Source organism: Bdellovibrio bacteriovorus HD100 (assembly GCF_000196175.1).
Classification (GTDB): Bacteria; Bdellovibrionota; Bdellovibrionia; order Bdellovibrionales; family Bdellovibrionaceae; genus Bdellovibrio; species Bdellovibrio bacteriovorus.
The window spans coordinates 1-57,125 of the sequence record NC_005363.1; the positions used below are offsets into that span (position 1 = coordinate 1).

Annotated in this window: 58 protein-coding genes (1 of these 58 running past the window's edge); 40 read left to right on the plus strand and 18 right to left on the minus strand. The window is 49.5% G+C overall.

Going from position 1 to position 57,125, the window contains the following annotated elements; genetic code table 11:
- The first annotated feature begins 42 nt into the window (after nt 1–42).
- The 10 genes from dnaA (at nt 43) to BD_RS00050 (ending at nt 11,310) form a co-directional block, all read left to right on the plus strand.
- A complete protein-coding gene (dnaA, locus tag BD_RS00005; RefSeq protein ID WP_231839228.1) occupies nt 43–1,416 on the plus strand; it encodes a chromosomal replication initiator protein DnaA in 1,374 nt (457 codons plus the stop codon).
- Nucleotides 1,417–1,648: 232 nt separating this feature from the next.
- Nucleotides 1,649–2,755, plus strand: coding sequence for a DNA polymerase III subunit beta (dnaN, locus tag BD_RS00010; RefSeq protein ID WP_011162627.1), 1,107 nt, complete (start codon nt 1,649–1,651; stop codon nt 2,753–2,755).
- Nucleotides 2,755–3,879: a DNA replication/repair protein RecF gene (gene recF, locus BD_RS00015; protein ID WP_011162628.1), complete on the plus strand. Its 1,125-nt coding sequence runs from the start codon at nt 2,755–2,757 to the stop codon at nt 3,877–3,879. Before dnaN ends, recF begins: the two co-directional genes overlap by 1 nt.
- Before the next feature lie 86 nt (nt 3,880–3,965).
- Complete coding sequence (gene gyrB, locus BD_RS00020) at nt 3,966–6,386, plus strand: DNA topoisomerase (ATP-hydrolyzing) subunit B (RefSeq protein ID WP_011162629.1); 2,421 nt, start codon at nt 3,966–3,968, stop codon at nt 6,384–6,386.
- A 23-nt stretch (nt 6,387–6,409) separates the two neighbouring features.
- Nucleotides 6,410–8,893 carry a DNA gyrase subunit A gene (gyrA, locus tag BD_RS00025; RefSeq protein ID WP_011162630.1) on the plus strand — a complete coding sequence of 828 codons (2,484 nt, stop codon included), beginning with the start codon at nt 6,410–6,412 and terminating at the stop codon, nt 8,891–8,893.
- Between the two features lies 1 nt (nt 8,894).
- Nucleotides 8,895–9,692, plus strand: coding sequence for a tetratricopeptide repeat protein (locus BD_RS00030; RefSeq protein ID WP_011162631.1), 798 nt, complete (start codon nt 8,895–8,897; stop codon nt 9,690–9,692).
- Nucleotides 9,692–9,928, plus strand: coding sequence for an AtpZ/AtpI family protein (locus BD_RS00035; protein ID WP_011162632.1), 237 nt, complete (start codon nt 9,692–9,694; stop codon nt 9,926–9,928). Before BD_RS00030 ends, BD_RS00035 begins: the two co-directional genes overlap by 1 nt.
- The gene (locus tag BD_RS00040) at nt 9,925–10,281 is read left to right on the plus strand and encodes a hypothetical protein (RefSeq protein WP_011162633.1); all 357 of its coding nucleotides are present in this window, start codon (nt 9,925–9,927) and stop codon (nt 10,279–10,281) included. Before BD_RS00035 ends, BD_RS00040 begins: the two co-directional genes overlap by 4 nt.
- Nucleotides 10,271–10,960 (plus strand): F0F1 ATP synthase subunit A, encoded by a 690-nt coding sequence (gene atpB / locus BD_RS00045; RefSeq protein WP_011162634.1) that lies wholly within the window; start codon nt 10,271–10,273, stop codon nt 10,958–10,960. The genes BD_RS00040 and atpB overlap by 11 nt, the downstream gene beginning before the upstream one ends.
- Nucleotides 10,961–10,992: 32 nt before the next feature.
- A complete protein-coding gene (locus tag BD_RS00050) occupies nt 10,993–11,310 on the plus strand; it encodes an ATP synthase F0 subunit C (protein WP_011162635.1) in 318 nt (105 codons plus the stop codon).
- Between the two features lie 98 nt (nt 11,311–11,408).
- Here the strand turns inward: BD_RS00050 and BD_RS00055 are convergent, their stop codons facing one another.
- The gene (locus BD_RS00055) at nt 11,409–12,329 is read right to left on the minus strand and encodes a hypothetical protein (protein ID WP_041583427.1); all 921 of its coding nucleotides are present in this window, start codon (nt 12,327–12,329) and stop codon (nt 11,409–11,411) included.
- A 144-nt stretch (nt 12,330–12,473) separates the two neighbouring features.
- Between BD_RS00055 and BD_RS00060 the strand changes: the two genes are divergently transcribed.
- Nucleotides 12,474–12,962: a hypothetical protein gene (locus tag BD_RS00060; RefSeq protein ID WP_011162637.1), complete on the plus strand. Its 489-nt coding sequence runs from the start codon at nt 12,474–12,476 to the stop codon at nt 12,960–12,962.
- Nucleotides 12,963–13,005: 43 nt separating this feature from the next.
- Complete coding sequence (locus BD_RS00065) at nt 13,006–13,983, plus strand: MerR family transcriptional regulator (RefSeq protein ID WP_011162638.1); 978 nt, start codon at nt 13,006–13,008, stop codon at nt 13,981–13,983.
- A 33-nt stretch (nt 13,984–14,016) separates the two neighbouring features.
- Here the strand turns inward: BD_RS00065 and BD_RS00070 are convergent, their stop codons facing one another.
- The 8 genes from BD_RS00070 to BD_RS00105 form a co-directional block, all read right to left on the minus strand.
- Nucleotides 14,017–15,384: a phosphomannomutase/phosphoglucomutase gene (locus BD_RS00070; protein WP_011162639.1), complete on the minus strand. Its 1,368-nt coding sequence runs from the start codon at nt 15,382–15,384 to the stop codon at nt 14,017–14,019.
- A 47-nt stretch (nt 15,385–15,431) separates the two neighbouring features.
- Complete coding sequence (locus BD_RS00075; RefSeq protein ID WP_011162640.1) at nt 15,432–16,382, minus strand: 4-hydroxythreonine-4-phosphate dehydrogenase PdxA; 951 nt, start codon at nt 16,380–16,382, stop codon at nt 15,432–15,434.
- Nucleotides 16,375–17,319, minus strand: coding sequence for a peptidylprolyl isomerase (locus BD_RS00080; protein ID WP_226987866.1), 945 nt, complete (start codon nt 17,317–17,319; stop codon nt 16,375–16,377). Before BD_RS00080 ends, BD_RS00075 begins: the two co-directional genes overlap by 8 nt.
- Nucleotides 17,312–18,280 (minus strand): peptidylprolyl isomerase, encoded by a 969-nt coding sequence (locus tag BD_RS00085; protein WP_011162642.1) that lies wholly within the window; start codon nt 18,278–18,280, stop codon nt 17,312–17,314. Before BD_RS00085 ends, BD_RS00080 begins: the two co-directional genes overlap by 8 nt.
- A 12-nt stretch (nt 18,281–18,292) precedes the next feature.
- Nucleotides 18,293–19,102, minus strand: coding sequence for a peptidylprolyl isomerase (locus BD_RS00090; RefSeq protein WP_011162643.1), 810 nt, complete (start codon nt 19,100–19,102; stop codon nt 18,293–18,295).
- 47 nt (nt 19,103–19,149) lie between these two features.
- Nucleotides 19,150–19,683: a lysophospholipid acyltransferase family protein gene (locus tag BD_RS00095; RefSeq protein WP_226987867.1), complete on the minus strand. Its 534-nt coding sequence runs from the start codon at nt 19,681–19,683 to the stop codon at nt 19,150–19,152.
- 134 nt (nt 19,684–19,817) lie between these two features.
- Complete coding sequence (locus BD_RS00100; protein ID WP_011162645.1) at nt 19,818–20,786, minus strand: electron transfer flavoprotein subunit alpha/FixB family protein; 969 nt, start codon at nt 20,784–20,786, stop codon at nt 19,818–19,820.
- A 10-nt stretch (nt 20,787–20,796) separates the two neighbouring features.
- Nucleotides 20,797–21,570, minus strand: coding sequence for an electron transfer flavoprotein subunit beta/FixA family protein (locus BD_RS00105; RefSeq protein ID WP_011162646.1), 774 nt, complete (start codon nt 21,568–21,570; stop codon nt 20,797–20,799).
- Between the two features lie 180 nt (nt 21,571–21,750).
- Between BD_RS00105 and BD_RS00110 the strand changes: the two genes are divergently transcribed.
- The 5 genes from BD_RS00110 (at nt 21,751) to BD_RS00130 (ending at nt 27,543) form a co-directional block, all read left to right on the plus strand.
- The gene (locus BD_RS00110; RefSeq protein ID WP_011162647.1) at nt 21,751–22,410 is read left to right on the plus strand and encodes a succinate dehydrogenase cytochrome b subunit; all 660 of its coding nucleotides are present in this window, start codon (nt 21,751–21,753) and stop codon (nt 22,408–22,410) included.
- Between the two features lie 11 nt (nt 22,411–22,421).
- Entirely contained in the window at nt 22,422–24,338 is a 1,917-nt protein-coding gene (locus tag BD_RS00115; RefSeq protein ID WP_011162648.1) for a fumarate reductase/succinate dehydrogenase flavoprotein subunit, read from the plus strand.
- A gap of 10 nt (nt 24,339–24,348) precedes the next feature.
- Nucleotides 24,349–25,137 carry a succinate dehydrogenase/fumarate reductase iron-sulfur subunit gene (locus BD_RS00120; protein WP_011162649.1) on the plus strand — a complete coding sequence of 263 codons (789 nt, stop codon included), beginning with the start codon at nt 24,349–24,351 and terminating at the stop codon, nt 25,135–25,137.
- Nucleotides 25,138–25,437: 300 nt separating this feature from the next.
- Nucleotides 25,438–25,689 carry a hypothetical protein gene (locus tag BD_RS00125; protein WP_011162650.1) on the plus strand — a complete coding sequence of 84 codons (252 nt, stop codon included), beginning with the start codon at nt 25,438–25,440 and terminating at the stop codon, nt 25,687–25,689.
- A 210-nt stretch (nt 25,690–25,899) separates the two neighbouring features.
- Nucleotides 25,900–27,543 (plus strand): S8 family serine peptidase, encoded by a 1,644-nt coding sequence (locus BD_RS00130; protein WP_011162652.1) that lies wholly within the window; start codon nt 25,900–25,902, stop codon nt 27,541–27,543.
- 69 nt (nt 27,544–27,612) lie between these two features.
- On the opposite strand, the gene BD_RS00135 is transcribed toward BD_RS00130, so the two are convergent.
- Entirely contained in the window at nt 27,613–28,497 is an 885-nt protein-coding gene (locus BD_RS00135; protein ID WP_011162653.1) for an alpha/beta fold hydrolase, read from the minus strand.
- Between the two features lie 11 nt (nt 28,498–28,508).
- Nucleotides 28,509–29,198 (minus strand): FHA domain-containing protein, encoded by a 690-nt coding sequence (locus tag BD_RS00140; protein ID WP_011162654.1) that lies wholly within the window; start codon nt 29,196–29,198, stop codon nt 28,509–28,511.
- A gap of 148 nt (nt 29,199–29,346) precedes the next feature.
- On the opposite strand from BD_RS00140, the gene rpsF reads away from it, so the two are divergent.
- The 4 genes from rpsF (at nt 29,347) to BD_RS00160 (ending at nt 32,222) form a co-directional block, all read left to right on the plus strand.
- On the plus strand, nt 29,347–29,805 hold the full coding sequence (rpsF, locus tag BD_RS00145; protein ID WP_011162655.1) for a 30S ribosomal protein S6: 459 nt from the start codon (nt 29,347–29,349) through the stop codon (nt 29,803–29,805).
- Between the two features lie 19 nt (nt 29,806–29,824).
- Nucleotides 29,825–30,715 (plus strand): DUF2232 domain-containing protein, encoded by an 891-nt coding sequence (locus BD_RS00150; RefSeq protein ID WP_011162656.1) that lies wholly within the window; start codon nt 29,825–29,827, stop codon nt 30,713–30,715.
- A gap of 16 nt (nt 30,716–30,731) precedes the next feature.
- Nucleotides 30,732–31,175: a 50S ribosomal protein L9 gene (gene rplI, locus BD_RS00155; RefSeq protein WP_011162657.1), complete on the plus strand. Its 444-nt coding sequence runs from the start codon at nt 30,732–30,734 to the stop codon at nt 31,173–31,175.
- Between the two features lie 171 nt (nt 31,176–31,346).
- A complete protein-coding gene (locus BD_RS00160; RefSeq protein WP_011162658.1) occupies nt 31,347–32,222 on the plus strand; it encodes a S1 family peptidase in 876 nt (291 codons plus the stop codon).
- A 76-nt stretch (nt 32,223–32,298) separates the two neighbouring features.
- Here BD_RS00160 and BD_RS00165 read toward each other — a convergent pair whose 3' ends face one another.
- From BD_RS00165 to BD_RS00185, 5 genes are all read right to left on the minus strand, one after another.
- On the minus strand, nt 32,299–32,502 hold the full coding sequence (locus tag BD_RS00165) for a hypothetical protein (protein ID WP_011162659.1): 204 nt from the start codon (nt 32,500–32,502) through the stop codon (nt 32,299–32,301).
- A gap of 114 nt (nt 32,503–32,616) precedes the next feature.
- Nucleotides 32,617–33,543 (minus strand): SDR family oxidoreductase, encoded by a 927-nt coding sequence (locus BD_RS00170; protein ID WP_011162660.1) that lies wholly within the window; start codon nt 33,541–33,543, stop codon nt 32,617–32,619.
- A 14-nt stretch (nt 33,544–33,557) separates the two neighbouring features.
- The gene (dnaB, locus tag BD_RS00175) at nt 33,558–34,973 is read right to left on the minus strand and encodes a replicative DNA helicase (protein WP_011162661.1); all 1,416 of its coding nucleotides are present in this window, start codon (nt 34,971–34,973) and stop codon (nt 33,558–33,560) included.
- Nucleotides 34,974–35,075: 102 nt separating this feature from the next.
- Nucleotides 35,076–35,315 carry a helix-turn-helix domain-containing protein gene (locus BD_RS00180; protein WP_015089245.1) on the minus strand — a complete coding sequence of 80 codons (240 nt, stop codon included), beginning with the start codon at nt 35,313–35,315 and terminating at the stop codon, nt 35,076–35,078.
- A gap of 95 nt (nt 35,316–35,410) precedes the next feature.
- Complete coding sequence (locus tag BD_RS00185; RefSeq protein ID WP_011162663.1) at nt 35,411–36,049, minus strand: radical SAM protein; 639 nt, start codon at nt 36,047–36,049, stop codon at nt 35,411–35,413.
- A 92-nt stretch (nt 36,050–36,141) separates the two neighbouring features.
- On the opposite strand from BD_RS00185, the gene BD_RS00190 reads away from it, so the two are divergent.
- The 11 genes from BD_RS00190 to BD_RS00240 all read left to right on the plus strand — a co-directional run bounded on the left by BD_RS00190 (nt 36,142) and on the right by BD_RS00240 (nt 46,489).
- Complete coding sequence (locus BD_RS00190) at nt 36,142–38,535, plus strand: DNA translocase FtsK (RefSeq protein WP_011162664.1); 2,394 nt, start codon at nt 36,142–36,144, stop codon at nt 38,533–38,535.
- Between the two features lie 72 nt (nt 38,536–38,607).
- Complete coding sequence (locus tag BD_RS00195) at nt 38,608–39,180, plus strand: hypothetical protein (RefSeq protein WP_011162665.1); 573 nt, start codon at nt 38,608–38,610, stop codon at nt 39,178–39,180.
- 3 nt (nt 39,181–39,183) lie between these two features.
- Nucleotides 39,184–40,050, plus strand: a complete 867-nt coding sequence (locus tag BD_RS00200; RefSeq protein ID WP_011162666.1) for a tetratricopeptide repeat protein — start codon at nt 39,184–39,186, stop codon at nt 40,048–40,050.
- On the plus strand, nt 40,034–40,249 hold the full coding sequence (locus BD_RS00205) for a hypothetical protein (RefSeq protein ID WP_011162667.1): 216 nt from the start codon (nt 40,034–40,036) through the stop codon (nt 40,247–40,249). The genes BD_RS00200 and BD_RS00205 overlap by 17 nt, the downstream gene beginning before the upstream one ends.
- Nucleotides 40,246–41,103, plus strand: a complete 858-nt coding sequence (gene dapF / locus BD_RS00210) for a diaminopimelate epimerase (RefSeq protein ID WP_011162668.1) — start codon at nt 40,246–40,248, stop codon at nt 41,101–41,103. The genes BD_RS00205 and dapF overlap by 4 nt, the downstream gene beginning before the upstream one ends.
- The gene (dapA, locus tag BD_RS00215) at nt 41,100–41,981 is read left to right on the plus strand and encodes a 4-hydroxy-tetrahydrodipicolinate synthase (protein WP_011162669.1); all 882 of its coding nucleotides are present in this window, start codon (nt 41,100–41,102) and stop codon (nt 41,979–41,981) included. The genes dapF and dapA overlap by 4 nt, the downstream gene beginning before the upstream one ends.
- Nucleotides 41,978–42,667 (plus strand): 4-hydroxy-tetrahydrodipicolinate reductase, encoded by a 690-nt coding sequence (locus BD_RS00220; protein WP_011162670.1) that lies wholly within the window; start codon nt 41,978–41,980, stop codon nt 42,665–42,667. Before dapA ends, BD_RS00220 begins: the two co-directional genes overlap by 4 nt.
- Nucleotides 42,664–43,173, plus strand: coding sequence for a hypothetical protein (locus BD_RS00225; RefSeq protein ID WP_011162671.1), 510 nt, complete (start codon nt 42,664–42,666; stop codon nt 43,171–43,173). Before BD_RS00220 ends, BD_RS00225 begins: the two co-directional genes overlap by 4 nt.
- A 61-nt stretch (nt 43,174–43,234) precedes the next feature.
- A complete protein-coding gene (gene fsa, locus BD_RS00230) occupies nt 43,235–43,882 on the plus strand; it encodes a fructose-6-phosphate aldolase (RefSeq protein ID WP_011162672.1) in 648 nt (215 codons plus the stop codon).
- A complete protein-coding gene (locus tag BD_RS00235) occupies nt 43,882–44,325 on the plus strand; it encodes a hypothetical protein (protein WP_011162673.1) in 444 nt (147 codons plus the stop codon). The genes fsa and BD_RS00235 overlap by 1 nt, the downstream gene beginning before the upstream one ends.
- 133 nt (nt 44,326–44,458) lie before the next feature.
- Entirely contained in the window at nt 44,459–46,489 is a 2,031-nt protein-coding gene (locus BD_RS00240; protein WP_157865620.1) for a hypothetical protein, read from the plus strand.
- Here BD_RS00240 and murD read toward each other — a convergent pair.
- Nucleotides 46,473–47,825: a UDP-N-acetylmuramoyl-L-alanine--D-glutamate ligase gene (gene murD, locus BD_RS00245; RefSeq protein WP_231839230.1), complete on the minus strand. Its 1,353-nt coding sequence runs from the start codon at nt 47,823–47,825 to the stop codon at nt 46,473–46,475. The genes BD_RS00240 and murD overlap by 17 nt on opposite strands.
- A gap of 20 nt (nt 47,826–47,845) precedes the next feature.
- Between murD and BD_RS00250 the strand changes: the two genes are divergently transcribed.
- The 3 genes from BD_RS00250 (at nt 47,846) to BD_RS00260 (ending at nt 50,582) form a co-directional block, all read left to right on the plus strand.
- On the plus strand, nt 47,846–49,267 hold the full coding sequence (locus tag BD_RS00250; protein ID WP_011162676.1) for a metallophosphoesterase: 1,422 nt from the start codon (nt 47,846–47,848) through the stop codon (nt 49,265–49,267).
- Nucleotides 49,268–49,360: 93 nt separating this feature from the next.
- Nucleotides 49,361–49,555 carry a histone-like protein gene (locus tag BD_RS00255; RefSeq protein ID WP_011162677.1) on the plus strand — a complete coding sequence of 65 codons (195 nt, stop codon included), beginning with the start codon at nt 49,361–49,363 and terminating at the stop codon, nt 49,553–49,555.
- Nucleotides 49,556–49,661: 106 nt separating this feature from the next.
- Nucleotides 49,662–50,582: a M12 family metallopeptidase gene (locus BD_RS00260; protein WP_011162678.1), complete on the plus strand. Its 921-nt coding sequence runs from the start codon at nt 49,662–49,664 to the stop codon at nt 50,580–50,582.
- Here the strand turns inward: BD_RS00260 and ligA are convergent.
- Nucleotides 50,579–52,579: an NAD-dependent DNA ligase LigA gene (gene ligA / locus BD_RS00265; protein WP_050792938.1), complete on the minus strand. Its 2,001-nt coding sequence runs from the start codon at nt 52,577–52,579 to the stop codon at nt 50,579–50,581. The two genes, BD_RS00260 and ligA, sit on opposite strands and share 4 nt — an antisense overlap.
- 107 nt (nt 52,580–52,686) lie before the next feature.
- On the opposite strand from ligA, the gene gatC reads away from it, so the two are divergent.
- The 5 genes in view from gatC to BD_RS00290 are tightly spaced (at most 15 nt apart) and all read left to right on the plus strand, a layout consistent with a single transcriptional unit that may run on beyond the window.
- Nucleotides 52,687–52,968, plus strand: a complete 282-nt coding sequence (gene gatC, locus BD_RS00270; protein ID WP_011162680.1) for an Asp-tRNA(Asn)/Glu-tRNA(Gln) amidotransferase subunit GatC — start codon at nt 52,687–52,689, stop codon at nt 52,966–52,968.
- 9 nt (nt 52,969–52,977) lie between these two features.
- Nucleotides 52,978–54,450 carry an Asp-tRNA(Asn)/Glu-tRNA(Gln) amidotransferase subunit GatA gene (gene gatA / locus BD_RS00275; protein ID WP_011162681.1) on the plus strand — a complete coding sequence of 491 codons (1,473 nt, stop codon included), beginning with the start codon at nt 52,978–52,980 and terminating at the stop codon, nt 54,448–54,450.
- A complete protein-coding gene (gatB, locus tag BD_RS00280) occupies nt 54,440–55,873 on the plus strand; it encodes an Asp-tRNA(Asn)/Glu-tRNA(Gln) amidotransferase subunit GatB (RefSeq protein ID WP_011162682.1) in 1,434 nt (477 codons plus the stop codon). The genes gatA and gatB overlap by 11 nt, the downstream gene beginning before the upstream one ends.
- A gap of 15 nt (nt 55,874–55,888) precedes the next feature.
- Entirely contained in the window at nt 55,889–56,803 is a 915-nt protein-coding gene (locus BD_RS00285) for a Ppx/GppA phosphatase family protein (RefSeq protein ID WP_011162683.1), read from the plus strand.
- Between the two features lie 7 nt (nt 56,804–56,810).
- Nucleotides 56,811–57,125, plus strand: partial view of a DUF192 domain-containing protein gene (locus BD_RS00290; RefSeq protein ID WP_011162684.1) — the 5' portion only. The gene runs 111 nt beyond the window's last position; the window shows 315 of its 426 coding nt (coding positions 1–315); the start codon lies at nt 56,811–56,813; its stop codon lies off the right edge, out of view.

The following is a 57,125-nucleotide window of genomic DNA, read 5'->3' on the forward strand; positions in this document are numbered from 1 at the left end:
GTGGAATTAAACTCGTCTTTTTGGACACTTATCAAAACAAAGATGAAAAGCCGGAACGACAACAATAAGTTGTTGGATACCTGGCTTGATCCTATTGAGTACGTGAGTACCACGGGCTCTGCGGATCGTCCGCGCCTGGTCCTGGGAGTACCCAACGCCCTTCACCAGTACTTCGTGATTGAGAACCTGCAGGATAAGATTTATACTGAAATTTCAGATACTTACGGCAAGCCGTTCGAGGTCGAGTTCAGTATTACGGGGAACAAAATAAATTCTCATATTGAGACATCCACAACCCCGGATGAGGTTTTAAGCGGTTCTGAGATCCTCCAAGCGCAATTGGCGCGTGCTCAGAATATCCAGCCTACTCAACCAAGGTCCAGTTCCGACACTTTGAACTCGGAACTGACGTTTTCGACCTTTGTCGTGGGGAAAAACTCTGAGTTTGCCCATGCGGCCTGTTATAACGTCGCCCGCAACCCTGGGGCTGATGACTACAACCCTCTCTATATATATGGACCGGTGGGAATGGGTAAAACCCATCTTTTGCACGCCGCTGGAAATCATATTCGCGAACAATATCAGCACCTTAGAATTACATACATCTCGGCTGAACGCTTTATGAATGAGTGTATTTCTGCCATCCGCCGCCATGAAATGGATAAATTCCGCCAGAAGTACCGTGAAAATTCGGACATTCTTCTGGTGGACGACGTTCAATTCATCGCCCGGGGTGAGGCTGTTCAGGAAGAATTCTTCCACACCGTCAACAGCTTCATCGATAGCCGCAAACAGGTCATCCTGGCCAGCGATCGTATGCCCAAGGATATCCATGGCCTTGAGGACCGCAGCCGCACCCGTCTGGAGCGGGGTTTGATTGCGGACATCACCATGCCGGATCTGGAGACCCGTATTGCCATCCTTCGCTACAAGGCTGAAAAGTACAATGTCCGCCTTCCTGAAGACGTTGTGAACTACATAGCCAGAATATCCAAACGTTCCATCAGAGAGCTTGAAGGCAATCTGAAGAAGGTGAAGATGTTCTCGGAGCTTCAGGGTCTGCCGATTGATCATGAACTTGTGAAACGTATTTTGGCCCACCACGAAACCCAAAGCACGATCTCGGTTGAAGAGATCATGAAGCTGGTGGCGGATCATTTTAAAGTGCGTGTCTTGGACCTTAAATCTTCAACCAGAGCCAAGCCGATTGTCGTTCCACGTCAAATCGCGATGTATCTGATTAAGAAGTTCCTGGATAAATCTTTGGTGGATATCGGCAAGTCTTTCGGAGGCAAAGATCACACAACTGTGATGAATGCTCTGGAACGGGTCAAGAATCTACAGGCGGCGGACCAGGATATCGCCAAGGATATCGAAGACTTGGAACAAAGAATCCACAATATCACACGGGTGTGAATGTGGACTGTGGAAAGAGTTGTGGAAGAGTTTGGGGCTTAAAATGTGGATCCGAGTTACCCCCAAAAAAGGCTCAAAAACTGCAAAGTTGTACAGAGTCTTTATCCACAAATGTTTTTTAGTGTTTACATGGACTTAGGGGATTTGTTAGGTTTTCCACGCCCCTACTACTACTACTAGATATTTATATATATAGAATTAGATAATAAGAGCGTTCAAAAGAGGGTCTTTCATGAAATTAGAGATTGATAAGCGAGATCTGTTAAGTCTTATCGGAAAAACACAGAACATCGTTGAGAAGCGCAACACCATGCCCATCCTCATCAATGTTTTGTTGGAAGCTGATCAGAACACTTTGAAAGTTTTTGCCACCGATCTGGAAGTCAGCCTTACTGATCAGATCAAAGTTCAAGTTCATCAGGCCGGCAAAGTAGCTGTCAGCGCAAAAAGTCTTTTTGATATCGCCAAGGAACTTTCTGAAGGTCCGATCACTTTGATCAAAAAAGAAAACAACTGGTTGGAAATCAAACAAGGGAAATACACATCCAAGATTGTGGGTATCTCTGCAGAAGAATATCCGATCTTCCCGACTTACAACTCTCAGGCCTTCATCAAGATTCACGCTCAAGTGCTGAAAGAGATGATTGATAAAACAATCTACTCTGTGTCCACAGACGAAACTCGCTACCACCTGAACGGTGTGTTTTTTGAATTGAATCCTCAGACAGGTTTCAAAATGGTTGCGACCGATGGTCACCGTATGAGCCTGGTGAACAAACCTTCCGAGGACATCAAGGTCAATGCCACACAAGGTGTGATCATTCCGCGCAAAGGTCTGCACGAGATTAAAAAAATTCTGGAAAGCATCGACGGCACTGTGGAAATAGCTGTGGAAGGCTCCCAATTCGTATTGAAACATTCATCAACAATTCTGATGATTCGTTTGATCGAAGGAAAGTACCCGAATTATCAACAGTTTATTCCACAGAAGCTTCCGCAAAAAGTGATGATCAGCCGTGATGCGTTCCTGACTTCACTGAAACGTGTATCCCTTTTGGCGAATCAGAAATCCAAAGCGGTGTTGTTGAATCTATCCAACGGCCGTATGGAGATTTCTTCGAACAACCCTGAACTGGGTGATGCAAAAGAAGAGATCGAAGTGGATTACATGGGCGGCGAAATCAAAATCGGTTTCAATGCGAAGTACATCACTGACATCCTGACCAGCATGAACCAGGACAAAATTGATTTCGAACTGAATGATCATCTTTCACCAGGATTGATGAGACCTCACAACGACCAGACTTACACCTGCGTTGTGATGCCAATGAGAATCTAATGATTTTCGAAAGACTGCGTCTGGTTAATTTCCGAAATTATCGGGACGTGGTTTTGTCCTTCTCTCCTCGGGTGAATGTTTTCCTCGGAGAGAACGGACAGGGTAAAACAAATCTCCTTGAGGCGATGTACATGATCTCTCAAGGGGACTCCTTCCGCTACTCTGACAACTCCACCCTGATCAACACGAACACTTCCGAGTCGGTTATCCAGGCGCTGATTACTCAGAACGATCTTCATTACAAACTGAAACTGGGTCTTTCAAAAAGCCGCAAGGTTTTAACCCTGAACGACAAGCGTGTGAACTCGGCCGACATCCGAAAGATTTTTGCCAGTGTCGTGTTCAGTCCTGAAAGTCTATCTTCGATCAAAGAAGGGGCAGATCACCGCCGCGAGCTGGTGGATGAGTTGCTCGTAACTTTTGACCGAAAAAATGCCCAGTTGATCGCCGATTACCGAAAAGCGCTGAAAACGCGCAATAAGATCCTGAAGAACTTTTTGGAGGGTTTGCAGGATAAAGTGGTCACCCAGAACCTTTTGGAGTCTCTAAACCCCCAATTTGTGCGTTTAGCGACCGATCTGACCCACGCCCGCATCACGGCATTGCACGGACTTTCCAAAGATTTCAATAATGCCATGCAGTACATTTCTGGCAATTCCTCTGTGGATATCTCGGTGGAATACCTTGTTTCCGATCAAAATGCGGTGAGTTTCACACGTGAAGAAGTTGAAAATGCAATCACAAAACGACTTCGCGAACTGCATGATGCGGAGCTCTCAAGTGGAACAAGTTTGGTGGGTCCTCATAAGCACGACATTGTGTTCCTATATGGGCAAAAAGACTCACGATTTTTCTGTAGCCAGGGGCAGCAGAGAGCGATCATTCTTTCTTTCAAAATGGCCCAAATTGTGTATCATAGGAAGGCTCACGGGACCTATCCTGTGCTGATGTTGGACGATGTACTTTCTGAGCTCGATAAAGCCAAAAGAGATGCACTGATTACGTTCTTACACGAGATCAATACGCAGATTTTTGTGACGACGACGGATTTCACATTGCCTGAATCATTCAGCCTCGATCAGCTCCGCGTGGTGCGCATCAAGGATGGCCAAATCCTTGAGTAGCTTTCTGCAGTTTCTCAACTGCGGAAAATGATGAACGCGACACCTTCGAATCTGTCGAGGGGTATGCAAAGCAATGAGGGGTTCCAGTGTCAGCAGAAGAACAAAAATCCTATTCAGCCGATTCAATTCAGGTTCTCGAAGGTCTCGAGGCGGTTCGTAAGCGTCCCGGTATGTATATCGGTGATACCGCTTTCAAGGGCTACCATCACCTTGTGTATGAAATTGTGGATAACTCGGTAGACGAACATTTGGCTGGTTACTGCAAAAAAATCAGTGTCTCCATCAACGCCGATGAATCCATCACAGTCGAAGATGACGGTCGTGGTATTCCGGTGGCTACTCAGAAACAAACCGGCAAGTCCGCGCTAGAGCTGGTGATGACCGTTCTCCACGCCGGTGGTAAATTTGACGGCGGCGGATACAAAGTGTCCGGTGGTCTGCACGGTGTGGGTGCTTCCGTTGTGAATGCGCTTTCTGACCGTGTGTCCGTGGAAGTTCAGCGTGAAGGTCATTTCTGGAGACAGAACTACGAGCGCGGAAAAATCCTGGCGCCCGTGGCTCAGGGTGAAACCACCACAAAAACTGGAACGAAAGTAACTTTCAAACCGGATCGCACCATCTTCAAAGACGAAACTCTGAGCTACGACTTCACTACTCTGGCGAATCGTTTCCGTGAATTGGCATTCCTGAATGCGGGCCTGCATATCTCTTTGACCGATGAACGCAACGGCAAAAAGCAGGACTTCCAGTATTCCGAGGGTGTGGCTGAATTCGTGAAGTACATGAATCAGTCCAAAAAATCCCTGCACAACGAAGTGGTTTACTTCAAAGGCGAAAAAGACAATGTCGAAGTCGAAATCGCCATGCAGTGGAATGATTCCTACTCTGAATCTGTTTTCACTTATTGCAACAACATCAACACGCATGAAGGTGGTACTCACCTTGTCGGCTTCCGTGCCGCTTTGACTCGTACAACGAATGCGTATGCGACTGAAAAAAATCTTCTGAAAGATCTGAAAGCCAACCTTGAGGGGGAAGACATCCGTGAAGGTCTGGCAGCCGTTATCTCTGTGAAAGTTCGTGAACCACAGTTCGAAGGTCAGACCAAAACCAAGCTGGGTAATGCCGAAGTCAAAGGTATCGTCGAAACCCTGGTGAATGAAAAACTGGCCGACTGGATGGATCGCAATCCATCTGTAGCAAAAAACATCATCATGAAATGTGTGGAATCCGCGCGTGCCCGTGAAGCTGCCAGAAAAGCCCGTGATCTGACTCGTCGTAAGACAGTTCTGGATGGTGGCTCTCTGCCAGGTAAAATGGCGGACTGTCAGGAACGGGACCCGGCACTTTGTGAACTGTACCTGGTGGAGGGGGACTCCGCAGGTGGATCCGCGAAGCAAGGACGCGACCGTCGCACGCAGGCGATTTTGCCGTTGAAAGGTAAAATCCTGAACGTCGAAAAAGCGCGTTTTGACAAAATCATTTCTTCGGAAGAGATCAAAGTCATTATCTCCGCTTTGGGGACCGGTATCGGTAAAGACAACGTGAATGTGGATAAAATCCGCTATCACAAAATCATCATCATGACCGATGCCGACGTCGATGGATCCCACATCATGACTTTGCTTTTGACGTTCTTCTACCGTCAGATGCCACTGGTGCTTGAGCGTGGTTATGTGTATATCGCGCAACCACCTTTGTACCGTGCGAAAAAAGGCAAAGAGGAAACTTACCTGAAAAATGAAGCGGCCTTGACTGAGTATCTTCTGAGCTCGGGCCTGGGTAACTTCAAAATCAAAGGCAAAGAATCCCTGCCGGAAAAAGATCTGCGTCAGCTGATCTTGAACATCCAGCGTTTCAACGACCTTCTGCGTGTTTCCTCGAAGAAATACGACAAGGACGTTTTGTACTTCCTGCTAAGCAAAGTGACTGATTTTGAAAAAACATTCACGGACGCGAAAAAAATCGAACAGGTTCTTACCGACCTGGGTGCGTGGGTTAATTCTGACCAGACTTTGGGTATCACCGAATACAAAGGTGAAGTTAAAACCGAAGCTGAAACCGGAAAAATGTATGCTGACATCTACACCGTTCGTTATGCCGACCGAATGACAACAAAATTCAGCACAGACAATCTGCGTTCTTCCGAGATCATCGAGCTTAGAAAAATCTGGGCCGATATTCAGGCGATCAGCACTTTGCCTTTGACGATTCTTGAGGGTGATAACGAAGTTCAGTTTGAAAACTACAATGACTTCTACACTCACGTTATGGAATCCACGAAAAAAGGAATCTACATCCAGCGCTATAAAGGATTGGGAGAGATGAATCCGGAGCAGTTGTGGGAAACCACTCTGAACAAGGAAAACAGAACTCTTCTGAAAGTGACTATCGACGATGCCGTTGCCGCCGACGAAACATTCTCCATCCTGATGGGTGAAATGGTTGAGCCTCGTCGTCAATTCATCCACGACAACGCATTGTTGGCACGAAGCCTGGACGTTTAATTTTTTAAGGGATTTGAAATTTTATGGAAAATAATCAAGAAGAAAAAGGCGTCACGTTAGTTGATATCAGCAAGGAGATGCGCGGAGCCTATCTGCAGTACTCCATGTCTGTGATCGTGGGCCGTGCCCTGCCGGATGTTCGTGACGGTTTGAAACCGGTTCACCGCCGTGTCTTGTTTGCTCAAAGTGAAATGAACAACCGCCACAACAGACCGTACTTGAAGTCGGCCCGTGTGGTCGGCGACGTGATCGGTAAATATCACCCGCACGGTGATGCTTCCGTTTACGATACCATGGTTCGTATGGCCCAGGACTTCTCCCTGCGCTACCCGCTTGAGGATGGTCAGGGGAACTTCGGTTCCATCGACGGTGACTCTCCGGCAGCTATGCGTTACACCGAGATCCGTTTGACCGCTTTGGCAGAAGAACTGCTTAATGATCTGGAAAAAGAAACTGTTTCTTTCGGTCCGAACTACGATGACTCTTTGTTGATCCCGACGGTTCTTCCATCCAAGTTCCCGAACTTGCTGGTGAACGGTTCTGCGGGTATCGCGGTTGGTATGGCGACGAACATTCCTCCGCACAATCTGGGCGAGGTTATCGACGGATGTATCCATCTGATCGGAAACCCTGACTGTCAGATCGAAGATCTCATGCAACACATCAAGGGTCCGGACTTCCCGACTTGCGGTGTGATCGCCGGCCGTGAAGGCATCTTGCAGGCCTACAAAAAAGGCCGTGGCATCGTCACTATCAAGGCGGTGGCGGAAATCGTTCAGGTCAAAGACCGTGAAGAGATCATCATCACCGAGATCCCGTACCAGGTGAACAAAGCCAAGCTGATTGAAAGCATGGCGGACCTTGTTCGTGACAAACAAATCGAAGGCATCTCTGACATCCGTGATGAGTCTTCCCGAGAAGGCATGCGTATCGTTGTTGTTCTGAAACGCGGTGAAAATGCCAGCGTGATCCTGAACAGACTTTACAAGTACACGCAGATGCAGACGAGCTTCGGTATCATCATGCTGGCGCTGGATGCGAAAAACCAGCCAGTGACTTTCGATCTGAAAGGCATGCTGGAAGCGTTCGTGGATCACCGCCGTGACGTGGTTACGAAACGTTGTATCTTCGAACTGAAAAAAGCCCAGGAGCGCGCGCACATCCTGGAAGGTCTGAAAAAAGCCCTGGATCACATCGAAGAAGTGATCAAAACCATCCGTGCTTCCAAAGAGGCTAACGCCGCACGTGAAGCATTGATGTCGAAATTTGAATTCTCTGAAAGACAAGCTGTTGCAATCCTGGAAATGCGTTTGCAGCGTTTGACCGGTCTAGAACGTGACAAGATCGTTGCGGAACTGGCTGAGTTGATGAAACAAATCGACTGGTTGAAGTTCGTTCTTTCTGACGTTCGCGAGATTTACAAAATCATCGTGAGCGAACTGGAAGACGTGAAAAAACGGTACGCCGATCCACGACGCACTCAAATCACGGGTGATCTGAGTGATCTGGAAGACGAAGACCTGATTGCTGATGAACAGATGGTTGTGACTGTGACCAACACAGGCTTGATCAAACGTATCCCGGTAGAAGAATACCGCGTGCAAAAACGTGGCGGTAAAGGCCTGAAGGGTATGGAGACCAAGGAAGAGGACTACGTCACGGACATCTTCTCTGCGAGCACAAAAACCATGCTGTTGGTCTTCACCGACAAAGGTAAGGTTTACTGGTGTAAAGTTCACCGTCTGCCTTTGGGCACAAGAACTTCCAAAGGGAAATCTTTGGCGAACGTGGTTCAGCTTTCCAATGGTGAAAGCGTTCGTGCGATTTTGCCGGTGAATGAATTCAGTGAAAACAAATACGCCGTGATGCTGACTGAAAAAGGCGTTATCAAGAAGACATCTTTGGATGCCTTTGCGAACCCTCGTACCGCAGGTATCATCGCATTGACCACCGATCTTGATGACGGTGTGATCGATGTGAAGATCTCTGATGGTCAGAGCGATATCTTCATTGCAACCAAAGAAGGTATGTCCATCCGCTTCAACGAAGCAGATGTGCGCGAGATGGGCCGTACCGCCCGCGGCGTGAAAGCAATCACTTTGGCAAAAGACGATGTCGTGGTGGCGATGGAAGTTCTTGAGAAGAACACCAAAGACACCATCTTGATGGTGACCTCCAAAGGTTACGGTAAACGTTCAGAAACGGGCGAATACCGCATCCAGTCCCGTGGTGGTGTGGGTATCATCACTCAAAAGACCACGGACAAGGTCGGTCTGGTCATCGGCACCAAAAAAGTCGCTGACAATATGGAACTTATTCTTTCCACCGACAAAGGGCAGGTTATCCGCATGAAAGTGACGGACATCTCTGTTCTGGGTCGTAACACCCAAGGTGTGCGTCTGATCAATATCGACGAGAAAGACGAGACTGTGACGGGCGTGGCGGTTGTGGCTGAAGACGAAACGGCGACGGAGGAAACTCCAGCACCGGAAGGCGCACCACACTAATATGATCAGAGCCTTGCTGGTCGTCCTAGTCTTGGCTCTGTCCGCCTGCTCTTCGCAGGAAGAGGCGGACTTTAAACAAGCTCAAAAATCCATATCCCAGGGTCATCATCGGATCGCCCTGGGGTATCTGGACCGGGTTATCAAAAGAAACAGCAGCAGTAAATTCCCTCTGGAAGCTGCCCGGGAAGCCGCAAGAATCTCGTTTTTTGAGATCAAGGACTTCAATAAAGCCATCAATTATCATCACTACATTGTTCTGCATTCAACGGATGAGGCGGAACGCCTTGAGTCCCAGAAACAGATCGCTTCTATCTACTTCAACAATCTGCAGAACTATCAGATGTCGATCATTGAATACAGCAAGCTGCAACAGATGCCTCACACGGATCTGGAGGCCGCCCAGTACAAGATGAACGTGGCCCGTGCGCAGTACTATCAGAATAACTTCTTTCAGGCAGAATCCGAGATCGATTCCCTGTTGAAACTAAAAAGTGATGACAACATCCGTTTCAGCGGCCTGATGCTGAAGGGTAACATCCTGGTGGCGAAGAAGGATTTTAAGAATGCCGCCGCCATCTTCAAAGAACTGATTGATAAGTATCCGGATAAAGCGATTCAGGAAAACGTCGCCCTGACTCTGGCGGTTTGTTATGAAGAGAATTTGGACTTTAAGAGCGCCATTGCCGTGTTGGAAGAGCACCGGGGTAAGTACAACCCTCCTGAATACATCGAACTGCGAATCAAGCGCCTGCAGGAGCGTATGAAGAACGCTCCGGGAGCGAAAGGATTCAGGAAGTAATGAAAAAGTATATAATCTTTGCATCCATCGGCTTTGAACTTGTCGGTTTGATCCTGGGATGTTTTTACCTTGGCCAATATCTTGATCAAAAGTACCAAACCAAGGGTCTTATCTTTGCGGTATTAAGCCTTGCCTCTTTGGCTGGCTGGCTGGTCAGGGTTATCTGGTTGCTGAATCGAATTCAGAAACAAGATGAGAAAGAATCAGAATCCAAGAAACCACCCGGGACGCCATGAAATATGTACTCGCCATTCAAGCCCTCACCACCCTCCTTGGAGGCGTCCTTTTAGGGTTTTTTGCCGCACCACAACACACCTACTCCTTCATTTCAGGGGCTTTGGTCATTTTGGTGAGCTTTTTCCTGATGGGATGGGCCTGGGGATTGATCTTCAGTAAGAAATTGGTTGCCCTAGCCATCGGGATCATTGTATTTAAGTACGCGATTTTAGGGATTATTATCTTTAAGCTTGTAGACCAAACTTGGTTCGACACTTTGTGGTTCGCACTAGGGGTCGCAAGTTTTATTCTTTCAGCGCTGGGATATGCGGTGAAAGAAGCCTTAAGAGAAGGAAAAGAAGATGTCATTTAACTGGACACAATTGGTTCCGGGTGTTGGTCACGAGTACGCACACGTTGCGACTCTGGGTATTGCCACTGTAGCAGCAGTAGGTATCGGTGCAGCTGCACGTGCTTCTCTGGGTAAAGGTGAAGCCGCTGTATTGCCAGCAAGCAAGTTCTCTTTGCGTGGTATCTTCGAGCTTTTGACTGAGATGACTTCCGGTCTGGCTGACATGGTGATCGGCGAGCACGGCAAACACTACATCCCGTTCTTTGCTTCCGTGTTCTTCTTCATCTTGTTCAACAACTTGTTGGGCATGATCCCGGGTATGACTCCGGCGACTGAAAACATGAACACCACATTCGGTTTCGGTGTGTTGATGTTCTTGTTCTATAACTTCCAGGGTGTAAAAGAAAACGGACCAGTTGCTTACCTTAAGCACTTCATGGGTCCGGTGATCTTCCTGGCTCCATTGATGTTTGTGATCGAGATCGTTTCCCACATCGTTCGCCCATTCTCTTTGGGTCTTCGTCTAGCGAACGTAATGATGGGTGACCACACGGTTCTTTCCGTGTTCCTTGATCTGGTTCCAATCGGTGTACCAATTCCATTCTACGTGATGGGATTGTTCGTATGCTTTGTTCAGGCTTTTGTATTTACTTTGCTTTCAATGGTCTACGTGGCATTCGCGATTGCACACGATCACTAAAAGGCAAATTTTTAAACCATAAGGAGTTCCACATGAAAAAAATGATCATCGCAGCTATCGCTATGTTCGCATCTTCTTCCGCTTTCGCTCAAGAAGCAGCTGTTGCAGTTACTGAAACTGTAGTTGCTAACTCTGACCGCGGTCTTGTTGCTATCGCAGCAGCTCTTGCAATCTCTATCTCTGTATTCGCAGGTGCAATGGCTCAAGGTAAAACTGCTTCCACAGCTTTGGAAGGTATCGCTCGTAACCCAGCGGCTTCTGGTAAGCTTTTGATCCCAATGATCTTGGGTCTAGCTCTTATCGAATCCCTAGTAATCTACGCTTTGATCATCGCTTTGGGCTTGAAATAATTCAGGCTTGATCTCTTGATCAAGAAGGCCGTTTTAGCGGTCTTTAGAAACCCACAACTTTCATCGGTTGTGGGTTTTTTATTTTGTGCTGATGAATTCTAATACGCGGGCGTAAGCGACTTTTTCAGTCCGGTGCTTTCATACACTTTCACACCGTCTTTCTTTAACTCTTTGGCCTGATGGCAGACGTTCTTAAGTTCTGACAACAAGTTCTGATCTTGCGCCGTAAGAGTCTTTGCCAGATCCACACAGTCTTCCAGAATCAAGCGCAAAGCCTCCTGGGCCTTGAAGGACGTATTATAAACATAGCGGTCACTGCGTTCTGTGTCTTTGTGAGTAAAACCGTGAGGCTTGTGAGTCACATGGTAATTGCGCAGAAGTTTCTCGATTGTGGTTTCTTCAAGGCTAGCGGAGCGCTCAAAGAAAATCTGCATCTTCGCGTAAAGGACAAAGCTCTGGATCGTGCGTTTCTTGTGCTCCTCATCCCGATATCCTCCTAAGTTGCGAAAGGACTCTTTGGCGTCAAAGAAGTCCTCTTGCGCGTCTTCAGAATGCATCAGGTGCAACGATTCCCGGGTGTCATCTTCCATCAAACGAGCGCGATCAAACAGGTAGTGCGCAAACTCATGAATCACCGTCCAGTCATCCACACTTTCAATCAATAGAATGGTCGGCTTTTTCACTGTGTAAGCATAGTTGGTTTCGGTCATGTACTGCCCGATGGCACCTTCCGAGAAAAGCTTGATAAACTTTGCGGGAATAATGTCCTCCGTGGCATACGGAAGATACGGTACAGTGATAGGAAGATTTTCCGGATCCTTCACGGCGTAGACATCAATACCGAAAGACTGAACGTAGGTGATTTTTTCCTTTAGCGACATATGCAGCATCGGGGTCAGCAGATTCAGCTGGATGTTCTTTTCAAAGTCCACGGTCGTACAGTCACGGCAGTCCGCCATAGACACGGAAGCGCTAAAAACCACAGAAAGAATCACAGCCGCCAGTCGAATCAGAGTCATCACTTCACCTCGTGGTGCTTAAATGCAAATGAGATGACAGCTCAAAAGCCCTAGATTTCAGGATAGAAATTTTAAGTGTCGAATACTTAGACAGGGGCCTTTTTCCGTCTTGAGACGCTTTGAAGGCCTTGGTATTTATGGAGTATGAAGCAATTTGAAAACCGCTGGATCTTTGAGTTCGTTGAAGAAAAACCCGACGCCATCATCAAGTCGATGTTCGGCGGACTGGCACTGTACTATCAGGGCCAGCTGAAGATGCTTCTTTCAGAAAACGTCGGCGACTACTCCTATCGCGGTAAAGAATACGACTTCGAAGTGTGGAATGGTGTTTTGATTGCGACCGACCGGATTCATCACGAGTCCCTGCAGAAGCAGTTTCCTTTTTTGGTGAATCATCCGGTTCTGCCGAAATGGCTGTATCTGCCCTTCACGTTCGAAGGTTGGGAAGAGCGCATCGAAATGATCACCTGCCTGGTGCGAAGCTCAGATCCCCGTGTGGGTGTGTGGCCCCAGGAAAAAGCGCGCAAGAAAACGAAGAAGAGAACCGTCAAAAAAGTCGTTAAAAAGAAAGTGACCAAGAAGGTCGCCAAGAAAGTCGTTTCCAGATCGAAAAAACCTGTAAAACGCCGTTGACCTTAACCCAGCGTCAACGTTGAGAGTTGTCTTAGAGGTAAGAATGAAAAACTGGCTGACGATTGGACAATTTGCCAAAGCTTCGGGCCTTTCCCCCAGAGCCCTGCGCATTTATGAAGACATGAATCTGCTGGTGCCACCACACCGCGGAGACAACGGTTATCGCTACTATCAGGAAAGCCAGCTTTCTGAAGCTGCTCGCCTGAAAGAGTTCAAAGATCTGGGATTCCTGCTGGAAGAAGTGAAAGCTCTTCTGCGGGCCGATCGAGATCTGGATAAATCAAGTCTGGTAAACTCACTCAGCCGTCGTCTGGATCTGGTGCGTGAGCAGTCGGATCAGCTGCAGGATCAGCGCCGACAGATTGAACAACTTCTTTCTTCTCTGAAGAACAACATAAAGCCCATCGCGGCTGACGAGAGGAGAGCAATCATGAGTTATCAGGGAAATCCGGCCATTGTGGTCACAGGAATCCAAGGACTTCAGAAAACGGCCGAATATATTCAAAAGCATCTTCAGAATCGCAACATTCCCCTGCTGTTTTGGAGTGAGGAACTGGAACTTCCGGAATCTTATATTCTTGTTCTTCCTGAAGACAACCTCGGGGATAAAGGTGTGGAAAACCTGGCGCCCAATGTGATTGTCTTAAATTCCGTGAGTGGTTCAGATGATGCGATTCAAGAAAAGTACCTGCGTCTTTATAACTTTGTGGGTTCTCACGTGACAACGGTGATTCATGCTGAAGATCAGGCACTATTGGATATTGTTTCCAACGAAAGAATCAGAGACACCTACTATCAGTACTATTCAAAAAACCGCGCTTTGGAGAAGCAGATCAAAAAAATTGGCGGTCTGGTTTGTTCCGGCAGTGAAATTTCGTTGTACGGATACAATCTGCAAAAAGAGACGGTGCATTTGAAGTTGGAGAGTCGTCTGGGGTTTACCGACGAGTTGGCTCTTTTAAGTTCGATCACGGCGGTGATGAAGCTGGGACTGCCGACAGAAAGTCTTTGTTTGAAATAAAAAAAGCCGGGTGATGAACCCGGCTTTTAGTTTTTAAAGATACTTGTTTACAATCGCTTCCACGCGGTTGCGGATCGCATCCAGGCCTGCCTGCGAGGAGGATTCGTAACGAACCACCACCACCGGCTGTGTGTTGGAAGAGCGGCACAGCGCCCAGCCGTCAGCAAAGCTCAAGCGGATGCCATCAGTGAAGTCGACTTTATAGTCAGCACCCTCTTTAGCCGGGAAAGCTTCGATCATCTTTTCAACGATCAGAACCTTTTTCTCCTCGGTAGTGTCGATGCGGATTTCCGGAGTGTTGAAAGCCGGTGGCAAACCTTCCAGCAATTGTGGAATGGTCTTGCCGGTTTTTGCCAGGATTTCCACCAAACGCAAAGCTGCGTAAGGAGCATCGTCATAACCGTGGTTGCGGTCGGCAAAGAACACGTGACCGGACATCTCGCCACCGAAAGGTGCTTTTTCAACTTTGATTTTTTCTTTCACCAAAGAGTGTCCGGTTTTCCACATGATCGGCTGACCACCGTGTTTGGCAACATCGTGGTACAGGCGATCAGAACACTTCACGTCGCCAATGATCTTAGCCCCTTTTTGTTCAGCCAAAATCGCGCGGGAAATGATCACCATCAATTCATCCCCGTAAACCATGCGGCCGGTGTGATCAACAACACCGATACGATCGGCATCGCCGTCAAAGCCGATACCGGCAACAGCACCCTCTTTCAGTACTTGCGCTTTCAGATCCACCAGGTTTTCTTCAACCGTTGGATCCGGGTGGTGATTCGGGAATGTGCCATCTGGCTGTTCAAACAAGATGGTTGGTTTCAAACCGCAGGCTTCAAACAGGCCGCGCACCACAGATCCGCCAGCACCGTTACCGCAGTCCAAAACAACTTTGGTGTCCTTGATGTGGCCGAATTCTTTAGCGTAACGTGCGTAGTACATTGGTTTGATGTCGAAGGATTCTTCAGAACCCTGACCGTCAATGAATTCGCCTTTTTGAATGATATGCAAAAGCTTCTGGATTTCGACGCCAAAGATGGTGCCTTTACCCACGGAAATTTTAAAGCCGTTGTACTCTGGAGGATTGTGCGAACCAGTGACCTGAACCGCGCCATCGACTTTTAATTCAAATGTGGCAAAGTAACAAACCGGCGTGGTCACCAGACCCAGGTGGATAACCTTGGCGCCGGAATCCATCAGACCTTTTGCAAGATTCTTGATGATGGCCGGAGAGCTTTCACGCGCATCACAACCCAACGCCACGGTCGGATTAGTGATGTTCTTGTTTTGTTTCATGTAAACGACGTAAGCGCGACCCAGCAGGTAAGCAAAGTTGTCGTCGAACTGTCCGTTATAGACGCCGCGAATGTCGTATTCTCTAAAAATGACGGGTTGAAACATATATCACCTCAATTATTTCAAGGGCTTAGGCTTATAATTTCTGAGCTCTAGAGTCGAGCTAATTTTACCGCCCAGCGAACGGCATCAATCATCGAATGGGGGTTGGCTTTGTTCTTACCAAAGATGTCCTTGGCAGTCCCATGGTCCACGCTGGTGCGAATAAACGGGATCCCCAGGGTCATATGCACGCCACTGTCCTGTCCGTGAATCATTTTAAACGGAATCAGGCCTTGATCGTGATACAGGCTCAAATAAACGGAGTATTTCTTCCAGTTTTGCGGGAAGAAAGCTGCGTCCGGAACCAGGGGTCCTTCAAATGGAATCTTTTTCTCTTTGGCAAAACTTACAAGCTCGGGGAAGAACAAAAGCTCTTCCTGCCCGATCAGGCCGGCCTCGCCGGCATGGGGGTTCAGACCCAGAACACCGATGGGTTTTTTAGCCTGGGACGCGGGAAGTTTCTTTCTGAGCTCATTGGCGTTGAGAAGGGCTTCGGCCAGCACACTGAAACTTAAATGCTTGGTGATTTCTTTCACCGGCAGATGTGCGGTGGCCAAAACCACGTTGAACTTTTCACCGACAAAACCCATGTGCACATGTTTGGCGCCAGAAAGTCTTTTTAAAATGTCCGTGTGCCCAAGGTCTTTAAAGCCCGCCGCTTTGATTGAAGTTTTGGACAAGGGGGCTGTGGCCAGCGCGTGAATTTCTTTCTTCAGGCAGGCCTTGGCGCTTAATTCCACCCATTTCGCAGGTGCCAGGTCCGAGGCAATATCTATCAGGTAAGGACCTTCGATTTCCAGAGCCTGGGAAAGGTCATCCACGGTGATGCGCTCGAATTTCTGATCAATCAGTTTCAAATACTTTTGTGAAGCGCTATCCGGGCGCCACAACAAAAACTGCACGCCCTTTTGCGGGCCCAGGTGATGCAGAGCCTTGGCAGTGACCTCAAAGCCAATGCCATCCACATCCCCGGTCGTAAGAGCGATTCGAAGTTTACTCATTGATACGGATGAACGACTCATCACGTTTGGTTTGAAGCCAGTTTTTCAACTGACGTTTGAAGCTGTTTTCCAGAAGCTGCGCCTTGATTTTGTCTTTGGCGCGTTCAAACTTCGGATCGGTGGTCAGCTTTTTCCCGGTCAGTTTCACGATGTGGAAACCCATGCGGGATTTCACAATCGGAGTGGTCTCGTTCACTTTCAGGCTGGAAATAGCCTCTTCAATTTCCGGAAGAAATTCCCCAGATTTGAATGTGCCCAGAGCCCCGCCGGTGGAGAAATTGGGATCTTCACTGAACTGCTGCGCCAGGTTTTCAAAGTTTTCACCGCTGCGAAGTTTACCCAGCACGGTTTCAGCACGTTTGATGGACGCTTCCGCGCCGCCTTTTTTCGGGTTGAAGAAGATGTGGGACACCGAGAACTCGTCAATGGACGGACGGTTGTTCGGATTTGTTTTCAGATACTCATTCAAAGCGTCTTCATCAGAAATGCGCAGTTTGGAAATGATCTCGGCATCCATCAAAGAGCGTTTTTCAATGCTGTCTTTCAGGAAGCGGCGGTAGTCATCCATGGAAACACCCTGCTGCTGGATCACTTTGGCCAGTTCCGCTTCGCTGACCTGGTTTTTGCGGGCCATTTCTTTCAGTTCGGATTCCACGCGGTCGTTGGTGACGGCCAGATTCAGACGTTTGATTTCAGACTGCAGAATCTTTTCGTTGATCAGGTAATCCAGCTGCGCCTTGCGGTTTCCGATAAGGCTGGTGGCAGGTTTATCAAACAACAAAGACTCATCGACCATGCCCTGTTTTGGAATGCGTTTTACAAGATCTTTGAAGTCAGATTCCAAAACCAGTTCGCTATTCACGATAGCCACAGTTTTTTCCACAATCTCGGCATGACTTGGTGTAGCCACTAGCAAAGCAAAAAGAAGATTAATCATTGGTTCCTCGTGTATCCACCTTGATGGAATTCATCAGTTCATAGTCCTTTAAGACTTTACTACTTCTGAGCTGGGCATCAAGCCATGCGACGTATTCCGCCTGCTCGCGTTGTGCGCGAAGCGCCCGGATAATCTGTGGTTTGACCTCTTCCAGGGACAATGTGGAAGCTGGGGCCTTTTTTTCCACCCGAATCAGATGGATTCCGAATGGACTTTTGATTGTTTGCACGCCGGAGCCGACATTAAACAGGGGATCAAAGTAGTCCACCGTGCCTTTTTCAATCCAGCCGACAACCCCGCCCTGCTTGGCTTCAGGTGTGATGGAATACTTCCGGGCAAGCTCCGCAAAATCACCGGTTTTCAGATCGACTTTGATGGCGTCCGCTTTCGCATCCTCATCCACCACGATCTGGCGCAGGAACACACGTTCTTTGCGCTTGTAGCGGTCTTTGTTGTCCTCGTAGTAACGTTTGATCTCTTCTTCGGTGGGTGCTTTGACCTTTTCGTTGATCTTTTTAAAGACCTCGCGTTCGACCAGGGAATATCTCAGCTCTTCACGCCATTCCGAGAAAGACAGATTCTCCAAAGCCAGGGCTCGGCGGAAGGAAAGATCATCCGGATAGTTCGCGCGCAGTTTGTCGACTTCTTTATCCAGGGTGTTTTCCGAGATCACGATACTTTGCGCCCGTGCCCAGTCCAGCGTCAGGCTTTTCACCAGGAAGTCGCGCAGAATTTCTTCTTTGATGCGATGGATGTTGTTGGGATCCTTCGCGGCCAGGGCGTCGAAATTTCTAAGCCTTCGTGCCAGCTGGTTGGCAAACTGCTTGGAGGTCAGAACGTGATCGTTCACCTTCTCCACAGGTTTGGTGGAGAGTTTTTGATAACTTGATGGACATCCCGCCAAAGCGAGGCTCATAAAAATAAAAAGCCCCGTCAGTGCGGGGCTCTTTGAAAATTTCATCGGATCAAATCCTTATTTAAGAAGACCTTTGTTTTCTTTGATCGGATAAGACTTCTTCATTCTTTCGAAGTAGTCGTTAAAGACCTGTTTTCTTTTTTCATCGAAAACGGCCGCTCTGATCTGGCGTTTGTTCGCGTTCTCAAAGCTTCTGCGACCGGTCAGTTTAATAACGTGGAAGCCAAACTGAGTTTCGATAAGCCCCGTAATCTCACCGACCTTCATGTTGACCACCGCTTCGTAATAATTCGGAACCAGTGTCACGCGGGATTGCCAGCCGATATCGCCGCCAACCTGCTTGGAAAGAGCATCGTCAGAGTAAAGCTTCACCAGCTCTTCAAATGGTCTTTTGCTCTTTTTAACCTCTTCGTAGATTTCTGTCGCACGTTTTTTTGCTTCAGCCACCTGCGCCGGAGTCGCCCCTGCTTTAAACTCAATCAGGATGTGGCTGGTGCGAAGTTCAGGATTCTTGGCATACCAGGCTTTCATTTCAGCATCGGAAACCTGGATCTTCTGAACGCGCTGACCAATGTCTTTTTCCAGAAGGGCTTTGTACATCTCCTGGTTGAAACGGTCTTGAACGATAGGGTCTTTTTGCAGATTGCGCTTTTCAGCCTCCTGAACACCCATTTCGTAACGAACCAGGTCTTCCAGGAACTGCTCTTTGGTTGGCGGGTTGATCGTCTGAGACTTCACTTCGTTGTACTTTTTATTGAAGTCTTCAAGCGTGATAGTTTTTTTACCCACCTGAGCCACGACGTCCGTGGATTTCTGTGCAAAAGCGGTCGCAGAGATGAGCAACAAGATGCTGATTACAAGTTTCATGCTTCAAAAGTCCCTTTAAAAAGTTGAATGAGAACTATGCTAAAACGCTAGCACTGGGCATCATTATCCGCAATGAATTTAAGAGCTTGCTGCCTAGCTTGGTGCAAAAGAGCCTCTAACTCTAGAGCAAGGTCTGGGTTTCTTGGATCGATCTCTTTGCTCACTGGAGCCATCGGTCCCACCCAGTAAATGATCACTTTGGCGAAGGGTTTTGGCAGGAAGGTTTTATTCCATGATTTGGGGAAATGAATCGCACGATCACACGCCACACCCGCGGCGTAAATCGGACCGTGAATCATGCGTGAAAGTTCAAACACACCGGGTTTGACTTTGTGTAACGGGCCTTTTGGACCATCCACAGCAAAGCTGCAATTTCCCCCGTCTTTTACCAAACGCAAAAGACCTTTCAGGGCTTGCACGCCACCGCGTGTGGAAGACCCACGACTGGTTTTTGCCCCCAGCCATTTCAGCACGGTCGCCATCAACTCGCCGTCTTTGGATTGTGAAGCGATGGTGGCGATACGGTATCTTTTGACGATGGATAAAAGAGCGAGCTCATCTCCGTGAAAATGCGCGAGCACCACCGGAGATGGAGTTGCGGAATCAACAGATTGTTTCAGGGAATCAGGCTCGATAAGCCGAACCCTCCATGTCCATGAGAGGGTTCGGTAGAAGACGAAAACAATAATCGGAAGAATATACTTTCTAAACACGATTAGTGGTGAAGAGCTTTTTTGAACTCTTCTGTCAGTTTCGGAACGATATCCAAAGCGTCACCCACGATGCCGTAGGTCGCTTTTTGGAAGATCGGCGCGTTGGCGTCACTATTGATTGCCACGATCACTTTGGATCCGCTCATACCAGCCAAGTGCTGGATAGCGCCGGAGATACCCACCGCGATGTACAAAGTCGGAGCCACTGTTTTACCAGTTTGACCCACCTGCATGCCGTGACCAACCCAGCCCGCATCAACAACCGCACGGGAAGCACCCACTGTGGCACCCAAAACGTCTGCAAGATCATTCAAAATCTTGAAGTTGGCCGCTTCTTTCAGACCACGACCACCGCTGACAACGATGTTAGCTTCAGTCAGATCCAATTTTTCGGAAGCACCCTTCACGATTTCTTTGATCAAGGTTTTCAGGTCCGCCGCTGCAGCCGCGTGTTCAACCACGTTTGCAGTTTTGGAAGTGTCCGCGGCTGCCACTGGAAGTTGATTGGCGCGCATCAAAACGATTTTAACGGCGCTGTTTTCAAAGTTCACCGTCGCAAAACATTTGCCGGAGTACATTGGTTTAACCGCAGTCACGTTGTCGCCAGAAATAGTCAAAGTCGTGCAATCACTTGCCACACCCACGCCCAAACGAGCCGCCACGCGAGGGAAAAGATCCTTACCGGTGGAGGACGCAGAGGCCAGAATGATAGTCGGCTGAACTTTGCCGATGATCGCTGCGATATTCGCAGTGAAAGCCTCTGGATTGTAGGCATCCAAAGAAGCGTCTTTCACAACGTGAACTTCAGAAGCCCCGTTGTGACCCAAAGCTGCCGTCACATCACCTGCGTGAGAACCGAAAGCCACTGCAACCACTGTGTTGCCGGAAGCCGCTGCTGCCTGAAGAAGCTCTTGAGAGCTGCGTTTTAGTTTACCATTTGTGTGTTCAGCAAAAACTAGAATTTTACCCATGTCTTAATCCTTACAGAACCTTCGCTTCATCGCGAAGAAGTTTAACCAGCTCGGACGCTTGTGCAGAAGCATCGCCAGAAAGCATTTTTACAGCTGGTTTATCAGCCGGAAGAGCAAAGCCGGAGTATTTGATTTTGATGTCAGAAGCCGGGATGTTCAAAGAAGCGAATTCGATTTCTTTGATCACTTTCTTTTTGGCTTTCATGATGCCTGGAAGACTTGCGTAACGAGGCATGTTCAAACCCTTGTTCGCCGCCACAACCGCCGGAGTCATCATTTGCACAACTTCTTTCGCGCCACCTTCGATATCGCGCTCAACCACAACGTTTTCGCCATTGAAATTGAATTTCGATACCACTGTGGTGTGAGGAACGTTCAGGAATTCAGCCATCATCTGGCTGACAGAGGAAGCATTGTCATCAATTGCAAGTTTGCCGGAGAAGATGACTTTTGCGCCGCCTTCAGCTTTGATCACTTCAGCCAAAGCTTTTGCCGTGGCAAAGTTGTCCAGGCCTTCGCCGTTCACCACGATCGCTTCGTCAGCGCCCATAGCCAAAGCCGTACGCAAGGATTCAACGACACGAGCCTTTGGTCCAACAGACAGAACCCATACTTGGGATCCCGGATTTGCATCGCGAAGCTTGTTGGCTTCCTCAACTGCATATTCGTCATAAGGGTTCATAACCCATTTAATACCCGCCGTGTCGATACCAGTCTGGTCGGGAGAGATCTTAATCTTTGTTTCGGTGTCAGGCACCTGCTTGATACACACAAAAATCTTCATGTTTTACCCCGTTTTTGAGAGGGTTTCGTTCTATCCCAAGTCCAGGAAAGGCAAAACTAAATTGTATATTTAACGTGTCGCGAAACATGACGGGGGACATGGACAAAAAGCTGCACCCGGGAGTAAAGTAACTGGAAACTTATTGAGAAAATACACACCAAAAACAAGGGGTTCTACACCATGTCTGGATTTCTCGGATCTACGGTCGGGAAAAAGTACCTAATGGGAATCACCGGTTTAGTCTGGGCGGGATTTGTTCTCGCACACATGGCCGGCAATCTACTCATCTTTGTCAGTAACGATGCCTACAATGCTTACGGACACGCACTGACAAGCGGAAACATCATCTACGTCGCGGAAGCCGTTCTGGTTCTGGCGTTGATCGTGCACGTTTTCTGCGCCCTCAGCCTCACGAAGAACAATCGTGAAGCCAAACAACAGCGTTATGCTGTTGCTGCGGGTGGAAAGAAGAAAGTCACTCTGGCCTCTCGTACCATGGCGGTTCAGGGCAGTTTGATTCTGGTCTTCATCATCCTTCACCTGATCACTTTCAAATACGGCACGCACTATGAAACCACCGTCAATGGTGTGGTGATGCGTGACTTGGCGAAACTGATGTTTGAAGTCTTCCAGAGTCCGGCTTACATCGCATGGTATGTGGTGTGTCTGGTTCTTCTGGGCTTCCATCTAAGTCACGGTGTCGGCTCCACATTCCAGTCTTTGGGTCTGATGGAAGGCACATACAGAAACACGTGGAAAAAACTCAGCTACGGTTATGCCGTGGTTGTGGCTGCGGGTTTCATCGCTCAACCTGTTTACATTTTCCTTGTCGGTAACTAAGGGGACAACACATGGCTCACAATTTAGACAGCAAAATTCCAAGTGGCCCGATTGAATCCAAATGGACCAAAACCAAGTTCGACTACAAGCTGGTGAACCCGGCGAATAAAAGAAAGCACTCCATCATCGTGGTGGGAACCGGTCTTGCCGGCGCCTCTGCAGCGGCTTCTTTGGGTGAACTGGGATACAAAGTAAAAGCTTTCTGCGTGCATGAATCCCCTCGCCGTGCCCACTCTGTGGCGGCTCAAGGTGGTATCAATGCTGCGAAAAACTACCAGAACGACGGCGATTCCACGTACCGTCTTTTCTACGACACCGTTAAGGGTGGTGACTTCCGTGCACGTGAGGCCAACGTTTACCGTCTGGCGGAAGTGTCTGCGAACATCATCGATCAGATGGTGGCTCAGGGGGTTCCATTTGCCCGTGAATACGGCGGAACTCTGGCCAACCGTTCTTTTGGTGGCGCCCAAGTGTCCCGCACTTTCTATGCCCGCGGTCAGACAGGTCAGCAGCTTCTTCTGGGTGCTTACTCAGAGATGATGAGACAGGTTGATATTGGCAACGTTGAATTGCGCAGCCGCCGCGAAATGCTGGATGTTGTGGTGATCGACGGCAAAGCCCGCGGCATCGTGGTACGTAACCTTTTGACCGGCGAAATTGAATCTCACGAAGCTGATGCGGTGGTGATTGCTTCCGGCGGTTATTCCAACGTGTTCTTCCTTTCCACCAATGCGATGAACTGTGCGGTGACGGCAGCGTGGAAAGCCCACAAACGTGGCGCTTACTTCGCGAACCCTTGTTACACTCAGATTCACCCGACTTGTATTCCGGTTCACGGCGAAAACCAGTCCAAACTGACTTTGATGTCTGAATCCCTGCGCAACGACGGTCGCGTTTGGGTGCCAAAAGCTGTCGGTGACAAACGTCATCCAAATGACATCCCGGAAAACGAACGCGATTATTATCTGGAGCGTGTGTACCCGTCCTTCGGGAACCTGGCTCCTCGTGACGTGGCTTCCCGTCAGGCGAAATACCGCTGTGACGAAGGCCGTGGCGTGAATGAAACCGGCAAAGCTGTGTATCTTGATTTCGCGGACGCGATCAAGCGTCTGGGTGAAGACAAGATCTCCGAGCGTTACGGAAATCTGTTTGAAATGTACGACAAAATCACCGGCCAGAATCCGTACAAACAGCCGATGATGATTTACCCGGCTCCTCACTACACCATGGGTGGTCTGTGGGTGGACTACAATCTGGAATCTACGATTCCAGGTCTGTTCGTTGCGGGTGAAGCGAACTTCTCTGACCACGGTGCCAACCGCTTGGGTGCGTCTGCACTGATGCAGGGTCTGGCGGATGGTTACTTCGTACTGCCGTTCACTTTGGGGAACTACCTGGGTGGAACCAAACTTGAAAAAGTGGCGACCACGAATGAAGCCTTCAAAGCGGCTGAACACGGCGTGAAGGAAGAAATCAAAAAAATGATGAACATCAAAGGGGCCCGCACAGTGGACAGCTTCCACAAAGAGCTGGGCAACGTGATGTGGGAATACTGCGGTATGGGTCGTAACGAAGCCGGCTTGAAGAAGGCCCTTCAGGAAATCCCAAAAATCCGCGAAGAGTTCTGGAACAACGTGCGTATTCCGGGTGATGCAAATTACCTCAACGTCGAGCTTGAAAAAGCAGGACGTGTGGCGGACTTCCTGGAGCTGGGTGAGTTGATGTGCCGTGATGCCCTGGAGCGCCAGGAATCCTGCGGCGGTCATTACCGTGAAGAGTATCAGGTGGATGGCGAAGCCAAACGTGATGACGAGAAGTTCTGTCACGTGGCTGCTTGGGAATACACTGGCGAAAACAAACCGTCCGTGCGTCACCAGGAAGAGCTGAAATTCGAAAACGTACACCTAGCAACTCGTAGCTATAAATAAGAGGCGTAGCATGTCTGGAAAAAATATTAATCTGACTTTGAAAGTTTGGAGACAAAAAGGCCCGAAAGACCAGGGGGCCTTTGCAGAGTATCAGGCCAAGAACGTTTCTGAAGACGCTTCTTTCCTGGAAATGCTGGATGCTGTGAACGAAGAGCTGGTTGCAAAAGGTGATGAGCCTATCGCCTTTGACCACGACTGCCGTGAAGGTATCTGTGGTACTTGTGGTTTTGTGATCGACGGTGAAGCCCACGGTCCGATGAAATCCACAACTGTGTGTCAGCTGCACATGCGTAATTTCAACGACGGTGCGGTTCTGACAATTGAGCCTTTCCGTGCAAAAGCCTTCCCGATGATCAAGGACTTGATGGTGGACAGATCCGCTTTGGATCGTATCATCTCTTCCGGTGGTTATATCTCTGCGAACACCGGTAACGCGGTTGACGCCAATGCGATTCTGGTTCCGAAGGCCGATGCGGATGAGGCGATGTCTTCTGCAACGTGCATCGGTTGTGGCGCATGTGTGGCGGCTTGTAAGAACGCCTCTGCGGCCCTGTTCACTTCCGCGAAGATCTCTCACATGGCACTGCTTCCGCAGGGTCAGGTTGAAAGAAAAGAACGCGCCATGCGCATGGTGGGTGCGATGGATGCAGAAGGCTTCGGTGCCTGCACCACAACAGGTGCGTGCGAAGCAGCCTGCCCGAAAGAAATCCAGCTGACCAACATCAGCCGCATGAACCGCGAATTCTTCGTGGCCAACGTCACCAAACGTGAAAAACACAAAGACGGCGGCGCCGGCTAAATCTTCAAAGGGAGTCTTCGGACTCCCTTTTTTATTTCCAAAAGGTGCCTGGTGACTTTTTACACCTACGGCGCGTTAAGTCCCCCTAAACACGGCTATTCTGTTTAGACTTCTGCTTGTTAATTCGCTCACTTAAGGTAAATGACGCTGTGTAGGTGTAAAAAATCACCAGGCACCTTTAACCTTTAAATTCTGCATCATGGGTCTGTCTTATTGAGAGACATCTTTGAATCAATTCATCTTCGAATACTTCTAAAGCTTGTTCAGCAAACTTCCGAAACTAGACCAAGGATTGGGCTTATGAAGAAGATTGATCAACTGATGGCAGAACTGGGCTTTAACAAAAACGCACCCGACAGTGTGAAAGAAGCCTTTATTAAACACCTCATCAAAGCTTCAACAGGAGTCAGCGTGCCGACTCCTTCTGAGAAAAAAGAGATGGCGGCAAACCCTGAACGCATTGTTCAGTTTAAAACCCCTCAACAACTCAGTTTTGATTTTGTTGAGGACGCAACACCTAGACCAAAGACCAGCAAGAAAGCCGTGTCTTAGTCGAGAGCCCGGTGGAAATCCCTGCTCACCACTGGACTTTCGTCTGGAAACAACTGGACTTTGAGCCAAAATTTTTAAGAAATCTAACCACAATCGAAAGATAGATAACCAGCCCCCTTTCACATTGGTACCATTTTGGAACTAGGAAACGTCTGGGAAAATTTTTCCCCTTCGCTTTCTGGAAAATCACCCAATGAAGGAGAGGATCATATGAAAGGGCTTATCGGAAGAGCCTCCAAGGCAGCCATCTTCGGTTTGCTGATCACAGGATTGAACGCGTTTGCAGCAACGCCGGAATCCGTACCTGGTGAATTCATCGTAAAATTCAAGGACGAAGCCGTCGCAGTTTCTTCCATGAAAGAGCTGAGCCAGGATCTGGGTTCTTACATTAAAGATGTAATCCCTGGTCAAAACATCGTCGTGATCAAACGCCCGGTGTTTGAAATCCAATCCAACGTGATGAAATCCCTGGCGATGAATCCCAACGTGGACATCGTTGAGCCGAACTTCATCTATAGAATCAATAAAACTCCCAACGATCCAATGCTGGGTCAATTGTGGGGCATGATCAACACTGGTCAGGCTGATTCCCAAAAACGTGAGGGCATTGCCGGCATCGACATTGGTGCGGAACAAGCTTGGGATATCACGACGGGTTCCAAAGATGTTGTTGTTGCCGTAATCGACACGGGTATCAACTACAACCATCCGGATCTGAAATCCAATCTTTGGACGAACGATGCAGAACTAAATGGTAAAGCGGGTGTTGATGACGACGGCAACGGCATCATCGATGACATTTACGGTGCAAACTTTGTAACAGCGGCGAAACCAACCGGCAATCCATTGGATGATCACGGTCACGGTTCTCACTGCTCTGGTACCATCGGTGCTTCCGGTGACGATGGCAAAGGTCTTGTGGGCGTGGCTTGGAATGTTCGCATCATGGGTGTGAAATTCCTTTCTGCGAGCGGTTCCGGTTCTTTGGACGGCGCTTTGAAAGCCATTGATTACGCAACTTCCAAGGGTGCAAAAATCCTTTCCAACTCCTGGGGTGGCGGTGGTTACTCTGAGACTTTGAAACAAGCGATCGAAAGATCCAACGCTGCAGGTACTTTGTTTGTGGCGGCTGCGGGGAATGAATCCAACAACAACGATTCCAACCCGACTTACCCTGCAACTTACGATGTGCCAAACGTGTTGTCTGTCGCAGCTATCGACAACCGCGGTCAGATCGCCTCCTTCTCGAACTATGGTAAAACCAAAGTTCACGTGGGCGCTCCGGGTGTGAACATCGTTTCCTCCATCACAGGTGCGGGTTACGATTCCTGGTCTGGTACTTCCATGGCGACACCTCACGTGTCTGGTATGGCCGTTCTTCTGGCAACAGCAGAGCCGAATCTGACAGGTATCGAGATGAAAGAAAGAATTATCGCGACTTCCAAGCCTCTGGCGGGTCTTCGTGGTAAATCCAAAGGTGGTTTGGCAAATGCTTACACCATGCTGACAAACACCCTGCCACAGCCGGATCCAAACGATCCCGTAAACTGGCAGACTGTGGATGTGGCTCACTCCACTCCGCACCCTTACACCAACAAATCCAACCTGGTGTATGAAGTTTCTGTACCGGGCGCAAAGCAGATCTCTGTCTATTTCTCCAAGTTCGACACTGAGAGAGACTATGACAAAGTGGAGCTTTACGATGCCAATGGCAAACTTGTCGGCACCATGAGCGGCAAGAACGATGAAACATTCTCTCCGGTGATTGATGGTGAGTATGTGAAGATCGTCTTCACTTCCGATGATTCAGTTAACAGATACGGTTTCGATATCACTAAAGCGGCGTGGAGATAATAAGCCCCACTGGTGATTGAAAAAGCAAAAGCCACTCTGGAAATGAGTGGCTTTTTTATTTTCTAAGATTCAGATCTTATTTTCTTTCACATCCAGCAGGAATTTTTCGATTTTCAGATTGGTGTAATCCGGGAAATCCAGCTGAGTGCAGTGGGACCCGTAAGGCACCAGGACAAATTCCGAGTGTTTGATCTTTTCTTTGAAGTGGTATTGAAAGCGGATCGGCGTGACCATGTCTTTTTCGCCGGAAATAATCAGCACGGGCACTTCGATTTTTTCCAGCACCGGTTCGCCGTCGTACTTCATCAGCTCTTCAAACAGTCTCAGGAACACTTCCAGATTCATGCGGGCCACGCCACGGGCATAGACCTCGATGTCTTTGAAGTGGGTGACTTTCAGATTGAATCCGCCGGCCAGGGCCGCGATGTACATCGACATCGGGTTATCCACTGCCAGTTTCCACAGAGTATTCCACACGTCCGGCTGACTTTCGTATTGCGACTTCACAAAATAGAAGAACGGTTCCACGACATCCAGACCGAACATGCCCTTGATCGGATTTTTCGCAAAGCCGTTGATAAAGACCATCGACAAAAACAGCTCGGACTTTTTTTCGTACAGATCCAGCAACAGAGGCGCGCCAAAGCTGTGCCCAGCAAAGTGGGCCTTGCGGATATTTAAGTGCGCCATAAGCCCGATAATGTCTTTGGAAAGGGCTTCCACAGTCAGTTGACTGACGTCGGCCACGGGACAGGACTTTTGATGCCCGCGCAGATCAAAACTGATGACCTGGTATTTTTTGGAGAAGTATTCAATCTGGTGATGCCAGTGATTCAGCAGACAGGCGATGCCATACACCAACACCAGGGGCTCGCCCTCGCCGCGCACTTCGTAGTAAATCGGAGTGCCGTCGAAGCTTTCAAAGCTGCCGGTGGTTTTGGGTGTGGTCTGCATGATGCCTTCCTCTAGATGTAGGTGACTTTAATAAGGGTGTTCCCCACAGAAATCAAATCCCCATCTTTTAACATTTCGGCATCTACGGATTTATTGTTAAGTGTGACCCGGCCAGGTGCTTTAATTTTTATTTCGACCATGCCCGGTCCAGAGTGCAGCTCGAAGGCCTCTTTGGGGGCCTCATCATCCAAAAGCTCAATATCCAGGCAGTCGGCGCCGGCCTTGCGGGGGCCGTACCCTAAAATAATTTCCTCATCGGTTTGGATGCCTTGAATGAACTGTAGACGCAGCGCAGGACTAAAGCTTTGCAGGGTGATGGGTGTGGATTTCTTAGGGGCTTCCAGTCCCCCCAGGCGGTCTTGTAAGATACTGCGCCAGGTGATCAGGCGGCTGAAGTCCAAGGCGAGTTCTTCTTCAACGGTCACGACTTTGAACTGGGTCCTACCAAGCTCGAAGATAACCCCCGGTAATAAGGCCACTTTTTTCACACGGCGGCCGTTGATATGGATCCCGTTGGAGGATTCCAGATCCTGCAGAACGAATTGCCCCTTCCCGTCCACCGCAAACTGGGCGTGGGTGCTGGAGACTTTTCCGTCCTTGATGATGATGTCGGCCTTGGATCGACCCAGGGTCAAACCCTCTTCTACCTTGAAGCGGGAACCTTCGTTGGGACCGTCCATAATCTCAATAAATGTGACCATTTACACATTCTAGGGCTGGTTTCTTGGGGATTCAATTGCCTATTCCTTGTGCTTGGGCCAAAGCCGTGCTAAACCCGTAAAACATTTTAAAAAGTCATCCTTGCTCCCGCACACAGAGGTGGGGGCTATAAACCGAAAGGATAGTTCAATGGAAACTACTACAACGAAAAAACCTTACGAGGTTGTCGTTCTTATGCACCCGGATGCTTCTTTGGAAGAGCAAAAAGATCTTTTCAAGAAGAACAAAGCCACGATTGAATCCTACAAAGGTTCCATCAACTCTTTGGAAACTTGGGGCAAAAGAACTTTGGCAACTCCAATTGGTAAGCTGAAAAAAGCTATCTACTTCCACTCTACATTCGAAGCAGATACTCAAGCTATTGCAGAGCTTGAAAGAACTATGCGTATCAACGACAAAGTTCTTCGCTTTATGCACACTCGCTTGGATGAGCGCACTTCATTGGGCAAATTCATGGAAGGCTTCAAAAAAGGTCTTGCTGAATCTGCTGCTCGTGAAAAAGAACGTGAAGCAAAAGCTGCTGCCCGTAAAGCTGCATTTGCTGCTGCTAAAGCAGAGCGTTCTGAGCGTTACGACAAAGGCGAATAATTTAGAAAAGGCGTAAGCCATGAAGAAGACGGCGACCCCACAGAAGTTCATCACAATTTCATCACTCTCGATTTTGTTGTCGATGCTCACTGTGGTCATGGGCGCCCCTCTTCTTCGTGTATTACGCAAGACTTACGGCCCCGTCGCCTTTTGGATTTTGGGGATCGTGGTCACAGGAGCAGCGTGGCTCCTGAACGCTCAACCTCTCGCTCTGTTTCTAGGCTCTGTTTGGATGACTTTAGGCGCCTATATGGAAATGGAACAACGAGGACTTGGGTGGTGGATTTCGGGACTGCTGAGTGTCTCTGTGGGATCTGTGGCCGCTGGCCTGGGTATCCTGGGGGCTTTCAAAAGAAACGGCATCAACACGTATGCTGAAGTTCAGGGACTGGTGGAAAAGTTCGCACAGAAAGTTCAGGAAATGAATCCCGCTGTGAAAATGGATCCGGGTGTTCTGATGCAGCAGGTTCCCTCAGCCGTGGTTATCATTTTGGTTTTAGCCCTGGGTTTGGGACTTATTTTTGAGAGAAGGGTTTTTTCGTGGCTCAATTTGCCCCGCGAGAAAATTGCCTCTCAGCTCAAGTTGTTGGAATATCGTTTGCCCGATTATTTTATTTGGGTGGCGATGACAGCCTTCCTTCTGACAATGGTGAGTTTTGGCGGTAAGGCCATTGCTATCCTCGCAGTTAATATACTGAACGTCGCAATCGTTCTTTATTTCTTTCAGGGGCTGGCGGTGTTGGAGGTATTTCTGAATTCGATGAGAGCAGGATTGTTCATTCGGGTTCTGACGTACATAATCTTGGTCGGTCAGTTATTGCCGATTCTGGCAGTGGTTGGCTTGATCGATTACTGGGTTGATTTCAGAGCGCGTCTTCGCAAGATGAAGACACCGTCTGAAAACAGCTAAAAACTATGGAGATCACATGAAAGTTATTCTTCAAAAAGACGTTAAAGATGTAGGTCGTGTTGGTGAGTTGGTGAACGTTTCTGAAGGTTTCGCGAGAAACTTCCTGTTCCCACGTAAACTGGCTGCAGAAGCTACTGAAAAACGCGTAAAAGAGTACGAGCACTTGCAACGTGTAGCTGAAGCGAAAAAGAAAAAAGCTTTGGCAGAGAGACAAGAACTTCTTAACAAAATCAACGGCACGACAGTTACATTCAAACTGGCTGCTGGTGACACTGATAAATTGTTCGGTACTGTAACAACTACAGACATCTCTAAAGAACTTCAGAAAATGGGTCACTCTATTGACCGTCGTGACATCCACTTGGAAGAGCCAATCAAAGTATTGGGTCAGCACAAAGCGGTTGTTCGTTATGCTGAAGGCATGGAAGCTAAGATCCAGATCGCTGTTGAGCGCGCGTAAGCCGCATTACAGGCTTCTGATTATTGAAGTTTCATTTAAAGGGACCCCACAAGGGTCCCTTTTCTTTTTATCCATAAGACTTTTTTATGGACCACATTTGAAAAATTGTATTGCACTGGTGCCATTTTGGGTGTTTAACGGCCTCACCTTTTGGGGAAGGTAGGGGGCGACATGAAACTGATCAACGTATCTAAAGCATTGGTTCTGACGACGACGGTTCTGGCAGGTTTGGTGGCATGTTCACCGGCTTCTCAAAATGCGGTTAACACTCAAGGCACAAGCATTATCGGCGGTGAGCCGGTAGAGACTTCGGACTCCATCGCAAAGACCACAGTGGCTATTATCGCTTCTGTACAAACTCACGACGGTCAGGAAGGTTCCTTCATCTGCACGGGCTCCCTGCTTAAAAACAACATGGTTTTGACGGCTGGTCACTGCGTTCCGGTTGTGGGCGACGAATACAAAGAAGTGGCTATCTATATTATCTTCAACACTGACATCAACAAGATGGAAAGAACAGATGTTCGCCTGGTGACGGATGCGGTTGTTCATGAAGACTACGGCAAAATGGGCGAGCAAGGTGAAGACGCCAACGACGTGGCTGTATTGAAGTTCGCGGGCAACATGGCTCCGGGCTACAAAGTGGCGAAGTTCCTGTCTGACGAATCCCTGTTGGTTCCAGGCACGAAAGTGACTTTGGCGGGTTACGGTCTGATCGAAACAGATGGCGTTAACACAAAATCTGACGACCGTCTTCGTAAAGTGGACGTCGAGATCGTTGAATCCTTCGGTAAAACTGAAATCCTTTTGGATCAGTCTCAAGGCAAAGGCGCTTGCCACGGTGACTCCGGTGGTCCGGCGTTCCTGGAAATCAAAGGTCAGCAGTACGTTTGGGGTATCACCAGCCGTGGTGCCGGTAAAGACGGTAAAGATGACTGCTCTCTGGTGAGCGTTTACACGAAAGTGAAATCTCAAGCTGACTTCATCAACGGTGCGATGAAGACTTTGCAAAAAAGAGCAAAACAAACAGCAGTCGCGGCGAAGTAAATCCCGCTATCAGTTTGAAAACAGAAAAGCCACACTGAGACAGTGTGGCTTTTTTCGTTTCAAGGGGGCGAGATGCTTATGCGCTTTCGGCGCCGTCCTCGACGTGCATTTCCAGGAAGACCATCTGCAGGTATTCCGCCATCACCTCACGCAGTTCTTCCAGCGTCAGGCTGTCGGGGTTTTTCCCGTGCTTTTCAAGTAAACTGTTGAATTCTCTTTCGACAGGGTCCTGTGGCAGTCCAGTTGCCGCAACCACTGTCTTCGCTAGATTATTTCCCATGATCAGCCTCCATGCTTTTCAAAGGTCTCTATATTGAAGACGACTTCAGTCCATCAAGAGGTTAACGGGAACTCAACCCCAAAGCCCCAAACAAGTCCAAGGTCCAGTTCGGCCTTAGGATCGTCTGTGGGTGTGCTCTTTGGCCCAATGCCGCGCCCCTGGCAGGCACCAGTACAGGAACGGCAAAAGCACCCGGCGAGGCAGCAAACGACGGATGTAATAGAACACCGTCGCATCCAGGGTGGCTGGAATCCAGAGTGGCGGGTTTTCGGTTTTCATCGTGTGCAGGATCTGTTTGGCGACTTTTTCCGGAGTGGTCAGCGACATGTTCATCATCTTTTCCACAAACGGAGTCATGTTCTTATAAAAATCGCAATACGGTCCACTCCAGTTGCGCGCTGGATCCGAGTTCTGGGTGTGATAGACGTTTTTGTGGGAAGGACTGTGAATAAAGCCGGGTTGCACCAGCGAGATCGTCACACCAAACGGGCGCATTTCGTACCATAAGGCCTCGGAAGCGCCTTCCAGTGCGAATTTCGAAGCCGAATACGAAGACATCGTCGGCATCGCCAGCATCCCGCTGACCGAAGACACGTTGATGATCTTTCCCCTGCCCGTTTCGCGCATGTGCGGAAGGCACAGACGAATCAAACCCATGGGCCCGAAATAGTTGGTGGCCATTTGCAGCTCTTCATCTTTTTCGGTCATGTGTTCAACCACCGCGCGGTAAGAAATGCCGGCGTTGTTGATCAGTATGTCGATGCCACCCCAGACTTTGCTGACTTCGTTCACCAGCTGAATACGGTCGGCTTCCGAGGTCACATCCAGCGGACGAATCAGCAGGCGTTCGTCTTCCAGAAATTCGTCGCGAAGTTTATCCAGACTTTTTTCCCGCGCGGTCAGCACCAGGCGATATTCAGGATGCCGGCGCAAAAGATGCGCAACGGCCAGGCCGATACCGGCGGAACATCCCGTGACCAGAACGACAGGTTTGAATTCTTGCTTGTGCTTGCGACGGAAGAAATAAAAAAGGGGCCCCATAGGACCCCATTATGTTAGACCGTTGAACCCGGTGCAAAGTTTTTAGGTCTGCCGCCCGGCATTGGTGGGGGCGCCTGTGGTGGAGGCAGTGGACTCACCGGGCTGCCTTCAGGATCTGCATCGCGGAATCTATTGTACTGGGCATCGAAGCGCATTTTTACAGGGCCGGTGGCACCGTTACGCTGTTTACCCACGATCACTTCGGCGTGACCTTGTTTGTCCGGATTTTCTTTGTCGTAGTAGTCATCACGATAAAGCATCATGATAACGTCGGCATCCTGCTCGATGGATCCGGATTCCCGCAGGTCAGAAAGCATAGGTTTTTTCTCGGTACGTCCCTCAACCCCACGATTCAGCTGGGCTAGTGCGATCACTGGAATCTGCAATTCCTTGGCGATGGCTTTCAGGGATTTGGAGATTTCGGCAACCTCTTGCTCACGAGACTGCATCTTTTGTTTCATGCTCATCAACTGCAAGTAGTCGATCATGATCAGATCAAGACCGTGTTCAGCTTTCAGACGACGGGCACGGGAACGGATCTCAAACGGCGATACACCCGGTGTATCATCGATGAAGATGGAAGCTTCAGAAAGCGCACTGGCGGCGTTGATCAGTTTCGGCCATGCAGAATCCTGGATACGGCCGTTACGGATTTCACTCATGCTGACTTTGGATTCAGCAGACAACATACGCATCATCATGGACTCTTTACCCATCTCCAGGGAGAAGTAAGCAACAGTCTTCTTCAGACGAAGCGCCACGTGCTGGGCGATATTCAGAGAGAACGCGGTTTTACCCATCGACGGACGAGCGGCGATGATCGTCATCTCACCCGCGTGCAGACCCGCAGTCATTTCATCCAGTTTCTTGAAACCAGTGGCAAGACCGGTGATCTCCGCTTTATTTTTGTAAAGCTCTTCGATTTTCTGGATGGAAGCTTTAACGATCTCCATAGAGCCCACCAGGCCCGTTTTGGCTTTGGTATCACCAATTTTGAAGATCTCGGATTCGGCCTGATCGACGAAGGATTCCACGTCCACGAAATCCTGATCGTAGGCTTTTTCAATCAACGATGAGTTGATGGAAATAAGACGGCGCAAAGTCGCCTTGTCTTTCACGATTTTCGCGTGAGTGGAAATGTTCGCAGAAGAAATGGTTTTATCCAGAAGGCTGATCAGATACTCAGGACCGCCGGCAACGTCCATGTGTCCCTGGGACTGCAGAACGTTGGTCACGGTGATGATATCGATGGGCTGGCCTTTGGCGTGCAAATCTTTGATGGCTTCGTAGATTTTCTGGTGACCAGGCTTGTAGAAGTCATCGGCCATCAGGACGTCACCGACCTGATCGAGAGCTTCGCGATCTAGCATCAAACCGCCCAGTATGGACTGTTCGGCATCAAGATTTTGTGGTGGAATTCGCGTACTCATTGAACCCCTCTAGAGTGGCGAAAATTAATAGAACTCAAAATTTGCGGGCCTCGTGCGTGGTGGTGGTTCTAGGTGGCCCGCTGATGCAAGACTTGAACGATACTAGTTCATTTTCTTTACACGAATCTTATAGTTGTCAATTTTCTTCTTAAGGGTGTTGCGGTTGATGCCCAGCATTTGCGCGGTTTTCACCTGGTTGCCGTTATAGGCACGCAAAGCCAGTTCAAGAAGAGGTTTTTCAACTTGTTCCAGAACCACATTGTACAAACCGTTCAATTCAACTTGTGCTTCTTTTTGCTGGGCAAAAAGAACTTCTAGTTTGCTTTTAACTAGTTTCTCCAAGCTTACAGATTGAAGGTTAGCGACAAAAAGATTATCGGAACTGTTTAGGTTCGGCGTCATGGAACTCCCAAAATTTCAGACTGAATAGTTAGAGACTATACTCCGCGTGTTTCGGGATTCCAAATATACTTATGGAGCTGTAATTGCAACCTTGCTGATGAATTTTTCTGCAAAATTTTTTCTGCCAACCAGCGTTCAGACACTTGGCCGTATGATGGGCTGTATAAAACCACAAATTTTTCAAATAAATTATGTTGACGGCAGAATTCCTCAGACCATTCGAAATCTTTTTCTGAACAGATCACGAACTTGTATTCCGTGCTGGGAGTGGAAAAGCCGATGTTCTCCATCACAAATGAATCTGCAGCACCACTGTCAGGAGTTTTCACATCCAAAATAATTTTTACGCGAGGATCAACCATCTCAACACTTTTTGATCCACTTGTTTCCAAAGAAACCAAGTAGCCTTTGTCGCACAAAGTTTTCATCAAAGTGTGAACTTCTTTTTGCAACAGCGGTTCACCACCGGTGATGCAAACATTAGGTGCCTTATGAGAATCGATTTCGGCGATGATGGCTTCCAGAGTCTGCATCTCACCTTCGTAGTACGAATACTTGGTGTCGCAGTAAGTGCAGCGCAGGTTGCAGGCGGTCAGGCGCACGAACACCGTGGGGCAGCCCACATAGGTCGTTTCACCTTGAATACTATAGAAAATCTCATTTATTTTAAGCATTTGACTGGCTCTTTGTCGGGCATACCGGGGCTTAAGTCAAGGAAGGCCCCGGGGAGCATGACTAACTGCTGGGAATTTCGTAAATTTTTTAAATGAACCAATTCCTTAAAAAGTTTCGACAGGACGTCATTTCAATAGGCTTTTTAGGCTTGGGGCTTTTCCTCGCCCTGGCCCTTGTTAGCTACAACCCTATGGACCCTTCCCTAAATTCCATGGGACAGGGCCTAAGATCCACAAATTACTGCGGAATTGTCGGAAGCTTCCTGGCGGATATGCTGTATCAGGCGATGGGCCTGGCGGCCTGGGTTGTGGTGGCCTGTTTTGGCAAAATCGCCTATGCCAGCTTCAAGGGTGAATCCCTGAACCTAAAAAACATTCGTTTTGTCTGGGCTTTGCTGCTGATCGTGAACGTGGCGGCTTTGTTCAGTCTGTATCTGCCCAACACCAAGATCTTCCAGGGGCAGATCTATCTGGGGGGCCTTTTGGGTTTGGGCGTGTCCCAGGCGCTGATGCAGGCGTTTAACTCCGTGGGTGTGCAGGTGATTTTGTGGTCTTTGATGGCCGTGCTGGTGGTGTTCTATTCCGAACGCACGCTGCAGGAACTGGCAGAGATTCCCCAGGGTCTTTTTGCTGACATGAAAAAGAAAAAGTTCACCGACAAAATTGCGGCGTTCTTTTCTGGCATGTTCGTGAAGGAAGAAAAAACCAAGAAGTCCAAGAAAGACGAAAAAGCCAAAGCGGCGATCTTCCCTCTTTCCGATAAAAAATTCGTAGAAAAAGCATCTGAAGAAGAGGAAGAGGACGAGGAGCTGGAAGAGCTTCTGGCCGCGGCCGAAGAAGAGGATGAAGAAGAAGTCGAAGAAGACGAGGAAGAATCCGACGACGATGAAGAGGAAGAAGTTCCTGCTGTTCGTCTGGCGCAAAAACGCAAAGTCGTGATGAAAGCCAAGCCTCCGCGTCGTATTGAAAACTGGGATATGCCGAAATTGGCGTTGTTGGAAGATCCTCCAGCATCCCGAATCAAGATCGACAAGGCCGAGATTCAGCGCAAGGCCGATTCACTGGTTGAAAAATTGAAGAACTTCTCCATCGAAGGCAGCATCCAGGACGCCAAACCCGGCCCGCTGGTCACGATGTATGAATTTAAACCCAATGCCGATGTGAAGATCTCAAAAATCTCAGAACTGGAAGACGATCTGTCTTTGGCATTGTCTTCAGAATCCGTGCGTGTGGTGGGTCACATCCCGGGCACTGATGTTGTGGGTATTGAAACCGCGAACTTAAAGCGTGAAACCGTTTATTACAAAGACTTGATCGCGGAAGACACCTTCTGGAGCGAAGATCTGGCACTGCCGATGGCCGTGGGCCGTGCGGTGGATGGGGAACCAAAAGTTGTGGATCTGAGAAAGATGCCGCACTTGCTGATCGCCGGGACGACGGGTTCTGGTAAGTCCGTGTTCGTGGGCTCGATCATCACGGGTCTGTTGTTCAGACACTCACCGAAAACGCTGCGTTTGGTGCTGATTGACCCGAAAATGGTCGACTTAGCACCATTCTCGACCGTTCCGCATCTGGTGCTTCCGCATGTGACCGAGCCGAAGAAGGCTGCGACTGCGCTGAAGTGGGCGGTGCGTGAGATGGAAAAACGTTATAAGTCCCTGTCGAAATTCGGTGTGGGTAAAATTGAAGCCTTCAACGAAAAGACCGGCAATCTTTCCAAGGCCGACGTGGAAGAGCACGAAAAGATCAATCAGGATCTGGAAGAAGGCAAAGCGAAGCTGGATCAGTACTATTACCAGCCACTGCCTTATATCGTGATCGTGGTGGATGAGTTGGCCGACTTGATGATCGTTGAAAAACAAAACATTGAAGAGCCGATCCAGCGTCTGACGCAAAAAGCCCGTGCCTGCGGAATCCATTTGATTCTGGCGACACAGTCTCCGCGTAAAGACGTTGTGACCGGTTTGATTAAAACGAACATCCCAGGCCGAGTGGCTTTGAAAGTGGCGTCCAAGATGGATTCCCGTATCATCATCGATGACTCGGGCGCTGAACGTCTGCTGCCAAACGGGGATATGCTGTTCCAGGCGCCGGGTGTGGGAAAACCAACTCGTCACCATGGTCCTTATTTGTCAGACGCCGAAATCGGCAATGTCGTGAAACACTGGGCATCGCAGGCAGAGCCGGAATACGATCCACTGGCGATGAAAGCCCTGGATGGATTTGCTGGCGGTGATGGCGGCGAAGCTGGTGGCGGCGACGGCGGCGGCTTTGGTGAAGAAGAGTATGATGAAAGATACGACGAGATTCTGTCTTGGGCTTCTGAGCAGAAAGAAATCTCTGCGTCTTTAATTCAGCGCAAATTCAGACTCGGTTATCCGCGTGCCGCCCGCATGATTGAGATCTTCGAAAAAGAAGGTGTTGTGGGGCCAGCGAATGGCAGCAAGCCGCGTCAAGTTCTTGTGAGTAGTTACAGAGAACAATAAATAGAGTCTTGACTGCACCACCCTTGGTCGTGGTCTCATTAGGAGACCATATAACCATTCAAGGAGGAATTTATGTTCAAGGCTCTTATTGCGGCCCTAGGTTTGGCGTTCTCTGTTAATGCAGTTGCAGCACCATCTATCACGGAAGTAGTAGTTCAGGCTCAAATGCCTGGTATTCTGGAACAGGCTCAAACAACTGGTTTGGACTGGAAAGTTGGCGACAGAGCTGACTACAGCATCGACATGGGCTTCATCAAAGGCTCCATGATCACGTCTGTAGCTTCTATCGGCGCTGATGGCATCTGGATGAATCAGGATATGGATCTTGGTTTTGCTGGTAAGCAAAAAATGGAAATGCTGATCGATCCAAACACTGGCGAAACCAAAAAATTGCTGGTGAACGGTAAAGAACAACAAATCCCTAAACAAGACATCGAAGTTATCGAAGTTAAAGAAGCGCGCATCACAGTTCCTGCTGGAACTTTCGATTGCATCCACGCTCGTCTTAAAAACAAAGAAGACAACTCTGAAATCAACGCTTGGATCAATCCACAGCTGATTCCAATGTCTGGTTTGTTGAAACAAGTTGCTCCAAGCCAATTCGGCCAAGTGACTGTAGCTTTGAAATCATTCCAGAAGAAATAATTCATGAGAATGACAGTGATGAGAGCCGCCTTAACAGCGGCTCTTTCCTTTTTGACCCTGCCCGCTTTTTCTCAGACAAAACTTCCCAAGTCTGAGACCTACAAAGATATTATCGAAAAAGCCTACAATTTGAGTCTGCAGCGTGACCGCACCCAGGCGCTCAATATTCTTTCTGCCGCGATTCAAAGAGAAACCCGTCCCCAGGCGGTGGCTGAGCTGAAAAAAACCGTCAGCGAAGTTTCCAATATCTTTTTCAGCGACAAGTCCCAGCAGCTCTATGAAACCGGCGTGTCGTTGCGCAAGGCCGATGTGAATCAGGCTTTGGATAAGGTGTCGGAAGCTGCACGCATCGAACCTGACAACTTTCCGATCGTGATTGAAATGGCGAGGCTGATGATTGCCAAGGGCGACTGCAAGGCCGGCCTTGAGACTGTAAGAAAGCAGCTTTTGGTGGTGCCTTTTGATGAAGATCTAAAGCTCACCCAAGCCCAGGCTTTGGCGTGTCTGACCAAGTGGTCTGAATACCAGAAAGTGTATGACACGGTTGCTGTGAAGAAATCACCGCTGCAGAAATACTGGTATGCCTTGGAGGTCCAAAAGTTTCTGGATCTTAACAATCCGCTAAAAACTCAGGAATCCCTGGCCCTTTTGAAGAAAGCGGACGAAAAGTTTCCTGAATTCTTCTATTGGCAGTGGAAAGTGGCTCATTCTCAGAAAAGGATGAACACCGAACAGGCTCAGAAATACGTGATGACCTGCAAAAACATTTCTGCGAACCAGTACAGACAGTATATGATAGACCCCATGCTTTGCCGACGCGTTTTGGAAGTCGAAGGCGAGCTTAAGGGGATGAATGGAACCACTGAATAAAATCCTTCTGTTTGCAGTATTGGCCCTGGCTGTCTCCGCGTGTGGAGTCAAGGGCCGTCCCCTGCCGCCACTGAATCCGGCACCGCTGGGCCGTGGTGAGCCGACCTTCAAGGATGCCAGCCAGGCTCCGAGTCCAAAAAAGAAATCCATCAAAAAAAACCAGGATGACGACACCGCCGCCGAGACGGAGGAGCCATGAACCGTCTGTTGCCGCTTTCCATCACCAAGATGTCCGGAGCGGGAAATACGTTTTCACTGATCGATGCCCGCAAGGGATCAGCCTGGGCGGATCTTGAAAAAACCCTGGGCCTGACCCGCCCGCAGTTTGCAAAGCTGGTGTGCGACCGTGTTCTGGGCCTGAGCACCGATGGCTTCTTGCTGATCGAAGATGGCAGTGAGGGTTTTGATTTTCATTGGGACTTTTATAACAACGACGGCTCCACCGCGGAAATGTGCGGCAATGCTGCCAGATGTGCGGCCCGCTTTTGTTATGACACGTTGGAAGCCAAGGGCACCGGCGTTTTGCGCTTTAAAACCGGCGCAGGCCTAGTGGTGGCGCAAATTCTGGGTAACAGCCGCATCCGCGTGAAAATGCCGGAAGCCCGCTTTATCCAGGAACTGATCGAACTAAAAACCAAATCCAGCTCCACGGAAAAATTCGCACTGGTGAACACCGGTGTTCCGCACTTGGTGCAAAAGATCCATGCATTTTCAGACACGGTGGCTTTAAAAGACATGGCCCGCGAAGCCAGATCCCATCACGATCTGCAGCCCGCAGGTGCCAACGTCACCTTCTATGCCGAGGAGTCCGCGGGAAAAATCAGAGCCGTGACTTTCGAGCGCGGGGTGGAAGACTACACCTTGGCCTGCGGCACGGGAGCTGTGGCGGCAGCGTTCGTTCATAACAAAGAAACCAAAGAATCCAGCGTGGAAGTGCAAATGCCCGGGGGTTCAATGCAAGTGACATTCGTCAGTGGTGATCCCCACCCGCTGATGGAAGGGGACGCGGTTTTTGTCGGGGACTTTAAATACAATCTTGAGGTGGTAGGATGAAAAATTTCAAAGGCACGTTCACCGCACTGGTAACGCCATTTAAAAACGGAAAGATCGACTTCGCTTCGCTGGATAAGCTTCTGAAGCAACAACTGGCTGGCGGCGTGGATGGTTTTGTCGTCAACGGCACGACGGGTGAAAGTCCTGTATTGACCTCCTCAGAGAAGGCCGAGCTTTTCAAACACATCCGCAATGTCTGCGGAGACAAAGTTGTTTTGATCATGGGAACCGGTTCCAACAACACGGCCCAAACCATTGAAGATTCCCGCAAGGCGGAAGAAATGGGTGCGGATGCGATTTTGGTTGTGGTTCCCTACTACAACAAACCACCACAGCGTGGACTGTATGAACACTTTAAAGCCGTGGCGTCTTCTGTGAAGATTCCAACCATTCTTTACAATGTTCCGGGTCGCACCATCACCTCGCTTGAAACTGGCACCATCCGTGATCTTGCCAAAGTCAAAGGTGTGGTTGGCATCAAAGAAGCCACCGGCAAAATTGATCTGGCCAGTGAAATCATCAAAGCCTGCGGCAGCGAATTTGTGATGCTGTCCGGGGATGACGGCACTTACGTTGAATTCCTGGGCGTTGGTGGCCATGGGGTGATTTCAGTTGCGTCACATGTGATTCCGGCACAAATGGTGCAGTGGAAAAAATGGGTGTCTGAAGGCGCGCTGGATAAAGCCCGCGCGGATATCGCAAAATACAACGACCTGATCAATCTTCTTTTCGTTGAAGCCAATCCGATCCCGGTGAAAAAGGCGTTGCAGTTGATGGGCATTCTGGAGTCCGCAGAACTGCGTCTGCCATTGGTGGAGCTGGGTGCTGAAAACACCGCAAAACTTCAGGCCGAGATGAAAAAAGTGGGTGTGCTGTGAAGAAAATCAAAATCGGCCTGATGGGTTCTGCCGGCCGTATGGGTCAAGAGATCGCCGGGGTGATTGAAGCCAACCCCCGCTGCGAACTGGTGTATGCTCCCCTGCGCGGTGAAAAGTGGGACTCCAAGAAAGCGCAAGCTGTGGATGTGTGGATTGACTTCACTTCACCGGAAGCCCTGAAAGATATTTTGAAAAAAGCCAGCGAAACCAAAACACCGGTGGTGTGCGGAACGACGGGCTTTTCCAAAAAAGAAAAAGAGCTGCTGAAAACCTACAGCAAAAAAATTCCGGTTCTGTGGTCTTCGAACATGAGCCTGGGTGTGGCGGTGCTGAACGAAGCGCTGAAAGCCTTTTCCGCGATTTCGCATTTTGATTTCCAGATTGAGGAAATCCACCACAATCGTAAAAAAGACCGACCTTCCGGAACGGCGATCACCCTGCAGGAAAATCTGGAAAAAGCGGTGGATAAGAAACTTCCTGAAGCTTTGGCCATTCGCGGGGGCGGCGTGTTTGGAGTGCACAAGATCTTTGCCATGAGTGATGAAGAGGTTTTGACCTTTGAACACACGGCCTTGAACCGCACCGTCTTTGCCAAAGGTTCTGTGCAGGCGGCCGAGTGGCTGGTGAAACAAAAGCCGGGTCTTTATCAGATCCGCGATGTTCTGTTCGGAAAAAGCAAAAAATGAGTCCTGTGCGGCATTCGGCATTGATATATCTGACGCTGGATCTGGTCGGCGGCACCGAGAAGGCCAAGGCACTTTTGGCTAAATTGTCAGAGTGTGGAGACATTGTGGCGATTTCTTCGGTGTACAAACGTTACCTGACTCCGGAGCGTCTGGATCTGAGTGCCCGCATGGAGTTTGTGATTCGTTTTGAAACCATGATGTCGGTCGATCAGTGTCTGCACGTGGTGCTTTCCGGCTGCGAGCAAGGAGCTCCGGGTCTGCTTCAACGCAGCCATGCCGAACTGACCCTTTTGACTTTTGATGACATGATTCTGATGTCACCGCGTCTGACGCTTCCCTATCCGCAACTGCACCAGGATCCTCTTATTATTCGCTGTGCCGCAGAGGCCTGGGGGCAATATGAGCATCCCATCTATCAAAAGAGCTTAAGCGAAATTGCGCGTTCCGCCCTGCCGGCCAAGCAGGCCGAGTTCCATATTCAGGGTAAAAGCCTGGTTGATTTTTAATCCTGGAAAACGTACAAATTGAGGGTATCCAAAAATCACGTTTCCAGACTCGGGAGTCCCCATGAAGTTTTTCATCGATACAGCAGAAATTGAAGAAATCAGACAAGCCAATCTTCGTGGTTGGGTTGACGGTGTTACCACCAACCCTTCTTTGATCGCAAAAAGCGGCAAGGACTTCCACACCGTGATCAAAGAGATCTGCAAAGAGATCACAGGTCCAGTTTCTGCGGAAGTGATCAGCCTGCAACACGAAGAAATGGTTCGTGAAGGTAAAGAGCTGGCGAAACTGGCTTCCAACGTTGTGGTGAAAATCCCAATGTGTGAAGACGGCATGATCGCCGTAAAGAAATTGAAATCAGAAGGCATCAAGACCAACGTCACACTGGTGTTCTCTCCAATGCAGGCATTGCTTGCGGCTAAAGCCGGCGCGACGATGGTATCCCCGTTCGTGGGTCGTCTTGACGACATTGGTGTTGAAGGTATGCAGATGGTTGATCAGGTTATCCAGATGTACCGCAACTATGACTTCGAGACTGAAGTATTGGTAGCCAGTGTAAGAAGCCCGATGCATATCCAACTTGCAGCTGAAATGGGCGCGGACATCGCGACTATTCCGTTTAAAGTAATGCAATCCATGACTCACCATCCGTTAACTGACAAAGGTATCAAGATGTTCATGGATGACTGGAACAAGGCTCAGAAGAAATAATGATGAAGACCTTCGTCTGGGTATTCCTTCTTGCATCGACGCTTTTTTTTGCTGGTTGTCGCACCGGTGGGGTGATCTTGCGTGAAACCCCGCTCAACCTGAGTGAGACCCGTCGCGCGATTGTGGCTGTGATTGGTGAACCCAAATCCATCAGTCAGAACGGGCGCGAGATGACGTCTCAGTACTACGACAAAAAAGGCAAGAATATCGACAAGATGGATATGGCCAGAGAACGTTTTTACACCCATGTCACTGTTCTTGGTGACCGCCGTCCTTACGATGTTCAGGTCCAGGTTCTGGTCGAAGGTCGTAATGAAGATGGCGGTTTTGACCTGCTTGACCGCGACGACGACAAAGCCGCGCCCATCGCGGAAAAGATCCGCCAGTCCCTTAACCAAAGTCGCGACAGTCGTAACGTCATTGACGACTTCCGTTCCTTCTAAATACGATAAAGGCTAGTCAGAAATGACTATTCTTCAAATGAGGTGACTGTTGCAAGGAATGCGACTGAAGCGGTTCATATTACCGCTCCTGGTATTAGCTGGAAGCTTATACTGGTCAAGCCCCACAGGTGGCTTGAAGTTCATACCTATTTATGAAGCCCTCACCATCAAAGCTCAGAAAAATTCTCCACCACATATCGCCTTTGAAGAACTGCTGGAATCCGAGAGGCAACTTGCAGAGTGGTCAAGAATCGAAAAAGTGAAACCATTGAATCTTGCCGCAGAAAAGTCCACCGCACCGCTGTTTGCGAAGCGTGTGGAAATCGCTGAAATGGTGATTCAAAAAACTCCGGAAAGATTTGTCGCGGAAGCACCATCCACAACAACGGTGGATGCCGATCCGACGGCATGGATGAATGATCTTTCCCCTGCTCAAGCCAAGCGTCTGCAAGCCGCTCAAAGCCGCAGCGAAGTGATGGGTCAGGACTGGAGCCAGCCAACGTGGTCTGACATGGCCAAAGAGGTTCTGGAAAAATCCGGCGTGATGACGGCGACAACATCCTCCAACCCACGTGTGTATGTGGCGGGTGTGGATGCTTCCGGCAAAGCCAACACCAAAATTCCCCAGGCTGAAGTGCGCATCCCGGATCGCAACAACCAACCCTCTGATGACGGCATGAATCCTTCCTATGGTTTGGTGGAAGAACAAAGACCGGCGGGCATTCGCACGATCTCGGGTCCTTTGGAAATCACCGGCGGCCTGGCGGTCACCAATGAACATCATATTGAAATCCGTCGCAGTGACGAAGGTGTCTTAAAAGAACTGGGCAAGGTCAATCTTGTTCAGGGTCAGTATAATATAGATGTCGAAGATGTGACCGGATCCATCATTGCCCGTCTGGTGGACAAAGAGGGTAAAACCCTGGGTGAAGGCAGCTTCCGCTTAAATCGTGTGGCCTCGATTGCGCAAAACCGTTTGCAGGGACCGAAGATTCGCATCGAACCACATCCTGACTTTGGCGGCATTGTTACAAGTGCTTACAATCCAAAGCCGGATGATGCAGCTCCCGCCAAGACTCTGGTGACCTTTGTAAAAGGTGCCAAAGAAGTCGCACCGAAAAAAGACGGAGCCGTGGCGATGGATAATGTGACCAAAGGATCCACGACGGTGATGCGCGCGGCAGCGCCTTCGCACATGCAAACAGCGTCCATTGTGGTTTCGGGTCAGGAATTTAAGACGCCTCTTTATCCGGCTTCGATGATCCAGGCCCTGCAGGACATTTTGAGCCAGCAAAGACAGATGTCCTTTGAAGGCGCACCAACCATCATCTGGGGTAAGGTCAGCCTTGATGGCAAAACACTTTCCGGAATTGATGTGGTTGTCGAATCAGATCCAAGTCTTGTGCCGGTTTACTTTAATCAGTTCATGCTTCCGGATCCAAGTTTGAAATCCACCGGTGACAACGGTCTGTTTGCCTTTGTGAATGCGGAGCCAGGCTTCCATTCCCTGCTGGCAACCCGAGCCGAGGCAATTGTGGGTTATCAGAACGTGGTGGTGGAAGAAGGCTCTGTGGCTCAAGGGGACATTCAGTCCACTATGAAAAACGAAGCCGTTCCGCTGCGGGTGTATGACGCCTTTGCGGGCGATGCGGTTCCGGCCACCGTGACCATGCAAAGCTTGCAGAGCGAATTTGAAGTTCAGGGTGCCACGACGGTGACTTTGCCGAACCTGAAGCGCTATGGTCTAATGCGAGTACAGCCTGAGGGCACCGACTATGTGGCGGCGAGATATGTTTACAATGACAACGACGAATACGTGCACGCCCCGGTGGTTCGCTGGTCATGGCTGAGCGCTATCAAAGGTTATCTGAAGATTGATGATCTGCCGACGGCGGGTGTGATTGTGGGCTTTGTTCCGGATGAAAACTTTGAAGTTTATCTGGCAGCATATGATTCATTCAACCCGCGCCAGATTGTGTACTTCGATATGCAAGGCCGTATCCTGCAAAATGGCAAGGGCATCGCGGGTGGTGGTTTCATTCTTTACAACGTTCCTGAAGACATTCACGAAGTTGTGGTGGTGGGCGAAAGAACGCAGAAGATCTATTCCCGCGTTCTGCCCGTGGATCCAAACACGCTGTCCGTGCTTAGTTTCCGAGAGTAAATTCAGAAACACATTTCTTGAAATAGTTCCCGCGATCTTCAAAGGACTTGAATTCATCAAGACTGGTTCCGCCCGGGCTTAGTAATACTGTATCACCAGGTTTTGCGCTTCCCAGGATGTCACACAGGGCTTCACCCAAACGGGCAAAAGACCTTCCGGGCAACGTGGACTTTGTCTGTGCGATCTCACGACATTCACCGAAGAACACAAACTCGATGTCTTTCAGATTTCCCAGGGCTTTCAGATCCTGCCACGGCAGATTTTTATCCCGGCCGCCCAAAAGCAGCCACAGCCTTCCGGGTTTTGAAAGAGTGTCATGAGCCGCCGCGGTTGCAATCAACACACTGTCCATGGCGGTGGCTTTGCTGTCGTTGATAAATCGAATGCCCTTGTAGGTGCCGACACTTTCCAGTCTGTGGACAAGGCCCTTAAAGGATTTCATGCCCTCAATCGCCGAAGCCGGCCATTTTGCAGAAAGTGCCAGGGCGCTGGCCAAAGCCAGATTGTCCTGATTGTGCTGACCGATCAGTTGCGCTTTTTCAAGCTGCAAGGAAGTCAACATTTTGTCAGAGCGGGAGATGATCTTCACCTGTTCCGGCTGCCCGTTTTTATGGAAGTACTCAACCAGATCACCGCCTTCGCGATTGAGCAGCAGGGCATCCTTGGTCAAAGACAGGATCTTCCACTTGGTGTCGTAATAGTGCTGAAGGTTGTCGTAGCGCTCAAGATGATTGGAGGTGAGGTACGTGATCGCGGAATAATCCAGGGAAAGACCCTCGCAGTTTTCCAGTTGATAGCTGGATAGCTCCAGAATCACCCAGTCGGCGCGCGGACGTTTGCCTTCAATCACATCGGCGGCATAGTCTGCAAACGGGGTTCCCAGGTTTCCACCGACAAAGCCGGTTTTGGAAAAGGCCTCTAGCCCCGCACCTAAAATCGAAACGGTCGTGCTTTTTCCAACGGAACCGGTCACGCCGATCATCTTTTCGGTTTCCAGGGTCGCACAGGCCAAAGAAAGTTCGCTGGTGATTTGGACTCCGTTTTTCCGAGCGTCTTGAATCCAGGCCGATGCCAGGGGAACACCCGGGGACACCACCAGCGTGCCGGGCTTTTGATTCATCAGGACCTGAGGGTCACGAAACTGAGCCGATTCCAGCTTTCCATCAAAAGTAAGAATGGATTCGGGTGCATGACCCGCCAAAGTCAGCAGGCGTTTGGCGGCTTCACCGCTTTTACCCATGCCGACAATTGCAATTGGAGTCTTCAGGTTCTTGATAAATTCTTTCATCTGCACGATCATAGACTTGGGAGGCAGATTTGCCCACTTCTTTTTCAAGACCTTTTCCTGATTTTAAAATGGCGTCGCACACTGCGATCATCAGTGATTTGCATTTGTGTGAAGCCGAGCCTGTGAACCTGCGCTTCCCGCTGTGGAAGAAATTCAAGACGCGGCAGTTCTTCTTTGATGACACGTTTGAAGTGTTTTTGAAAAGCTGTGAAGAAAAGGCGCAAGGCGCCTCGGTGGAGCTTGTTCTGAACGGGGATATTTTTGATTTTGACAGTGTCCTGCGTTTGCCGGATGAACCGGTCTTTCATGTCAGCGGTCTTGAAAAGCGCCGCGGGCTGTTTCCGATTGAAGAGCGATCCCGATTTAAAATTGAAGTGATTCTGAAAGACCATGCCGACTGGGTTCGCGCCCTGCGTGAATTTGTACTACGGGGCAACCGTGCCGTCTTTGTGATTGGCAACCACGATCTGGAGCTTCACTTCCCGGAAGTGCAGGCCGAGATCTATCGTCATCTGAACTTGCCGGAAGACAAAAAACATCAGGTTCGTTTTGTGGAGTGGTTCTATATCAGCAATCAGGACACATTGATTGAACACGGCAATCAGTATGATCCGTATTGCATGTGTGAAGACCCCATCAATCCGTTTGTTCGCGGATACAATTTTGTTTCGCTGAAACTGCCGTTTGGAAATCTGGCCTGTCGTTATCTGATGAACGGAATGGGCTTCTTCAATCCGCATGTGGACAGCAACTACATCATGAGTATTCCGCAGTACATAAAGTTCTTTGTGAAATACATGCTGCGCGCGCAGCCGGGACTGGTGCTGACCTGGTTCTGGGGATCCGTGCTGACACTGCTTCATTCCTTCTATGACCGTCTGGCGGCGCCGATCAGAAATCCATTGAAGATTGAAGACCGCGTGTCTTTGATTGCTGAAAAATCAAATGCCGAACCCCGCATGGTGCGAGAACTGAAAGAGTTGTTTGTGGCTCCGGCCGCCAGCAATCCGTTTTTACTGGCGCGTGAACTGTGGCTGGATCGTGCGTTTATTATCTTTGTCGCTTTCTATCTGATCTTCCAGTTGATGATCTTTGTCCGGGCTATTTATGAAATCTCGTTCTTCTGGGCTTTCATTCCGTTGTTCTTGCTGCTGCCGTTTTTCCTATTCTACAGCAAGTCGGTGACCTCCCTCGTGTCTGGCTACAAAGAACCTGATGACCGGGTGATGGCTATGACCAGTGCAATCACCAAGGTGAATCGCATCGTTTACGGGCACACTCATCATACCCGCCATGAAATGATCGGGTCCGTCGAACACTTGAACAGCGGGTGCTGGTCACCGGCCTTTTTGGATGTGGAATGCACCAAGCCGTTGGATCAAAAAACATTCGTGTGGATATCTCCGGGAGAGGCCGGAACCCGTCAGGCAGAGCTTTTCAAGTTCGTGGATGGAAAACCGGAGCTGTTAATGAACCCGGGGCGCTCTTAAATTAGTGCGCCGCAAGAAGATTTCATATTGTCATTCACAGGACCCTATGCAAACCTTTTATCTGTTCGATTAACATGGATGGAGAGGTATATCATGGCAGAAGTACTTGTAGTAACAAGCAAAGTTAAAAAACTGATCAAAGAAAAAGGTCAAATGAACACATCTGCTGAGACTATTGACGTACTCAGTAAAGCCATTGAGCAACTGTGCTTGAAAGGCGTTGAATCTGCAAAAGCTGACGGTCGCAAAACCGTAATGGCTCGCGATATCGTTATCGACCACCTTTAATTCGGTCGAACGAAAATTCGTTCAGCATTGGTTCAATTTTAAAACCCACGGCCCTGAAACCGTGGGTTTTGCATTTTTTAGCACTGAAAATTCCGTCGGAGTTTGAATGATTAAAAAAGCCCTGCCCGTCTTACTTGTTCTTGGCGCCGTCATCAGCTATCTGCTGTGGCCCCGGTCTTCCGAAAATTCAGAAGTCCCTCATCCGACGTCCACTATTGAAAAGCAAGAGCCTCAAGATGCACAAACTCCCTCCGACTCTGAGCCTGGGGCAGTTTTCTCGGCTTTTGAAATTAAGACCGTGCAAACTGTCAGCGAAAGTGTTCCCTTTGAAGAACCATCATCGCCGCACGACGAGCCCGCCGCGAAAAGTGAAGTGACCTATGTGGTGGAAGACGGCGTGGCGGTCGTTAACGAAGACATCGTGATCGGAGTTCCCCGCAGCGCCAAGGCCCGCGGCAGCGTGGTCCTGGAAAGCGTGCAGCTGTGGGAGGGCGGTGTGGTGCCTTTTCATATCCAGGGAGATGTCCCCAACAAATCTGAGATCATTCAGGCCATTGCTGAGTTCGTTGAAACTCCCATCAAGTTTGTTCCCTACACAAATCAGGAAGATGTCCTGGTGTTTGAAGCCGGAGCGGGCTGTAAATCCTATCTGGGGAAAGTCGGCGGCAAGCAGCCGCTGTGGATCTCCGGGGGCTGCGGGGTGACCGAGATCACCCATGAGATCATGCATGCATTGGGGTTTATCCACGAACAAAATCGCACGGACCGGGACCGGTTTGTTGAAGTGGTGTGGGACAATATCCACGAGAAGTACAAACACAACTTTGAGCTGTTTCCCGCCTCTTTGATGGTGCTCAGCGGGGCCGCGGCGTTTGATTTTGAATCTGTCATGCTTTATCAGCCGACCGCGTTTAGCAAAAACGGCGAGGTCACCATAAGATCAAAAACAGAATCCCTGCTGGCTCCGAGCGCGGCTCTGAGCGCCGGAGACATCCAGCGACTTGTGCATGTCTATGGCAGAAACTAAATCATGGCCTGAAGCTCTTCCCAAGAGATGATCTTCACACCCAAGCCCTGGGCTTTTTCCACTTTAGAGCCCGGATCATCACCCACCACCAGATAATTCAGCTTGGATGAAACCGAGCCCAGAATTTTCCCGCCATTTCTTTCGATCAAGTCCTTGGCATCGTCCCGTTTCACCGGAAGTGTGCCTGTGATCAGGAAGCTCATGCCGGACAGAGAGCCTTCTTGCGCCCGCACAGGCCCCGCAATTTTCACGCCCAGTTCAATCATTGCTTTCACTTCGTCGACCAGCTTCGGATTTCCAGTCCAGTCGCGGATGGATTTGGCAACTTTGGCGCCGATCTCTGGGACCTGCAACAGTTCTTCTTCGGAGGCCTCCAGGAATTTATCTATCGTCAGGAAGTGATCCGCCAGATGTTTTCCGGTTTGTTCCCCCACGAAGCGTATTCCCAGTGCAAAGATGAAACGCGCAAGTGTCGGGTTCTTGCTGTTTTCAATGGACTTGATGATGTTATCCGCCGATTTGTCACCCTGGCGTTCCAAAGACAGAATCTGCTCTTTCGTCAGACGATAGAAATCGGAAAAGCGGGTCAGCAGTTTGTTGTCGACCAGTGTTTCGATCAGGCGATCTCCGACCTTGTCGATGTTCATCGCACGTCTGGCCACGAAATGTTTCAAGGACTCTTTCACGACAGCGATGCACAGTGGATTCACGCAGCGGGTGACCACTTCGCCTTCAGCTTTCACAGCGACAGAGTCGCAGGCCGGGCATCTTTCCGGAATCGAGTACGGCAGACGGTCCGCCGGGCGCTTGTCAGGATTGACGACCTCCACGACTTCCGGGATTACGTCACCAGCACGCTGAATGATCACGGTGTCGCCGATGCGGATGTCTTTGCGGGTGATTTCATCCTGGTTGTGCAAGGTGGCGTTCGTAACGGTGACGCCACCCACTTTCACCGGCTTCATGATCGCCACCGGGGTCAACGCGCCGGTGCGACCCACCTGAACCACAATGTCTTCCACGGTGGTCTGGGCCTGCTCCGGTTTGAACTTCGCAGCCGTGGCCCATCTGGGGCTTCTGGCCACCAGGCCCAGGTCCTCTTGCAGGCGCAGGGAATTAACCTTGATCACCACGCCGTCAATATCAAATGGAAGTTTCGGACGGACTTTTTCGATGTGGTGATAGTACTTCACCACTTCTTCCGGTCCCTTGGCCACCACCAGCAAGTCCTCTTTGTACGGAAGCACCGTCGGAATGCCATGGTCGTTGAAGTATTCCTGAATGTTCTTTTGTGTGTTGAAGGTTTCACCCTCCACCGCACCCAGAGCGTATCCGAAGAAACGCAGCGGCCGGGAGGCCGCGATGCGGGAATCCAGCTGGCGCACGGTTCCGGCGGCGGCATTACGGGGGTTGGCGAAGGTCTGCTGCCCGTTTTCCTGCTGGGTTTCGTTCAGCCTTGCAAAGTCCTCTTTGAACATCAGGACTTCCCCGCGCACTTCCAGAAGCGGGGGCGGATTTTTATGAGAAAGTTTTAATGGAATGCTCTTGATGGTTTTGATGTTGTGAGTGACGTCTTCGCCCACGGTGCCGTCACCTCGGGTGATGGCGCGAACCAGCTGGCCGTTTTCATAGATCAGCTCCATCGATAGGCCGTCAAATTTAAGCTCACACAGATATTCCACGGGATCTTCGGTATTTAGAAATTTTCTAACTCTTTCATCGAACTCAAAAATATCCTCGGGAGAATAACTATTGGCCAAAGAAAGCATCGGCAGACGGTGCTGGGCTTTCGTAAATCCTTCCAGGACCGTACCGCCCACGCGCTGAGAGGGCGAGTCACTCAAATCCAGTCCCTTGGGGTTCTTTTCAATATCCAAAAGCTCCGCGAAGAGCTGATCGTATTCGTAATCTGTAATGGTGGGCTTATCCAGAACATGGTAGTTGTGGTCGTGTTCAGAAATGATCTTCTTGAGCTCTTCATGGCGTTTTTTGGACATAGAATAATTTGCACCCATCTCTGAGGTCCAGTCACGGCAAAATGCATCGGGCAAAGAGTGACTGAACAGTCTTCTTGTTATATTTTTTTCCAGTAAGGAGCTGACCCGTGATTGATAAAAAAGCGATTGAGCACATTGCGAAGCTGGCCCGCCTGCATATCACCGAAGATGAAGCCCAGGAGTACAGCACTCAGCTGGCAAAAGCCCTGACCCACTTTGAACAGATCTCTAAAATAAACACCGCTGGCATAGAGCCTATGGTGACTCCGACAGAAATTGAAGCCTACTGGCGTGAGGATGTTGTGAAGCAGGATTTCACCGCCGAAGAAATGACCGGAAATGCACCGGACCGTGCGGGCAATCTTTTTAAAGTCCCACCGGTCGTTTAGGAGGTTGTTGTGGATCTAACATTTGCCTCGCTTTCTGAAATTTCTGAAGCCGTCAATAACCGCAGTATCAGCGCCAAAGAAGTCACTTTGCATTTCCTAAAGCGCATTGAAAATTTGAATCCGAAGCTGAATGCCTTTACGTCACTAAATCCCCAGGCTGTTCAGGAGGCTGAGGCTGTAGACGCTCGAATCGCCAACGGCGAAGACGTGGGCCTGCTGGCGGGTGTGCCTTTTGGTATCAAAGAGATGTTTTGTACCAAGGGTCTGACAACCACCGCCGGATCCAAGATTCTTGAAAACTTTGTTCCGCCTTATGATGCCACAGCGGTGGCCCGTCTTAAAAAATCCGGCATCGTGGTGATGGGTAAGCTGAATCAGGATGAATTTGCCATGGGCTCTTCCAATGAAACGTCCTTTCACGGTGTGGTGAAAAACCCCTGGGACCTGGAACGTGTGCCCGGGGGATCTTCCGGTGGCTCGGCGGCAGCGCAAGCGTCGCGCCTGGTGGCAGGCACGCTGGGTACCGACACCGGCGGCTCGATTCGCCAACCCGCAAGCTTCTGCGGTATCGTGGGCGTGAAGCCCACATACGGCCGTGTGAGCCGCTATGGCATTGTCGCTTATGCTTCGTCCTTGGATCAGGCCGGCCCGATGGTGAGTTCTGTGAGGGATGCGGCATTGACCCTGGAAGTGATTTCAGGTTTTGACCCGCAGGACTCCACCACAACTCAGAAACAAGTCCCCGCCTGGAGTCAGAATCTGAAAGCCGACGTCAAAGGCATGAAGATCGGTCTGATGAAGGAGTACATGACTGGAGCTTTGGATCCGGACGTGCAAAAGACTGTGGAAAACTCGGTGGATACCTTAAAACAACTCGGAGCTGAGATTGTTGAAGTCTCTGTTCCCATGACCGCGTTTGCAGTTCCTGTGTATTACCTGGTGGCCGCCAGCGAAGCGTCGTCGAATCTTTCCCGCTATGACGGTGTGAAATACGGCTATCGTGCCGAATTTAAAAATCTTTCGGCGGTGGACCTGGAAGAGTTCTACAGTCAGACGCGGGGTCAGGCGTTCGGTGCCGAAGTCAAACGTCGTATCATGCTGGGCACGTACTGCCTTTCCAGCGGTTACTATGATGCCTTTTACAACAAGGCCGGTCAGGTGCGCCGCCTGATCATGGAACAGTATCTGGAAGCCTTCAAAAAATGTGATGTGATTTTAAGTCCGGTCACCACCGCACCCGCCTTCAAGATTGGTGAACGGGTTTCTGATCCGTTGGCGATGTATTTGAATGACATCTTTACCACCTCGACGAATCTTGCCGGACTTCCGGGAATGAGTGTCCCGTTTGGTCAGTCGCAAAGTGGTCTTCCGATCGGGATTCAGCTGACCGCCGGTCACTTTGAAGAACAAAAGATGCTGAACGTGGCCTTTGCGCTGGAAGGTGCCTCTTTGGTGAAAGGAAAACATCCCCATGTCATCTAGAGGATATGAAGCCGTCATCGGTATTGAGATCCACGTGCAGCTGAGCACAAAGACCAAAATCTTCAGCTCCGAATCCACGGCCTTTGAAGCGGGTGACAATGAAAACACCTCGCCGGTCAGTGTGGGCATGCCCGGCACCCTGCCGGTCTTAAACAGCAAGGTGGTTGAGTACTCGATTAAAACGGGGCTTGCTTTGGGTTGTGACATCCGCCGCAAATCTGTTTTCGCCCGCAAGAACTATTTCTATCCGGATCTTCCCAAGGGTTATCAGATCTCCCAGTATGATCAGCCTATTTGTGAAAACGGATCCATCACATTCAAAGTGGATGGAAAAGAAAAGACCGTATCCATCACCCGCGCCCATATGGAAGAAGATGCCGGCAAATCCAACCACCACGGTGAATACACACTGATCAACTACAACCGTTCCGGCATTCCATTATTAGAGGTCGTATCGGGCCCCGACATGCGCACGCCGCAGGAGGCAGCAGAATACGCACGCACCATTCGTCAGATTGTGCGCTATTTGGATGTCTGTGACGGAAATCTGGAAGAGGGATCGTTGCGCTGTGACTGCAATGTCTCGGTTCGCAAAGAGGGTGCTAAACAATTCGGAACCAAAGTTGAGATCAAAAACATCAATTCGTTCCGTTTTGTCGAAAAAGCCATCGAATATGAAATTGAACGTCAGATCGACTGTGTTGAGCGCGGTGACAAGATCATCCAGGAAACCCGTTTGTGGGATCCGGATAAAAACCGCACGTTCTCGATGCGCGCCAAAGAAGACGCGCAGGACTATCGCTATTTCCCGGATCCGGATCTGCAGCCGGTGATTGTCACAGACAGCATGATTGAAAAGTATAAAAAAGAACTGCCCGAGCTTCCGATTGCCCGCGCCCAGCGCTTCCAGGATGATCACGCGTTGCCGGAATTGGATGCCACGGTGCTGACCACGGAAAAAGATCTGGCCGACTTCTATGAAGACACCGCAAAAGAATCCAAAAACTTCAAGGCGTCCTCGAACTGGATCATGACCGAGCTTTTGCGCGAGCTGAATTCCGCCAATAAAAACATCAAGGATTCGCCGATCAAACCGGCGCAGCTGGGCAAAATGATTGCGATGATCGACAAGGGAACAATTTCCGGTAAGATTGCAAAAACCATCTTCCAAGAGATGTGGGCCTCTGGAAATGATCCGGAAGTCATCATGAAGGAAAAGGGTCTGGTGCAGATCTCGGATCCCGCGGCGATTGAAAAGCTGGTGGATGAAGTATTGGCGGCCAACGCGCAGACCGTGGAAGATCACAAGTCCGGCAAAAAAAAGAACCTCTTTGGTTTCTTTGTCGGTGCCGTGATGAAGGCCTCCAAGGGGCAGGCCAATCCGGACCTTGTGAACAAGATTCTTCTAGAGAAACTGAAATAGAACAGGATATTTGAAATGAAAAAAGTTGCAGCACTTGATCTTGGAACCAACACCTTCCTGTGCCTGATTGTTTCTGGTGACAAAGATGGAATCAAAAAGGTGCATCGTGATCTGATGCAGGTGGTGCGTTTGGGTCAAGGTGTTGGGCAGACCGGAGAGTTTCATCCGGATGCTTTGGCCAGAGCCCGTCAGTGTCTGACGGAATTCAAAAAAGAAATCGATTCTGAACACGTCGATCAGATTCTGGCAATGGCGACCTCCGCCGCGCGTGACGCCCGCAACGGTCAGGAGCTTTTCCGTATCGGTGAAGAGCTGGGCATTCCCATTGAAATTATTCCCGGCGAGGACGAAGCGCGAATCACGTATCTTGGAGGAACAGCGGGAAGTGCCAGCCCAAATCTGACTTCGTTGGTGGTGGATGTCGGTGGTGGCTCCACAGAACTGATCGTCGGCAAAGGGTCAGAAATTTTGTATGGCCACAGTCTGGATATCGGTGGTGTGCGGTTAACAGAAAAATTTGTCACGACTCAACCCGTGATCGAAAAAGATCGCATACCCCTGGAAGCTTATATTCAGGAACAACTGGCGACGATCCTGCCGGAGATTCAAAAACACAAGATTGATCAGATCGTGGCAGTGGCCGGAACACCCACCGCCCTGGTGGCAATTGAAGTTGGTGGCTTTGATGAAAAGAAGGTCGATGGTTACTTCCTGAAGAAAGACCGTCTGGCCCACTGGGTGGAGGAATTTGCCCGTACCACAGTCGAAGAAAAAAAGACCAAGTATCAACTGGGCGGCCGAGCGGATATCATTTTTGCAGGAGCTTCGATCCTGCTGGCAGTGGTGGAAGCTTTGAAACTGGAAGGCATGGTCGTCACGACCAAAGGGGTTCGTTATGGGGTTGCGCTGGAAATGCTCCACGTTCGCTAAATTTGTGATGTTCGCAGGACTGTCCCTGGTCCTGTCTCCGCAGGCTTTTGCGGCCAAGGAATTTTCAAAAAAGAAAGTCACTCTGGGCTCCAAGACTTTTGTCGTGGAGATCGCTGAGACACCGGACCAGCACGAGCGCGGCCTGATGTTCCGCTCGCAGATGGGTGAAGACGAAGGAATGCTCTTTATATTCAAGAACGAGGAAACTCGATTCTTCTGGATGAAAAATACATTAATAGATCTGTCCATCGGGTACTTCGACAAAAGTCTGAAGTTGATTGATGTGAAGGAAATGAAGTCCGGAAGAGGTGTGCCGGATTCG

Bases quoted from the DNA above. Each gene is read 5' to 3' on its own strand.
- dnaB (WP_011162661.1), bottom strand. From the start codon at position 34,973: ATGAGTACGCGAATTCCACCACAAAATCTTGATGCCGAACAGTCCATA.
- BD_RS00160 (WP_011162658.1), top strand. From the start codon at position 31,347: ATGAAACTGATCAACGTATCTAAAGCATTGGTTCTGACGACGACGGTT.
- BD_RS00035 (WP_011162632.1), top strand. From the start codon at position 9,692: ATGAAAAAGTATATAATCTTTGCATCCATCGGCTTTGAACTTGTCGGT.
- BD_RS00090 (WP_011162643.1), bottom strand. From the start codon at position 19,102: ATGAAACTTGTAATCAGCATCTTGTTGCTCATCTCTGCGACCGCTTTT.
- BD_RS00150 (WP_011162656.1), top strand. From the start codon at position 29,825: ATGAAGAAGACGGCGACCCCACAGAAGTTCATCACAATTTCATCACTC.
- BD_RS00225 (WP_011162671.1), top strand. From the start codon at position 42,664: ATGAGTCCTGTGCGGCATTCGGCATTGATATATCTGACGCTGGATCTG.
- BD_RS00115 (WP_011162648.1), top strand. From the start codon at position 22,422: ATGGCTCACAATTTAGACAGCAAAATTCCAAGTGGCCCGATTGAATCC.
- BD_RS00085 (WP_011162642.1), bottom strand. From the start codon at position 18,280: ATGAAATTTTCAAAGAGCCCCGCACTGACGGGGCTTTTTATTTTTATG.
- dnaA (WP_231839228.1), top strand. From the start codon at position 43: ATGAAAAGCCGGAACGACAACAATAAGTTGTTGGATACCTGGCTTGAT.
- ligA (WP_050792938.1), bottom strand. From the start codon at position 52,579: ATGTCCAAAAAACGCCATGAAGAGCTCAAGAAGATCATTTCTGAACAC.
- BD_RS00125 (WP_011162650.1), top strand. From the start codon at position 25,438: ATGAAGAAGATTGATCAACTGATGGCAGAACTGGGCTTTAACAAAAAC.
- BD_RS00120 (WP_011162649.1), top strand. From the start codon at position 24,349: ATGTCTGGAAAAAATATTAATCTGACTTTGAAAGTTTGGAGACAAAAA.
- fsa (WP_011162672.1), top strand. From the start codon at position 43,235: ATGAAGTTTTTCATCGATACAGCAGAAATTGAAGAAATCAGACAAGCC.
- BD_RS00250 (WP_011162676.1), top strand. From the start codon at position 47,846: ATGGCGTCGCACACTGCGATCATCAGTGATTTGCATTTGTGTGAAGCC.
- gyrA (WP_011162630.1), top strand. From the start codon at position 6,410: ATGGAAAATAATCAAGAAGAAAAAGGCGTCACGTTAGTTGATATCAGC.
- BD_RS00285 (WP_011162683.1), top strand. From the start codon at position 55,889: ATGAAAAAAGTTGCAGCACTTGATCTTGGAACCAACACCTTCCTGTGC.
- BD_RS00235 (WP_011162673.1), top strand. From the start codon at position 43,882: ATGATGAAGACCTTCGTCTGGGTATTCCTTCTTGCATCGACGCTTTTT.
- dapA (WP_011162669.1), top strand. From the start codon at position 41,100: ATGAAAAATTTCAAAGGCACGTTCACCGCACTGGTAACGCCATTTAAA.
- rplI (WP_011162657.1), top strand. From the start codon at position 30,732: ATGAAAGTTATTCTTCAAAAAGACGTTAAAGATGTAGGTCGTGTTGGT.
- BD_RS00080 (WP_226987866.1), bottom strand. From the start codon at position 17,319: ATGATTAATCTTCTTTTTGCTTTGCTAGTGGCTACACCAAGTCATGCC.
- BD_RS00050 (WP_011162635.1), top strand. From the start codon at position 10,993: ATGAAAAAAATGATCATCGCAGCTATCGCTATGTTCGCATCTTCTTCC.
- BD_RS00190 (WP_011162664.1), top strand. From the start codon at position 36,142: ATGAACCAATTCCTTAAAAAGTTTCGACAGGACGTCATTTCAATAGGC.
- BD_RS00055 (WP_041583427.1), bottom strand. From the start codon at position 12,329: ATGACTCTGATTCGACTGGCGGCTGTGATTCTTTCTGTGGTTTTTAGC.
- recF (WP_011162628.1), top strand. From the start codon at position 2,755: ATGATTTTCGAAAGACTGCGTCTGGTTAATTTCCGAAATTATCGGGAC.
- dapF (WP_011162668.1), top strand. From the start codon at position 40,246: ATGAACCGTCTGTTGCCGCTTTCCATCACCAAGATGTCCGGAGCGGGA.
- BD_RS00075 (WP_011162640.1), bottom strand. From the start codon at position 16,382: ATGAGTAAACTTCGAATCGCTCTTACGACCGGGGATGTGGATGGCATT.
- BD_RS00060 (WP_011162637.1), top strand. From the start codon at position 12,474: ATGAAGCAATTTGAAAACCGCTGGATCTTTGAGTTCGTTGAAGAAAAA.
- BD_RS00030 (WP_011162631.1), top strand. From the start codon at position 8,895: ATGATCAGAGCCTTGCTGGTCGTCCTAGTCTTGGCTCTGTCCGCCTGC.
- BD_RS00040 (WP_011162633.1), top strand. From the start codon at position 9,925: ATGAAATATGTACTCGCCATTCAAGCCCTCACCACCCTCCTTGGAGGC.
- BD_RS00130 (WP_011162652.1), top strand. From the start codon at position 25,900: ATGAAAGGGCTTATCGGAAGAGCCTCCAAGGCAGCCATCTTCGGTTTG.
- BD_RS00140 (WP_011162654.1), bottom strand. From the start codon at position 29,198: ATGGTCACATTTATTGAGATTATGGACGGTCCCAACGAAGGTTCCCGC.
- BD_RS00065 (WP_011162638.1), top strand. From the start codon at position 13,006: ATGAAAAACTGGCTGACGATTGGACAATTTGCCAAAGCTTCGGGCCTT.
- BD_RS00110 (WP_011162647.1), top strand. From the start codon at position 21,751: ATGTCTGGATTTCTCGGATCTACGGTCGGGAAAAAGTACCTAATGGGA.
- BD_RS00195 (WP_011162665.1), top strand. From the start codon at position 38,608: ATGTTCAAGGCTCTTATTGCGGCCCTAGGTTTGGCGTTCTCTGTTAAT.
- BD_RS00205 (WP_011162667.1), top strand. From the start codon at position 40,034: ATGGAACCACTGAATAAAATCCTTCTGTTTGCAGTATTGGCCCTGGCT.
- dnaN (WP_011162627.1), top strand. From the start codon at position 1,649: ATGAAATTAGAGATTGATAAGCGAGATCTGTTAAGTCTTATCGGAAAA.
- BD_RS00135 (WP_011162653.1), bottom strand. From the start codon at position 28,497: ATGCAGACCACACCCAAAACCACCGGCAGCTTTGAAAGCTTCGACGGC.
- BD_RS00185 (WP_011162663.1), bottom strand. From the start codon at position 36,049: ATGCTTAAAATAAATGAGATTTTCTATAGTATTCAAGGTGAAACGACC.
- BD_RS00070 (WP_011162639.1), bottom strand. From the start codon at position 15,384: ATGTTTCAACCCGTCATTTTTAGAGAATACGACATTCGCGGCGTCTAT.
- BD_RS00170 (WP_011162660.1), bottom strand. From the start codon at position 33,543: ATGGGGCCCCTTTTTTATTTCTTCCGTCGCAAGCACAAGCAAGAATTC.
- BD_RS00165 (WP_011162659.1), bottom strand. From the start codon at position 32,502: ATGGGAAATAATCTAGCGAAGACAGTGGTTGCGGCAACTGGACTGCCA.
- gatB (WP_011162682.1), top strand. From the start codon at position 54,440: ATGTCATCTAGAGGATATGAAGCCGTCATCGGTATTGAGATCCACGTG.
- BD_RS00105 (WP_011162646.1), bottom strand. From the start codon at position 21,570: ATGAAGATTTTTGTGTGTATCAAGCAGGTGCCTGACACCGAAACAAAG.
- BD_RS00260 (WP_011162678.1), top strand. From the start codon at position 49,662: ATGATTAAAAAAGCCCTGCCCGTCTTACTTGTTCTTGGCGCCGTCATC.
- BD_RS00100 (WP_011162645.1), bottom strand. From the start codon at position 20,786: ATGGGTAAAATTCTAGTTTTTGCTGAACACACAAATGGTAAACTAAAA.
- rpsF (WP_011162655.1), top strand. From the start codon at position 29,347: ATGGAAACTACTACAACGAAAAAACCTTACGAGGTTGTCGTTCTTATG.
- BD_RS00255 (WP_011162677.1), top strand. From the start codon at position 49,361: ATGGCAGAAGTACTTGTAGTAACAAGCAAAGTTAAAAAACTGATCAAA.
- atpB (WP_011162634.1), top strand. From the start codon at position 10,271: ATGTCATTTAACTGGACACAATTGGTTCCGGGTGTTGGTCACGAGTAC.
- BD_RS00200 (WP_011162666.1), top strand. From the start codon at position 39,184: ATGAGAATGACAGTGATGAGAGCCGCCTTAACAGCGGCTCTTTCCTTT.